Source organism: Paraburkholderia sp. A1RI-2L (genome assembly GCF_048957375.1).
GTDB lineage: Bacteria > Pseudomonadota > Gammaproteobacteria > Burkholderiales > Burkholderiaceae > Paraburkholderia.
Genome location: NZ_JARBTA010000003.1, coordinates 342,958 through 398,793 on the forward strand (window position 1 = coordinate 342,958; position 55,836 = coordinate 398,793).

The following is a 55,836-nucleotide window of genomic DNA, read 5'->3' on the forward strand; positions in this document are numbered from 1 at the left end:
AGTGCGCGTGTGGGCGCGCAACCCGGAAAGCGCGCAGCGCTTCGTGCAGGAGATGAGCGAAACACTCGGCATTCGATGCGAGGTGGCGCGCGACGTTCGCCATGCGCTCGCCGAAGCGGATATAGCGATCACGACCACGCCGAGCCGCACGCCGCTGATCGAAGCCGCCGATCTGCATCCTGGTCTGCACATCACGGCCATGGGCTCCGACGCCGAACACAAGAACGAAATCGCCCCGGCGGCGTTGGCGGCGGCGCGCTACGTGTGCGACCGCGCGCAGCAAACGCGTGTGCTCGGCGAACTGCATCACGCGCTGAATGCCGGTGCGATACACGCCGACAGCGCGATAACCGAACTCGGGCAGGTGATCGCGGGCCAGAGCGCCGGCCGCGTCGATGAAGCCGACGTGACGATCTGCGATCTGACCGGAACCGGCGCGCAGGACACCGCGATTGCGGCACTCGCCTTGCAGCGGGCGCGTGGCGCGAGCGCCGGGATGCTCTTTTCGCAATGACGTCGCCAATGAAGGCGCAACAATCGAAACGCCGCTCAGGCGGCACATGAAGGAGCAGCTCAGATGCGGGCATCACCTATTCAGCCGACGGTCGATTTCAACGCGGACGGCGAACAACATGGTTTTCTGAAATTGCCGCACTCGCACGATGGTTCCGCGTGGGGCGCCGAGATGATTCCCGTCACCGTCGTGCGCAATGGCGAAGGACCGACTGCGTTGCTCACCGGCGGCAATCATGGCGACGAATACGAAGGGCCGATCGCGCTGTCAAAACTGGCGGTGTCGCTGAAAGCGAAGGACGTGAAGGGGCGCGTGATCGTCGTGCCGTTCATGAATTTTCCGGCGTTTCGTGCGGGAAGCCGCACGTCGCCGATCGATCGCGGCAATCTGAATCGCAGCTTCCCCGGCAAGCCGGACGGCACGGCGACCGAAAAAATCGCCGACTACTTCCAGCGGTATCTGCTGCCGCTTGCCGATTACGTGCTCGATCTGCACGCGGGCGGGCGCACGCTCGACTTCGTGCCGTTCGCCGCCATTCACGTCTTGCCCGATGCGAATCAGCAGTCGCGTTGCGAAGCGGCGATGCGCGCATTCGGCGCGCCATATTCGATGCGCATGCTCGAACTGGATAGCGTCGGTTTATACGACACGGCCGTCGAGGAGGCTGGCAAGGTGTTCGTCTCGACGGAACTTGGCGGCGGCGGCACGGCCACTGTGCAGAGCGTTGCGATCGCGGATCGTGGCGTGCGAGGTTTTTTGCAGCACGCGGGCATTCTCGCAACGGCGGCCGACAATGCGACCGCGCCAAACACCGGACGCACCACGACGCTGCTCGATATGCCCGACGCCACTTGCTACACGACGAGCGAGCATGATGGTCTGCTGGAATTGTGCAAGGACCTCGGCGATATGGTTGAAAACGGAGAAGTCATTGCGCGAATCCACGATGCGTCGCGCACCGGCACTGCACCCGTCGAATATCGCGCGCGTCGTGCGGGCATGCTCGCCGCGCGGCATTTTCCCGGCCTCGTCAGAACCGGCGATACGGTCGCGGTGCTGGCCGACGTCGTCGAGCGCGGCATACCGGTAACGGCGCGGTAACGGCGTGATGGTCCGATGAAGCTCGACCGCTACGATCTGGCGATTCTGCGCATCCTTGCGCACGATGGGCGCATCACCAAGTCGCGCCTCGCCGAGGAAATCAACCTGTCGATTTCGCCGGCGTGGGAACGCGTCAAGCGTCTCGAGGAAGGCGGCGTAATACGCGGCTATCGCGCGGACATCGATTGGGTGGCCGCGTTCAAAGGCAGCCGCGTGGTGGTCGAAGTTACACTCGCGCGTCACACCGCGCACGACATGCGGCGTTTCGAAGAGCGTGTCGCTCGCGCGCCGCAGGTCGTGCAATGCCACGCCACCGGCGGCGGCGTGGACTATGTCATGCACGTGATGTCGCGTGATATCGACCACTATCAGCGCTTCATCGATTCGCTGCTGAGCGACGAACTGGGCATCGAAAAGTACTTCACGTACATCGTCACGAAGGTCGTCAAAAGCGGCGTCGAAGAGTTGCCGGACTGGGCGCAGGAGAGCATCGGCGACGGCGCATGAAGCGTGCCGGCGGCTATCGTCCGGCGGCTTTGGCGCGGCCGCAGAAAAACGCACGACGTCATTTCGAAATTCAGAAAAAAAGCCAGGTTTCAAGGCGCATCAACCAAAAAAAACACAGCGCCGCGGCCCGTACAGTGACACACATGGATTGCAAACAGGAGGCATTCATGTTGCTGGGTCATCCGGTTCTTTTCAAGTCGTTGTGCTATGTCGATGGGCGCTGGGTGCATAGCGCGAGTGCGACGAGCGTTCCAGTCCTCAATCCCGCCGATCAAAAGGTGCTCGGCCACGTACCGATGCTGGACGCCGCGCAGATTACCGAAGCAGTTGACGCCGCCGGGCGTGCGTTCTCGAAATGGCGCTGGCTGCCGGTTAATCAACGCACGGCATTGCTGCTGCGCTGGCATGAGCTGATCCTGCGCCATCGGAATGATCTCGCGGCGATCTTGTCGCTCGAACAGGGCAAGCCGATTGCCGAAGCGCGCGGCGAAATCACATACGGCGCGAGTTTCGTCGAATGGTTCGCGCATGAAGCGCGCCGGCTGAACGGCCGCAACATTCCGACTCATATCGATGGTGCGCATCTCGGTACGGTGATGGAACCCGTGGGCGTCGCTGCGCTGATCACGCCGTGGAATTTTCCGTGCGCGATGATCACGCGCAAAGCGGCTGCCGCGCTCGCCGTCGGGTGCTCCGTGGTCGTGAAGCCTGCGCACGAAACCCCGTTCTCCGCGCTCGCGCTCGCGCAACTGGCCGAAGAAGCGGGCTTTCCCGCGGGCGTGTTCAACGTCGTGCTCGGCGAGCCGCAAGTGGCGATGGAAACGCTCGTGAGCGACAAACGCGTGCGTTCAGTGAGCTTCACGGGATCGACGCGCGTTGGCGCGCTCGTCATGCAGACGGCCGCGCGCGCCGGCATCAAGAAGACGGCCCTGGAACTTGGCGGCAACGCGCCTTTCATCGTGACGGCGGACGCCGATCTCAAAGAGGCCGTGCGTGTTGCAGTCGCGGCGAAGTTTCAGACCTCGGGGCAGGATTGTTGCGCAGCCAATCGCATCTTCGTCGCGCGGCCGCTGTACGAGGCATTCGTCGAACGCTACACCGAAGCCGTGCGGGCGCTGAATGTGGGCGCCGCATTCGAGGAAAACGTGGATGTCGGGCCGCTGATGCACCAGGCCGCATTCGACAGCACAGCACAGCGCGTTGCCGACGCGAAGGCGAAGGGCGCGCGCATCACGGTGGGTGGCAACCCGCACGAGCGCGGCGGCTGGTTCTTCGAGCCAACCGTGGTGGCCGACGCGGCGCCGGGCATGCGCATCTACGACGAAGAAAACTTCGCGCCGATCTCGGCGGTGTCGCCGTTCGATGCGCTCGACGAAGTGATCGAGCGCGCGAACGATACCGAATACGGCCTTGCCGCCTACGTCTGTGCGCGGGACATCAACACGGTGTTTCAACTGATCCGCCGTCTGGAATTCGCGATGGTTTCGGTCAACGGTGCGAAGTTCACCGGTGCACCTATTCCGTTCGGCGGCGTCAAGTCTTCGGGACTCGGCCGCGAAGGCGGAGCCGAAGGCTTCGAACCGTTCGTCGAAACCCGCTATTTCTGCCTCGGGCAACTTGGCCTGCCGGTTACCGAGAGTCGCGCAGCGTAGCGCAACTCAAACCCTGGATGGATTACACGAAGGAGCTTCCGATGACTCAACTCGATCAACTCTTTAACACCGACCGCGCGCACTTCATGCATCCGTCGACGCATGCGCACGACCACGCGAATGGCGCGCTGCCCGGGCGCATCGTGACGGGCGCCAAAGGCATTCGCATCGAAGACCACCAGGGCAAGTCGTATATCGACGCGTTCGCCGGTCTCTATTGCGTGAACATCGGCTACGGCCGCACGGAAGTCGCCGATGCGATCTACGAGCAGGCGAAGAAGCTCGCCTACTATCACACCTACGTCGGCCACTCGACCGATACGATCATCGAATTGTCGAAGCGCATCATCGACTGGTCGCCGCAGGGGATGAAGAAGGTGTACTACGGCATGTCCGGGTCGGACGCCAACGAAACGCAGATCAAGATCGTCTGGTACTACAACAACGTGAAGGGTCGTCCGAACAAGAAGAAGATCATCTCGCGGCAGCGCGGCTATCACGGCTCGGGCATCGTGACCGGCAGCCTGACGGGCTTGCCGAGCTTCCATCAATGCTTCGACTTGCCAATCGATCGCGTCAAGCATACGGTGTGTCCGCACTGGTATCGGCAGGCGCCGGCGGGAATGGACGAAAAGCAATTCGTCGCGTATTGCGTCGACGAACTGGAGAAGCTGATTGCGAAAGAGGGCGCCGATACGATCGCCGCGTTCATCGCTGAACCGGTGATGGGCACCGGCGGCATTCTGCCTCCCCCTGCCGGTTACTGGCCCGCCATCCAGCAGGTACTGAAAAAGCACGACATTCTGCTGATTTGCGACGAAGTCGTGTGCGGTTTCGGCCGGCTCGGTTCGAAAATGGGCGCGCAGCACTATGGCATCGCGCCGGATCTGATTACCGTCGCGAAGGGCCTGACGAGTGCCTATGCGCCGCTGTCGGGCGTGATCGTGAGCGAGGGCGTGTGGGACGTGATCGACAAGGCGTCTCAGGAGCTCGGCGCGATGGGGCATGGATGGACGTACTCGGGCCATCCAGTGTGCGCGGCGGCGGCGCTCGCGAATCTGGATATTTTGGAGCGCGAGAACCTCACGCAGAACGCCGCGCAAACCGGCGCGTATTTGCTCGAACAGCTTCATGCCGCGTTCGACTCGCATCCACTGGTCGGCGAAGTGCGCGGCGCGGGCATGCTGGCCGCGCTCGAATTCATGGCCGACAAGGAGGCTCGCCAGCCGTTCGACGCGGCGCTGAAGGTCGGTCCGCGCGTGTCGGCGGCGGCCATGCAGCGCGGTTTGATCGCGCGGGCGATGCCGCACGGCGATATTCTCGGCTTTGCGCCGCCGCTGGTGACCTCGCGCAGTGACGTTGACGAGATCGTGAAAATCGCGCGTGAGGCGGTGGATGAGGTTGCGTCGGCGGTGCTTGCGCCGGCTGCCTCTTCGTGAGGCTTCGTGATGCGTCAATAGCCTGAACACAGGTGCAAAAAAGCCAGACGCGTGGGTCTGGCTTTTTTGCGCTGCGAACCGCGTTTGCGTTTCAAGCTGCCTTGGCATCGTCGCGGTAATGCCGATCCGGCACGACGACGATGTTGCCGACGAAGCGTTTCGACATGAATTGCGCTTGCGCTTCATGAAACTTCGACAGCGGCCAGGTCGCCGCAAGCACCGGTTTGATGGTGCCCGCCTGAATATAGTCGAGCACGCGCTTGAATGCGGCGCGCGTGCCTTGCGACGATCCGTTCAACTGTAACTGTTTCAGATACATGGTGCGCAGATCGAGTTGGACGAGCGGGCCCGCAATCGCGCCGGCCGTCGTGTAGCGGCCTTCGGGGCGAAGCACGTTCAATAGCTTGCCGAACAATGGGCCACCGACCAGATCGGCCACGACGTCGACAGGCTTGCCACCGGTCATCCGTTCGACCGCAGCGCCGAAGTCCGCGCTGTCGCGCAGCATCGCGCCTTGCGCGCCGAGCTGGAGCACTGCATCTTCCTTGCCCCGGCTCACGACCGCATACGGAATCGCACCGCGAGCCCTGCACAGCTGAATGATGGCCGAGCCCACGCCGCCCGAGGCGCCCGTGATCAGTACCGCTTCGCCGCGCTTTACGGCGGCGCGCTCGAGCATCTGCTCGCCGGTGTGGTACGCGCACCAGAATGTCGCGAGTTCGGCATCGGAGCAAGACGATTCGACGCGATGTGCGCTCTCCGAAGGCACCGCCGTGTATTCGGCGTAGCCGCCGTCGCGGCCGTGGCCGATGTAGTCGATGTCGGCGAGGCCGTCGTCATCGCGGTTGTAGATCGACGCATCGACGATCACCCGTTCGCCGATGCGCGTTTCGCTCACGCCGCGGCCGAAGGCGACCACACGTCCGACGATGTCCGCGCCTTGAATGCGCGGAAACGTCAGCGTCGAGCGGCCGCGCCGCCAGGTCGAAACGGCTTGCGGGTCGTCGTCGGTGCCGTAAGCGCCTTCACGAACCCACACATCGGTATTGTTCAATCCGCACGCGGTGACGTCGAGCAGCACTTCGCCTGGCTGGCACGCGGGAACGGGCACGTCGTTGCGATAGACGAGCTTGTCGAGGCCGCCGTGCGCGGTGAGCACGACGGCCTTCATGGTCTTTGGCAGCATGGTTTTCCTTTGGGGAACCCGTTGCGGGATGCGAAGTGAGCACGCAGACGGGTTCCAGGCGGTGGCAGGGGCTTACGGCTTGATGAACAGCTTGCGCGGCGTGTTGCAGAGCGTCTCGACGCCGGTATCGGTGATCAGGATGCTCTCGGTGATCTCGAGGCCCCAGTCATCGAGCCACAGGCCCGGCATGAAGTGGAACGTCATGCCGGACTCCAGCACGGTCTTGTCGCCGGGGCGCAGGCTCATCGTGCGCTCGCCCCAGTCGGGCGGGTAGCTTGCGCCGATTGGATAGCCGCAGCGGCTGTTCTTTTCGATGCCGTATTTGTGCAGCATGGCGAAGAACGCGTTGGCGATGTCTTCGCAGGTATTGCCGGGTTTGGCGGCGGCAAGCCCCGCTTCGATTCCTTCGACCACGGCACGCTCGCCGTCGAGGAAATGTTTCGGCGGCTTGCCCAGGTACACCGTGCGCGATTGCGGGCAGTGATAGCGCTTGAAGCAGCCTGCAATTTCGAAGAACGTTCCCGCGTCTTTCGCGAACGGCGTATCGTCCCATGTTAGATGGGGAGCAGCGGCGTCGGCGCCCGTCGGCAAGAGCGGCACGATGGCGGGATAGTCGCCGCCATGACCGTCCACACCCGCAATGCCGGTCGAGTAGATCTCGGCAACCAGGTCGTTCTTGCGCATGCCGGGTTCGATCCGCTCGACGATGCGCGCATGCATCCGCTCGACGATACGCGCGGCCACACGCATGTATTCGATTTCACGTGCCGATTTGACCGCGCGCTGCCAGTTCACCAGCGCGGTGGCGTCCTGCCACTTCGCGTTCGGCAGATGCGCGACAAGCGACCGGTATGCGGCTGCGCTGAAATAGTAGTTGTCCATTTCAACGCCGATGCGCAATGCGCCCCAGCCGCGCGCCTCGATCACTTCTTTCGCGAGGTAGTCCATAGGATGGCGGTCCGGCGACTGCACGTAATGATCCGGATAACCGACGATCTGATCATGCTGCATGAACACGGTGCGTTTTGCGCCGTTGGCGTCCTGACCGCGGCCGAACCATACCGGCTCGCCCTCGAGTGCGAGCAGCACGCACTGATGCACGTAGAACGACCAGCCGTCGTATCCGGTGAGCCAGGCCATATTGGTGGGATCGGACACGATCAGGAGTTCGACTCCCGCCGCCTGCATGGCCTTGCGCGTTTTGGCCAGACGCGTGGCGTATTCGGCGCGTTCGAACGGCAAGCGTACCGCAGGCGCTGCGCTTTGCCGTTCCAGGTTTGTTGTATCGGACATCTTCCTATCTCTCTCTGGGCGTGACGTCGGTTCGAAGAATGGCGCCTTGTTCAGGTGCTCCGGCACGCGACAAGACGCCTTTGGGGCGTTTCTGGCGCAGTCTAATGCCGCGAAAAAGCCGCTTCGAATGTGCTAGTTCAATCTTCGACGTGCGCATGAAAGCACGGTGCGACGCAGCAAAAGCTCGCTGGCTCGTCCAGGTGTTGACCCTGATGCGAATGCCGGTTTGGTGCATGAATGCCCTGTGGGACGGCATTGCGCGGCACGTTTTCGGCGCGCGGAAAAAGAATTGTTCTAGAGCATTCGGATCGCGGATATGGCTTTGTATTCTGATTTGCATAGCGGAACCGGCCAGCCTGGCAGCATTACCGGGCGCGACTGCCGATGAACCGCATTCCATCAAGCCCCTGGCATGAAGAACGGGAATCGAATCGAGATGAATACCGCGCGAGTCACCGACACGCTGAACGTTTCAGATATTGCCCCGACCGCTTTCGCTGCGGCCTCGCGAGTCGCGCGCGCTCACGTCGGCGATTCGCATGTCGAAGCCGCAATGAACAAGCCGCTGATCAAGATCGACCGCGTCACGAAGCGCTATGGCGCGCTGACCGTGCTCGACGAGTTGTCGCTGGATGTGATGCCGGGCGAGAAACTCGCTTTGATCGGTCCATCGGGTTCGGGCAAGACAACGATCCTGCGCATTCTGATGACACTCGAATCGATAAATGGCGGTCACGTCGAAATCGATGGCGAGCCGCTGTTTCAGATGCGGCAGGGCGAGCGCATGGTGCCCGCGAACGAGCGGCATTTGCAGAAGATGCGCTCGAAGGTCGGCATGGTGTTTCAGCATTTCAATCTGTTTCCGCACAAGAGCGTGCTCGACAACATCACGCTTGCGCCCATCCTGACCCAGGGTGAGAGCCGTGAATCGGCTAAAAGGCGGGCGATGGAATTGCTCGACATGGTGGGCATGGCGGACAAGGCGAAGAGTCGTCCTGCGCAACTCTCCGGCGGGCAGAAGCAGCGCGTCGCGATTGCGCGCGCGCTGGCCCTTGCGCCGCGAATCATGCTGTTCGACGAAGTGACGTCGGCACTCGATCCGGAACTAGTCGAAGAAGTGCTCAACGTGATGCAGCGCCTGGCGAAAGAAACCGACATGACGATGCTGCTCGTCACGCATGAAATGGGTTTCGCGCACGACTTCGCCGACCGCGTGCTGTTCTTCGACCGCGGCCGGATCATTGAAGAAGGCAAACCCGAAGACATCTTCCGGCACCCGGAACACGAACGGACCCAGGCGTTTCTCCGCAAGATCATCGCTGCGGGCCACAGGCTTTGAACCGCTGCGGTGTCTTGAACGCACGCCATTGCATACGACCACGATAAAGGAGCCGCAACCATGAAATTGAAAGGCATGCTGATCACGGGGACGATTTCGCTGCTGGCGCTAGGCGGCGTTGCGCTCGCCGCGCAGGACAAGCTGGCGCAACTAAGACAGCAGGGCTTTGCGCGCATTGCCATCGCGAACGAACCGCCGTTCACGGCAGTGGGCGCCGATGGCAAGGTGACGGGCGCCGCACCGGATGTGGCGCGCGCGGTGTTCAAGAAGCTTGGCGTGAACGACATCGTCGCGTCGGTTTCCGAGTACGGTGCAATGATTCCTGGTCTCGCGGTCGGACGCCACGACGCGATCGCGGCAGGGCTTTTCATGACGCCGCAGCGTTGCGCAGCCGTTGCGTATTCCCAACCGGTGCTGTGTGCGGTCGAGGCATTCGCGGTCAAGAAAGGCAACACGAAGAACATCAAGACCTATGAGGCGATAGCCAAAGATCCGAAGGCGGTGATCGGCGTGGAAGGCGGCACCACCGAACAGAAGCTTGCGATGGCCGCCAATATTCCGGGCGACCGCGTGATCGTGGTGCCGGATGGCCAGAGCGGACTGAAGATGCTGCAGGACGGCCGCATCGATGCATTCGCGCTGCCGCTGCTGTCGATCAGCGATCTGCTCGCGAAGGCGAAAGATGCCAATCTGGAATCCATTGCGCCCGTGCAGGGCACGCCGGTGCAATGCGATGGCGTAGCGTTCCGCAAGCAGGATACGGCGCTGCGCGATGCGTTCGACGTCGAGCTGAAAAAGCTGAAGGAGTCGGGCGAATTCGCGAGGATCGTCGAACCCTATGGATTCTCCGCCAAGGCCGCGATGTCGACCAGCCGCGAAAAATTGTGCGCGGCTTCGAAATGACGTTCGGGGCCAGTCGCAACACGAGGTGCGTCCATGCATGACTGGTACGGCTATCTTCTGCTGATTCTGAAGGGCGCTCAGGCCACCGTCGAACTCACGGTGATGGGGGCGGTACTGGCCCTCGTGATGGCGTTTGTCGCCGGATTGGGGCGCTTGTCGCGATTCTCCGCGGTGCGATCGCTGGCGACAGCGTATATCGAGTTCTTTCGAGGCACATCGGTATTCGTCCAACTCTTCTGGGCGTATTTCGTCTTGCCGATGATTGGGTTGACCCTGACGCCATTGCAGGCCGGTGTCCTCGCGCTCGGTCTGAACGTCGGCGCATATGGCGCGGAAGTGGTGCGCGGCGCAGTGGTGGCGATTGGCCAGGAGCAAAGGAACGCCTGTATCGCGTTGAATCTGACCCGCTATCAACGCATGCGGCATGTGATCCTGCCACAAGCATTGCCGCTGATGCTGCCGACCTTCGGCAACAACGCAATCGAATTGCTCAAAGGCACCGCTGTCGTCTCGCTGATTTCGCTTGGCGATATGACCTTTCAGGCACAGGTAGTGCGCTCGCAGACAGGCAATACCTTGATTCCATTCGCGACGATACTCGTACTGTATTTCGCCATGGCGTGCCTGATTGCGTTCGGCATGCGCAAGCTCGAGCGCCGGATGAGCTTCGGACTCGACGGGATGAGGAGATAAGCGCATGGAATGGGACTGGAGTTTCGCGCGCCAGATCTTGCCGATTCTGCTGCAAGGTCTGGAGATCACCGTGCTCGCCACCGTGCTCGGTGCGATCGTGGCGGCCGTAGTCGGCATGGTGTTCGCGATGCTGCGCCTTTCGCCGAATCGTGCGGTTGCCGGCGGCACGACGGCTGTGGTGAGCTTCATTCGCGGCACACCGTTGCTCGTGCAACTGTATTTCGTGTTTTATGTGCTGCCGGATATCGGCATTCGCATGCCCGCGCTCGCGGCCGGCGTGCTCGCGCTCGGCGTGCACTATGCGACGTATGCGGCGGAGGTTTATCGAAGCGGTATCGAGAACGTGCCGCGCGGACAGTGGGAAGCCGCGAAGGCGTGCAATTTGAGTCCATCGCAAACGTGGCAGCACATCATCCTGCCCGAAGCTGTCCCGCCGATGCTGCCCGCGCTCGCGAACTATCTGATTTCGATGTTCAAGGAAACGCCGCTGCTGTCGGCGATTACCGTGCTCGAATTGATGAACGAGGCGAAGATCATCGCGAACACGGACTACCGCTATCTCGAACCGATGACGCTGGTTGGCGTCCTGTTCCTGTGCATCAGCCTGATCGCAGTAGCCGCGGTGAGATTGCTTGAAAAGCGCTTTCCGCCTCTCGGACATTGAGCAATGCGACCCGTCATCCAGTCTGCCGATCGTGCACCGCGTCTCGATGAACGCGCACTAGACAAGCGTATCGGGCTCGTGATTCTCGCCACCGATCACACAACCGAACCGGACTTCGCGGCGCTCGTCGCAAGCGAACGGATCGGCATTTATGTGAACCGCGTGCCTTACGTGAACCCGGTCACGCCGGAAAATCTGCGTGCGATGCAGCCCTCGCTGACCGCCGGCGCAGCGTTGATCTTGCCCGACGAAGCGCTCGACGTCGTGATGTATTCGTGTACGTCGGCGTCGGTGATGATCGGCGACGCGCAGATCGAAGCGGCGATTCATGCAGCGAAGCCGCAGGCGCATGTGGTTACGCCGACCGCCGCCGCAGTGGCCGCGTTGCGCGCGCTCGGCGCGCGGCGCATCAGCGTGCTCACGCCCTATACGGTGGAAACCAGCGCGCCGATGGCAGCGTATTTCGCTGCGCAGGGCTTCGTGATCGATCGCTTCACCTGTCTGGGTCTGACTGACGACCGCGAGATGGCGAGAATCTCGCACGACAACATTGTGGAATTTGCCCATTCGGCAACTGCCGACGAATCCGATGCACTTTTTATTTCCTGCACGGCCGTGCGTGCGGCCGCGCTGGTCGCGCGCATCGAGACGTCGATTGGCAAGCCCGCAGTCAGCAGCAATCTTGCAACGGCGTGGATGTGTCTGCGTCTTTGCGGCAACAACAACGCGAGGCCCGCACAGGGACGATTGATGACGCTGCCGTTGCCATCGCTCGAAGTTTGAGGGACGCAAATCGCGGCAAGCGCGGATAACCCGCAGAGATTTCGATGTGGTCGGGACGCTATCACATCGCTGGACATTCAGGAGGAACGATGGACTACGCACATTCATGGGACAACGAGACGGAGCGGTGTCAGTCAACGAGTCTGCTTTGTCGCGCCATTGCAGCTTCGGCGCTCGGCAACGCCACGGAGTGGTTCGATTACGGCATCTATGCATATGGCTTGAGCTACATATCGGCCGCACTATTCCCGGGCAGCACGGCTCAAGCCACACTTTTCGCACTCGCGACGTTCGCCATTTCATTTCTGGTTCGTCCGCTGGGCGGATTGTTCTGGGGACCACTCGGAGACCGCCTCGGTCGCAAGCAGGTGCTGGCGATGACGATCATTCTGATGTCGGTGGCCACGCTGCTGGTCGGACTCGTGCCGACCTACGCGCGCATCGGCTGGTGGGCGCCGGCACTCTTGATCGTCCTGCGGATGGTTCAGGGCTTTTCCACAGGTGGCGAATATGGCGGCGCGGCGACCTTCATGGCCGAATACGCGCCCGACAAGAAGCGAGGTTTTTGCGGCAGCTTTCTTGAGTTCGCGACGCTCGCGGGTTTTTCGCTCGGGGCGTTTCTGATGCTCGGCTGTTCGGTCGTGCTCGGCAATACCGCCATGCACGAATGGGGATGGCGACTGCCTTTTCTGATCGCTGCGCCGCTAGGTCTGATCGGCTTTTACTTGCGCTCGAAGCTGGAGGATACGCCGGTGTTCGTCGAACTGGAGCGCGCGAGCCAGAAGGAACAGCAAACGGAACCGCAAAAGTTCACCACGCTGAAGGCGCTGGTGATTGATCACTGGCGGCCGCTGGTGTTACTCGGTGGTCTGGTGGTGGCGCTCAACGTGGTCAACTACGTGCTGCTGGCATACATGCCCACCTTCATGCAGAAGCAGCTTGGCATGGGCGAAAATGCGTCGGTTCTGGTGCCCCTGATCGGCATGCTGACGATGATGCTGTTCCTGCCTTTCGCAGGGGCTGTCTCTGACCGGATCGGCCGCAAGAACGTCTGGTGGTTTTCCCTCGTCGGGCTTTTCGTTGCCGCCATTCCGATGTTCCTTCTGATGAAGCACGGCCTCATCGGCGCATTGATTGGATTTTCGGTGTTGGGCCTGCTTTACGTTCCCCAGCTTGCGAGCATCTCGGCGATGTTCCCCGCGATGTTCCCCACGCAGGTGCGTTATGCGGGGATGGCGATTGCGTACAACGTATCGACGTCGATCTTCGGTGGCACGGCTCCGCTGGTCAGCGAGTGGTTGATCGCGCGCACGGGCAATGTGCTCGTGCCGGCTTACTACATGATGGGCGCGTGTGTAGTCGGCGCGCTGGCGCTGATCTTCGTGACGGAGACGTCTGGCTGTTCGCTGCGGGGGCGAGACATTCCTGGCAAGCGGAAAGCGTCGATATAACGTAGTGCATTCGAGTTCCCGGCGTGGGCTGTTTTCGAAGTTGCCTCGTTGCCGCGCACGCGTCGCCTGGGTATGACGCATGGAGGCGCACAGCGGGGCGGGGCACGTCCACGCCGGACCGAGGCCTTGTCCATCCGGTCGCTTGTTCACAACTGCGATTCGATGGGCAACAGCCCAAGGAACCAGACTTCCAGTCGCCGCGCTGCGGACACCGCAGGTTCTGCATCCAGGGTGGTCTTCGTGCCATCCGGCGCGGTCTGGATCCACACGAGACGCGTGCGGCCAGCGGTGTCCGTCCGCGTCGCCACGCGCCACGCGATCTGGTCGATTCCCGATTCCAGGTCCGTTGCCACTTTGGCGGCAATGTCTGGGCTCTCGCAGTAGACCCCGATCTCCGTATTGAGCTTCAGGGAGCGGGGGTCGAAGTTCATTGAGCCGATGAAAATGCTCCTGCGATCGAAGATGTACGTTTTCGCGTGAAGCGAGGCGCGCGACGACCCGAACACTACCTGCTTCGAAATGCTCTGGTCTCCGAACGGACGTCGCTCGTACAGCATCACCCCTGCGTCGACGAGATCACGGCGGTAAAGCCGGTATCCGGCATGGACGGCAGCCACGTCGGTAGACGCAAGGGAGTTGGTCAGTACCGTCACGCGCACGCCACGCGCAACGAGTGCGCGCAGCCGATCGACCTCTGCCTTGCCCGGCACGAAGTACGGCGACACGATGATCAGCTCATGCCCGGGTTCGAGTTCGAGCGCTTTCAGCTTCGGGAACAGGTGCCCTTCGTCGTCGCGCGGCGAATGAGCGATCTTCGACGGATCGTCGTACAGCACTACGGCATGCCCCCAGGAAAACTGCGTACCCTGTCCGTGAATGATCCTCTCGAGCCGTTGCCGTGCTACGACCACATACGGGTTGTCTTCCATGGTCCGCAGGTAATCGCGCAACCGCTCGCGTTCCTGTTCGAGACCTTCGGGCGCGGCATCGTGTCCGACGAGCGCTTTGACCGGGTACACATAAGGGGAATTCCAGAACGTATCGAACTCGGTCGATACGTCGGCCACGGCGGGACCACGCACTACGACATCGAGATCGCCAAATTCGAGCATCGACGATGCGCCGAAGTATTCGTCACCGATATTGCGGCCTCCGAGGATCGCAGCCTGGTCGTCCGCGATCATTGCCTTGTTGTGCATGCGCCGGTTGACGCGGGCAAACTCAAGCGCGGCGCCAGTCTTGCGGAACGTGCGGGTCGCGACCGGATTGAACAGGCGGATCTCGATGTTCGGGTGCGAACTGATATCGAGCAACGTCCTGTCATTCGCATTCGTGCCGAGATCGTCGAGCAGTAGGCGCACCCTTACGCCGCGATCCGCCGCGCGGATGATTGCATCGGCCAGTTTGCGGCCGGTCAGATCGTCATGCCAGATGTAGTATTGGAGGTCGAGTGATCGATCGGCGCGATCGGCGAGCAGTACGCGCGCGTCCAGAGCGTCGACCGGATCCTGCAACAGGTGAAAGGCATCGAGACCTGGGTGGGCCTCGGCCTGAGCCCGAAACGCGAGGCCCAGCCGTGTGTTCGCGGTATCCGTGATGGCGTACGATGGCTCGCGGTCTGGCTGCGAAGGCAGGCTGCCGCACGCGACTAGCGCAAACAGCGAAAGCATCGCGGTAAACGAAGCCGGCGTGACCATGAATGCCTTTTCCTTCGGGCGAAGTGTGCTGTCTTGCCGGCGGGCGAACTGTTCGCCGCATCGCGTGCCGGTTTGTCAGATCAATCGGGTCCGTCGCCCGTCGTGCTTGCCGCGGCAATCGCTCGGGTGAGCACGGACCGGCAAGGTGCAGTGAAGACGCCGGGCATCACGGGCGAGGGCGACGGCATTCGGGCGAGCATTGCAGCGGGACCGGATGCCGTCACAGGACCATATGAATCACTCGCGCACGTTACTGGCTGGCGCCCGCAGCTGCGTTAGCCTTCTTCTGCGCATCCTGCAGGTTCTGCGGATAGTTCGGGTCGTTCTGCGCCGGCTTATAGCCAGCATCTTCAAGCTTCTTGATTTCGGCTGTATTTTTCGCGCGGGCGGCTTTGCGTTCTGCCTTGTGCTGTGCTTTGGCCTGTGCCTTTGCCTGTTGCTTCTGTTCCTTGGTGAGCGGCTGTGAAGCTGCGGCCTGGGCGGTGGCTGGTGCACTGGCCTCCGTTTGCGCGAGTGCTGACGAGGCGGAGCCAATCAGACATGCCGTGGTGGCAGCGGCGAGAGTCAGCTTGCAGATGGTGGAGCGCATTGATTCCCCTAGTGATTGATTGGAGTACCCAAGGTTGGGAGGACGCGAGCCGCTACGTAGCACGGGGGTGTGCCCCGGGGTACACCCGTTATGCAATGCAAACGATCCGCGCAAAAGAGAATAGCAAAAGCGATCCTGGTGCGCCAGAGGATGCGCCGTGCGTACCGCAGCCTTGCCGGGTTCGGGGCTTTGCAGCGACTCCTGCGACGATGAGGGCGCGTTCCATGACTAATACATATAGTTGTGCGCACAACTGTTAAACGATGGCGCGGGATGCGGCGGGGTTGCCACTGAGAAGTGGTAATGTCCGCCATGCGATGGCGTGAAAAAGAAGGAGAGGCCCGGACAGGCCTCCCCCGAAACACGCCTGCGCGGTGCGCAGTGCGTGGAGAAGATACCTTCAGCGAGAGCGCTACGCTAAAGGGATTAGGACGATGATTCCCGAACTGGACTTCGTGTGATTGCGCGGCGCACCGCCGGTATGACCTCGGTAGCGAACAGCTCGATCGATTGCCGGACCTTGTCGAATGGCAGTCCGCCGATATCCATCTGGGCCATGTAACGCTGATGCCTGAATAGCTCGTACTCGAAGAGAATCTTGTCGACGATCTCATTGACGCTGCCGACGAACAACGCACCACGAGGCGAAGCCAGGGATTCGAAGTCGCCACGCGAGATTTCAAGCTGGCCGCGCGGCAGGTTGTTCGCGATGTAGCGGCGGTAGTGGGGAAAGAAGTCGTCGCGCGCCCGGGCGCCATCTCGCTGCACGTGGAAATGACCGGAAATGGCCACCTGCAGCTGCCCGGCCGGATGCCCCGCGGCGAGACCGGTCTGCCGATACAGCTCGATGAAGGGCACGAACTTTTCCGGCAATCCACTGATGTTGGCGAGGTTCAGCGGCAGACCGGCGCGGCCGGCGCGAATGGCACTCGACGGCGTGCCGCCCGCTGCCAGCCAGATCGGAAGACGCCCGCGCAACGGCCTCGGCATGATCGCGGCGTCGGTGAGGCCCGCGCGATGGCGTCCTGACCACGTGACGCGCGCTTGCTCGTTGATCGCTGCGAGCAACGCCAGCTTCTCCTCGAACAGCGATTCGTAGTCCGCAAGCGCATAGCCAAAAAGCGGAAACGATTCGACGTATGCGCCTCGCCCGACGAGCAGCTCTGCACGTCCGCCCGAGATCAGGTCGAGCGTCGAGAACTGCTGATAGAGGCGAACGGGATCTTCGGAGCTCAGGATGCTGACCGCGCTCGTCAACCGCATGCGACGGGTCACGGCGGCAATCGCGCCCAATACGACGGACGGCGAGGAAACGGCAAAGTCTGCGCGATGGTGCTCGCCGACGCCGAACACGTCGATGCCGGCTTCATCGGCGAGTTTCGCGGCCGCGACGATGGCTTCGATGCGTCGTTGCGCTGCGGTGGCGCCGGATGCCCCGGTCGCGAGATCGCCGAACGTGTAAATACCGAATTCCATGGCATCAGTCCCGGGCAAGGCGCGTCACGCGTCAGGCGTTGCGCAGCGTCGGCCTGAGCGCGAAGGCTCCATCTCCGAGCAGCGCCAGGACAGCGGCAGCGACCGCGAGGAAAACCGGGTATTCCCAGCCACCGTTCGCGCTGGTGAACATCCAGCCGTTGCCGAAGTGGACCGTCGAGGCCATGAACAGCTCGATCGCGGCAACCGCGGCAATCGCACGCGCGTACACACCCGTCAGCAACAGTGCGCCGCCAACAATCTCGAAGGCAATGATGGGCCAGGCGAACCAGCCGGCGAAGCCCACGGACTCGAAGAATTTTGCGGTGCCGGCCGGCGTGAAGACGAGCAGCTTGGTCAGGCCGTGTGCAACGAACATGAGGCCGAGCGCGAGGCGCAGGAGGAGGGCGGCATAGGGGGCGGTGCGGGTATCGGTCATGATGGGCTCCGGTTGGTTGGGTTAGTCCAGATTGATCTGCTGGTGAATCCAGCGCGAGAAGTCACTTGCGATGTCGGCGCTGAGCGTATGGCCGACCGGGTACAGGCGCGTGTCGTGCACGACGCCGAGGCGGGTGAGCCAGTTATCGGCATGCCCGGCAAAGCTCACGGGCAGCTTGTCGTCGTGCTGGCCGTGCGCGATGAACGCCGAGACCTGCGCGAGCCTGTCCGGGGACGCGAGATGTGGCTCGATCTCGGGCAGAATGCGGCCGCTCAGGATCGCGAAGCGCGACACGTCTTCGGGCTCGGACAACGCGACGCTCGCGCTGAGGATGCCGCCCTGGCTGAAGCCGGCCATCACGGCTGGCTGTGTCACGGGGGCGTCGGCGCGGGCCAGCGAGCGCACCAGTTCGCGCAGACGCGTGCGGCTCTCGTCTGCCTGCCAGGCGTTGATGACGGGCCCTTGTGCGCTGAAGCGGACATGGAACCAGGCGTGCTGTCCCGGGCCAAGCGTGAGCGGGCCGCGCACGAAGACGATTTCGAGGCGAGGGTCGAGCGTTTGCGCGAGCGGCATCAGGTTCGTTTCGTTGCCGCCTACGCCGTGAAGCAGGAAGAGCCTGGCCGCCGGCTGCCCTGCCGCCTGCCGCAGCCGGAACGAGAGACCTGAGGAGGTGTCGTTGTGCAGAATATCCATGAGTCGAGGGCCTCCAATGGCCTTACTTCGCAATCCATGCCGGCGCGATGACAGTGGGTTTCATGCCCCTCGCCTTGTTTTACGCGTGAGAGGGGATGGGCAGATTCTATTGATCGCAGTAATGGAGATAAACTTGGGTAATGTGGATTTATAATCCCGATAAACGAGACAATAAATGGATCGAAGTCAGGAAATGGCGGTATTCGTCGCGGTCGTCGACGCGGGCAGCTTTGTCGGCGCCGTCGATACCTTGCGGATATCGAAGGCGGCCGTGTCGCGCTATGTCGAGTCGCTTGAGCAGCGCATCGGGGTGCGACTCCTGCACCGTACGACGCGCCGTCTGTCGTTGACGGAAGAGGGGCGTCTGTTCTACCAGCGGGCGCGTGAAATCCTCGAGGCGATGGACAACGCGGAAGCCGAGGTGAGCTCGCGCACCCAGGTTGCTGGCGGGCTGGTGCGGGTCAACGTCCCGCTCAGCTTCGGCGTGTCGCATCTTGCCCCGCTATGGGGCGACTTCATGGCCGCCTGGCCGCAGATCGACCTCGAGATCACGCTGAACGACCGCGTCGTCGATCTCGTCGACGAAGGCTACGATCTGGCCGTGAGGATCAGTACGCTGCCGGATTCGTCGATGGTGTGTCGCAAGCTGGCCTCGACCGCGATGGTGGTGTGCGCCTCGCCCGGCTATCTCGCGCGCCACGAAGCGCCGCGCCATCCGCGCGATCTGGCCGCGCACCGTGTGCTGGCCTACACGCATTTGTCCGGCCGCGACGAGTGGCAATTTGAAGGGCCGGAAGGCAAGGTGCTGGTGCGCACGCAAGCACGCATGTATTCGAACAACGGCGACACGTGCCGCGCCATTGCGCTGCGCGATGGTGGCGTCATCCTGCAGCCGGACTTCATGATTGGCGAAGACGTGAAGGCCGGACGGCTGATCCGGTTGATGCCGGAATATCATTCAATCGAACTCGGAATCTACGCGGTTTATCCAAGCCGGAAGCAGTTGCCGCTGAAAGTGCGTTGCCTGATCGACTTCTTGTCGGACGCGTTTCGCGTGCCGCCGTGGCACCCCTGCATGGAAGCGTGAGGTATCGCTCGCGGTCCCGCTTGATCGTTTGACGCAAACGCGCCGCGGCTCTCAGTGCGCCAGGGCGGTGCGGCACAAGCCGGGGTATTCGTGGCACCTCGACGAATTGTTCGTGACGCGGCGCGGGGAGCCTTACTTCGTGTGGCATGCGGTCGACGAATACAGCGCCGAACTGGATGTGCTTGTGCAAAAGCAGCGCAACAAGGCGGCGAAGCGCTTTTTCCGGCGGGTGCTGCGCTCAAATCCGTTGCCGCGCCTCGCAGGCTGACAAAAAAGCGTGTCACGCATGGGGATATTCGTCAGACACATGCTCCAGGGCGTGCCGACTATTTTCCGGAGGCTGTATATACCGCGTCATTGACGATCGCAAGCGCGGGTTAACGAGGCCATAAAAACCATATTTTTCCAAAAAAAATGCGGTATATACTGCCCTTCATCGCAGCGTCCGCGCAGCGCGTATTTCACGCATCGCCATTCTTGTCAACAGCTGTCATTCTCTCAGGAGAACTTATGAAGCGCGTCGCAAGTTGGAAGCGTTTTACGCTCGCACTCGCATTGGCCGCCACTAGCGTCTCCGCGTTCGCTGAAGATCAGCTCGCCAAGGTCAAGAAGGCCGGCGAACTGGTGGTCGGAACCGAAATGCAGTTCGCACCGTTCGACTTTCTCGAGAACGGACAGCAAGCCGGCTTCAACAAAGAACTGTTTGCCGAAATCGGCAAGGAGCTCGGCGTGAAGGTACGCTTCATCGACCTGCCGTGGCCGAGCGTGCTCCCGGGCCTCGAAGCGGGCAAGTTCGACATGGTTGGCGGCCCGCTCACGGTTACGAAGGCCCGCATGGAGCGCTACGCGTACACGCTGCCCGTGGCTGACGCGACCGATGCACTGCTCAAGCGTGCGAACGACACGTCGCTCAAGCAGTCCAGCGACGTCGCCGGCAAGAACATTGGTGCGGCGAAGGGTACCGCCCAGCTCGACCAGTTGAGGGCCTATGTGGCGACCCTGCCCACAGCGCCGACGATCCGCGAATATGTCGACAACAACCAGGCGTATTCGGATCTCGCCGCGGGCCGGATCGTCGCGGTCGCGAATGCAATGACGAATATCGCCTACGTCGCGAAACAACGTCCGGAAACATTCGCAGTGCTCACGCCACCGTTCGGTGCAAAGGTTTACTACGCATACTGTGTGCGCAAGGACGCGGACAGCAAGCCACTGCTCGACGCGTTCAACGCGGCGCTGCTGAAACTCCAGGCTGACGGCAGCCTCGCCGCGCTGCAGAAAAAATGGCTCGGCACGACGATGGCCGTTCCCAATACGATGCCGACGCCGAACTTCTGACGCGCCTCGTTCCCCATCCCGCCGCGATGCACGCGGCGGCCCCGTCCGACAACGACACGCCCCGCCATGTTCCATCTGAACGTGTTCATGCAATCGTTGCCGCTGCTGTTTCAGGCGACGCTCGCCACGGTGACGATCTCGCTGGCCGGACTCGCGATCGGCTTTTTCATCGGCCTCGCCGTTTGTTCCGCGCGGCTCTCGCCGAACCGCTGGCTAAGCAGACTGGGCGGCGCCTATGTGTTCTTTTTCCGGGGAGTGCCGCTGCTCGTGCAACTGCTCCTCGTCTATTACCTGCTGCCGTTCGTCGGCATCAACGTGCCGCCGCTCGTGGCCGCCATCAGCGCGGTGTCGCTGTGCTCGGCGTCGTATATCGCCGAGATTCTGCGAGGCGGGTTTCTGAGCGTGCCGTATGGCCAGATCGAAGCGGCACGGATGCTCGGCATGCGCACTTTCGCGACGCTCTGGCGCATCAAGGTGCCGCAAGCGTTCCGTCTCACGCTGCCGTCACTCGCGAATGAAATGGTGCTGCTGATCAAGGCATCTTCGCTGATTTCGGTGGTCGGCGTAGCCGAGATCACGCGCACCGCGCAGAACATTGCCGCGAGTACCTACCGGCCGCTCGAAGTTTATGTTGCGGCCGGGCTGATCTATCTGGTCATCAACGGCGTGCTCGCGAGCCTCGCACATCTCGCCGAAGTGCGGCTGCACGCATGAGGGATGCACGATGAGTCAGTTCGATCCCACCGTCATCACGCACAATCTGCCATCGATCGCCTCGGGCTTCGGCATGACGCTCGGCACGTGGGTCGCGGGTGTCGTGATCGCAATACTGATTGGCTTCGTCATCGCGGTGATGCAGTTGTTGTGCGCCCCCTGGGTTCGCGGCGTGCTACGCGCCTATATCGAATGCTTTCGCGCGACGCCGTTCCTCGTGCAGCTATTCGTCCTGTACTACGGTGGCCCTTCGTTCGGTCTCACGCTCGATCCGATTCCGGCTGGCATCATTGGTCTCGGCTTATATGGGGGAGCGTACTTCGCCGAAGCGTTTCGCTCCGGCTTCCGATCGATACCAGCGGGCCATCTCGAAGCCGCGCAGTGTCTCGGCCTGTCGAGATGGCAAACCGTGTGGCGCGTGCAGTTGCCGCAAATGCTCGTGCTCATCATGCCTGCGATCACCAACCTGACGATCGTGCTCAGCAAGGAAACTGCCGTGCTGTCGATTGTCACCGTGCCGGAACTCACTTTCGTGCTGACTGGCATCGGCTCCGAAACCTTTGCTTTCGTCGAAACGCTGCTCGTGCTTTGCGTCTGCTATCTCGCGCTCGTCGAGCTCACCTCGCGTGTGGGTGCGTGGGTCGAAGCACGGCTTGCAGATTGACTAACCCACCAGCGCCCGATTCCGATGAACGCTCCCATCGACATTCACACTTCCTCGCTACACGCGCATGCAGTCACGGGCAGCTCGCCGCTGATCGAAGTTCACGGTCTCGGAAAAAAATTCGGCGAAGTCGAAGTGCTTCGCGGGGTCGATCTGGAAATCCACAAGTCCGAAGTCGTGTGCATCATCGGGCCGTCAGGCTCGGGCAAGAGCACGCTCTTGCGTTGCCTCGCCGCCCTCGAAAGCTACGACCGGGGCGAGGTGAGGATCGAAGGCGAACTGCTCGGCTACAGGATGCGCAATGGCCACCGCGTACGCGCATCGCAGTCGGAGATCAACCGGGTGCGGCGCAATATCGGCATGGTGTTCCAGCAATTCAACCTGTGGCCGCACATGAGCGCGCTCGGCAACGTCACCGAAGCGTTGCAGCGCGTGCGCAAAATGCCACGGGACGAAGCGCGTCAGCGCGGTATTGCGATGCTCGAAACGGTTGGTCTTACGCATAAGGCGGACACGCGGCCCGCAAAGCTGTCGGGCGGCCAGCAGCAGCGCGTGGCGATCGCGCGAGCACTGGCTATGGAACCGCACATCATGCTGTTCGATGAACCGACTTCGGCGCTCGATCCGGAACTCGTTGGCGAAGTGCTCCAAGTGATGAAACAGCTCGCGCGCGAAGGCATGACAATGGTGGTCGTCACCCATGAGATGGGCTTTGCCGCGCAGGTCGCCGACAAGGTTGTCTTTATCGACGAAGGCCGCATTGCCGTGCAGGGCAAGCCGCGCGAAGTGTTCCACGACGCCACGCAGCCGCGGCTGCGCCAGTTCCTGCAAAACTATTTCGACCGCAATGCTTTCTGGGCGCAGTCTAACGACAAGGACTCCGAATGACACCGGCCGAGCTGTTCATTGGAGCAACCCGCAGCGAAGTGCGCGCGCTGCCCCCTTACAATGCCGGCCTGTCAGCGGACAGTGTGCGCGCGCAGTACGGACTCGCACGTGTCGCGAAGCTGGCGAGCAACGAGAATCCGCTTGGCGCGGGCCCGCGCGTCGAGGCCGCGCTAGCGCACGCACTCGCCGGGGGCGTCAGTATCTATCCCGACCCGTCGTGCGATGCATTGCGAGCGGCGCTCGCCGAACGTGTCGCGCTCTCGCCCGAGCGCCTGTGCTTCGGCAACGGCTCGGAGGATTTGCTCGCGGTCGCCGCGCACACATTTCTCGCCCCGGGCGACGAGGTGATCACAGTGGTTCCGTCGTTTGGGCTGCACATCATCTACCCGCAAAGTGCCGGCGCAAATGTGAAGACGGTGCCGATGAGCGCGCTCGAATTCAACGTCGACGCGCTGTGTGCGGCGCTCAGTCCGCGAACGCGCATGCTAATCGTAAGCAATCCTTCTAATCCGGTAGGCTGCGCAATGAACGCCGCGCTGATCGAGCGGCTGCTTTCCTGCGTCTCACCCTCGACTCTCGTGCTGTGGGATGAAGCCTATTACGAGTACGCACGCCATGCACCCGATTACGCCGACTGCTTGCCGCTATTGGCGCGGAGCCGTTCGCCGTGGCTGATGCTGCGTACGTTCTCGAAGGCGTATGGGCTCGCGGGCATGCGGATCGGCTATGGCGTTGCTTCCGATGCCCGGCTCGTCGATCTGATGGACCGCATTCGCACGCCGTTCGGCATCAATCATCTGGCGCAATGTGCGGCGCTCGCGGCGCTTGCCGATAGCGCGCATGTGAATGCGAGCGTGGCGCACGTCGAGTGCGAACGCGAGCGCATGCGCGGGGCGCTTGTCGCGCTTGGCTACATGCCGGCGCGCTCATATGCGAATTTTCTGTTTTTCGATACGCACGAGGACGCGAGCGCGCTGTCCCGGCGGCTGCTTGCGCGCGGCGTAATCGTCAAACCTTGGCGCGAAGCCGGCTACGAAAACTGCATGCGCGTGTCGATCGGCAGCGGGGACGACAACGACCTGTTCGTCGACGCGCTCGCGCGCGAGCGCTGCGCGGTCGCCGTGAGGGCATCGCATTGAAGATCGCCAAACTTGTGCACGACACCGGGACACCGCGCGCCGTAGCGGCTTCGCGCTCGGAGCTCGCGCGCTACGAGCAGGTCAAGATGTACGTGCGCGACAGCATCGACTCGGGTGCATGGAGGACGGGCGACCGGATACCGTCGGAACTTGCGCTGGTCGAAACGCTTGGCGTCTCGCGGATGACGATCAATCGCGCGTTGCGCGAGCTATCCGACGAAGGGGTGCTCACGCGGCAATCGGGCATCGGCACGTTCGTCGCCGAGACCAAGCCGCTGTCGACGCTATTGACGATCGCGCACATCGGCGACGAGATCCGTTCGCGTGGCCATGCATACAGTTTTTCCATCCTGCTTCAGGCGCGCGAAACAGCACCCATGCTGGTATCCACCGCGCTCGGGCTAATGCCGGGCGCTTCTGTTTTTCACGTCATCTGCTTGCATCGCGAGAATGGCCTGCCGGTGCAACTGGAAGAACGTTACGTGAATCCCGACCTCGCACCGGATTTTCTCACGCAGGACTTCAGCGTGCGGCGGCCTTCCGAGTATCTGTACGACACCGTGCCGCTCGACGAAATCGAGCACATTGTCGATGCGGCGCTGGCGACGCCCAGCGAAGCGGCAATGCTGGAAATCCCCGATCGCGAGCCTTGCCTGACGCTTGTGCGGCGCACGTGGACCAACGGCCGGGCGGTCACGTTCGCGCGCTTCGTGCATCCTGGCTCGCGTTATCGGCTCGGCTGCCGCTTCTCGCCCGGTGTCGCACGGCAGCAGGGATGACTCGCGCCGCGTGTATCCGGCCTATCGACCAGAACCTTGACAAGAGAATCGCAATGACTGATACCGCCTACATTCCTCTGATCGACATGCAGGGTGTGCGCAATCGCGACCGCGAAGTCACGCAACAGGTCGCGCGTGAAATCTTCCGGGCCTGCACAACCAGCGGTTTTTTCTATATCCGGAACCATGGCGTGCCGGCTGAAATCATTGAGCGTGCCCAGGCGGCGGCGCGCGCATTTTTTGCGCACCCACTGGAGGTCAAACGGCAGGCGGCGGTCAATCACCGGCATCGCGGCTTCAATGCGCTGGGCGACGCGACGATGTACCAGGCAACGCGTCCGGACTTCAAGGAGTTCTTCTCCATCGGTCTGGAACTGCCGGAAGACGATCCAACCGTGCTCGCGGGCGAAGCGTTGCGTGGTCCGAACAACTGGCCCGCGTTCATGCCGGAGTTGCGTCCTGCCCTCTACGACTACTACGAGGCGCTTGGCGCGTGCGGCTCGGAACTTCTGCGGGTGGTCGCGCTGAGCCTCGGTATAGGCGAGGACTTTTTCGTGGATAAGTACACCAAACGCCTGCAACGTACGCAAATGGTCTACTATCCGGACCAGGACCCGCAGTCTGAAGCCGATCAGTTCGGCGTCGCGCCGCACACCGACTACGGCTGCATCACGCTGCTGTGGCAAGACAACGTCGGCGGCTTGCAGGTACGCGAGCTCGGCTCGAACAGCTGGGTCGACGCACCGCCGATCGAAGGCACCCTCGTGATTAACGTCGGCGACCTGCTCGCGCGCTGGTCGAACGATCGCTTCCGCTCGACGATGCATCGCGTGACCAATCGCTCGGGACGCGAGCGCTATTCGATCGCAACGTTCTACGATCCCGACTATTGTGCGGTGGTGGACCCGCGCGGCCTGGGCGTCGGCGATGCGGACGCAAAGTATGAACCCGTCGCTGCCGGCGACTACATTCTCGGCCGCATCAATGCGTCGATGGGATACCGGAAGAATTTGCAGCAGGCGTCCCGCTGAGCGGGAACCGCAAGCCGGTTCGCAGGCAATGCGCTTCACTCCAAAATCGAACTCGACACGCCCCTCATGGAAACGATACTGAACGCGCTCAAAGACGCGCTTGGCGCGGACGCGGTGCGAACCGGCGATGACATCGCGAGCCGCTACCGTGGCGACTGGAGCGCGAAGTCTCCACAAGCCCCGCTTGCGGTCGTGTTGCCACGGAATACACAAGAGGTTGCCGCCGCGCTGCGGCTTTGCAATGCGGCCCGGCAAAGTGTCGTGCCTCAGGGTGGATTGACGGGCCTCTCGGGGGGCGCCGTGCCGACGTCGCGCGACATTTGCATTTCGCTGGAGAGAATGGCCGGAATCGAAGAAATTGACCGTTGCGCGGCCACCATGACTGTGCAGGCGGGCACCACGCTGCAGGCGATTCAGGAAGCCGCCGAGGCCGAAAATTTCGAGTTCCAGCTCGATCTCGGTGCACGTGGTTCGTGTCAAATAGGCGGCAACCTTGCGACGAACGCAGGCGGCATCCGCGTCATTCAATCGGGAACCGCTCGAGATCAGGTGCTGGGACTCGAGGTCGTGCTCGCAGACGGCAGCGTGCTGAGCGCCATGGGAAAGATGATCAAGAATAATACCGGCTATGATTTGCGGCATCTGTTCGTTGGTTCGGAAGGCACGCTCGGCATCATCACACGAGCCGTGTTGCGACTCGCCCCTCGCCCGGCCGCGCGACACACCGCGCTTTGTGCGCTTTCCGGATACGAGAGTGTCATCGCGCTGTTGCGAGCGCTCAGAGCTCGCCTTGGCAAGGAACTCAGCGCGTTTGAGCTGATGTGGCCGGACTTCTTCGAATTGGGCGTTTCCCTGTCCCGAAACCAGCATGCGCCGTTTTCAAGCGCGTACCCGCTCTACGCGCTGATCGAGCATACATCCTATGCCGACGACCGGCACGACAGTCTCGCGCAAACGCTGGCGAACCATCTCGAATCCGGCTTATTACTCGACGCCATTATTGCGCAATCCGAATCACAAGCTCGGTCGTTGTGGGGAATACGTGAGGCAACAGCGGAATTTCCCGTCAAGCTCACCCCCATCAATTTCGACATCAGCATTCCGATCGGGGACATCGGCAATTTCGTCGACATCTGCCGTGCCAAATTCAAATCCCGCTGGCCGGCCAGCCGATTGTTCTTCTTCGGCCACGTTGGCGATTCTAATCTCCACGTTACCGTAGATGGACGCTCGATCCCGGGCGTATCGCCCGACGCGGTCGAAAGCGCCGTCTACGATCTCGTCAGGGCGTTTCATGGATCGGTTTCGGCCGAACACGGCATCGGCCTGCACAAACGCGCATTTCTGGGCTACACGCGTAGCGAGACGGAGCTTGGGTGCATGCGGGCGATCAAGCACGCACTCGATCCCAACGGGATTCTGAATCCGGGAAAGCTGTTCCCCTGAAAAAGCCATCAGGTACGTATTGGGGATGACGAGCGCCATGCCCGCCCATCGCTCGGCCTGAGCGACCTTCCGAGCGACGCTCAACTCGACTGGTAAGGTTTTGTGGCCAGTTCTCATCGCGTTGATCTGCGTCTCGGCGGTTTGCTCACGATAGTACAGATCGTCCCACGCTCCGGCTATGGTCGATCCGCCGACTGTCACACTGTGGTTCCGCATAAAGCAATCGACTTCCCACCCATCGCTTTAGCGATCCCATCGCCTTCCACCTCGCACAAAGCAAAGCCGTTGCAGTCACAGGCAATTGCGATCCGATCCTGAAACTTCATCGACGTCTGCAACGACCGGGCATCGCGCGCGCGAGAACCTGGGAAGCGCCATGCGACCAATGCGGCTTGCAGCATTCGCAACGGCTCATGCAGGAATGTCATGCGTCTCATGAAAACATATCGATTGTTCGGCCCCGCGCCAGCGTCGAGAATGAATTCAACAGATGCGGCCGTGCACTTTCGGCAACGCTGCACGGCACACGAAACAACCAGGAGCGTGACCATCCATGAACCATCCCGACACCATTGTCTGCTTCGACGTAGCGTCAGCCACACACACCGTGCGGCCTGCCGCGCAGATTCTCACCTGCGGCGAGGCGCTCGTGACCCTGCTCGAGGGCTACGGCGTCGAGTATGTGTTCGGCATTCCGGGCGTGCATACGGTCGAGCTCTACCGTGGTCTGGCCGCCTCCTCGATCCGGCACGTCACGCCACGCCATGAACAGGGGGCGGGATTCATGGCCGATGGCTATGCCCGTGTCACCGGCAGACCAGGGGTCTGTTTCATCATCACCGGTCCTGGCATGACCAACATCGCGACGGCCATGGCGCAAGCCTATGCAGATTCGATGCCGATGCTGGTGATTTCGAGCGTCAACGCGCGACGCGAACTGGGCTGCGGCGAGGGGCGTCTGCACGAATTGCCGTCCCAGCGCGAGGTCTTTGCCGGTCTCACGGCGTTTTCGCATACGTTGCTCGACGCGGCCGAATTGCCGGGCGTGCTGGCGCGGGCCTTTGCCGTATTCGAAAGCGCCCGTCCGCGGCCGGTGCACATCGAGATTCCGCTTGACGTAATCGTGGCGCCGGCGGATGGCGTGAGCACAGTGCCCGCCGTATCGCCGGCTAAACCGGCAGCCAGCGCGGACGCTCTCGCCATGGCTGCGGATTTGCTCGCCGCCGCGCGCCGGCCACTCATTCTTGCAGGCGGCGGGGCGGTGCATGCGGCGGTCGAGTTGCGCGAACTCGCTGAACGCTTGCAGGCGCCCGTCACGCTCACCAACAACGCAAAGGGCCTGTTGCCGTGCGGTCATCCGCTCCTGATCGGGTCGACTCAGTCGTTGCCGCCGCCGCGGGCGATGGTGCGCGATGCCGATGTCGTGCTCGCGGTCGGCACGGAGCTGGGCGAGACCGACTATGACGTGGTCTTTGACCGGGGCTTTGGTATCGAGGGCCGACTGATCCGCATCGACATCGACGCGCAGCAGCTGATGCGCAACTTCCGCGCGGACGTCGCGATTGCCGGCGATGCGCAACAGGCGCTGAGCAGCCTGTCGAAGCGGCTGCATGAACTGCCCGTGGCCGCACGTCAGCCCAACTGGGGCGCGGCGCGCGTCGCGGAAGTGCGGCGCGCCGTGCTGGCGTCTTACGATGCGCCGATGCGCTCGCAGAAGCAACTGATCGACACGATCGCCAGTGCGCTGCCCGGCGTGGTCATCGCCGGCGACTCGACTAGCCCGGTTTATGCGGGCAACTTCGTGCACGATGCTCCGGCGCCGCGCTCGTGGTTCAACTCGTCGACAGGGTACGGCACGTTGGGCTACGGCTTGCCGGCTGCGGTGGGCGCAAAGCTTGCCGCGCGCGAGCGGCCCGTAGTCTGCCTGATCGGTGACGGGGGCATCCAGTTCACGCTGCCGGAACTCGCGAGCGCAGTCGAGGCAAAGGTGCCTGTGATCGTGCTGCTGTGGAATAACCATGGTTATGGCGAGATCCGCAAATACATGGCCTCACGCGACATCACACCGGTCGGCGTCGACATCTACACGCCGGACTTCCAGAAACTCGCGGCCGGCTTTGGATGCGAGGCGCGACGCGTCAATACGCGTGAATCGCTCGCGATCGAGTTGCAGCACGCGAATTTGCGCGACGTCCCGACGGTGATCGAAATCTTCGAAGCCGACTGGTTTGCACGGGTGCCGGCATGACGACAATGCCATCTGCTCAGGGTGAGGGCGTGCTGCGCACACAACTCTATATCGACGGTGTCTGGTGCACCGGTGAAGGCGGGCGGCGTCTGCCGGTCGTCAACCCGTCGACGGAAACCACCATCGCCGAGATCGATGCTGCAAGCGCGTCGGACGTAGATGTTGCAGTGAAAGCCGCCGCGAAAGCGTTCCGCGCCTGGAAGAGCACCACCGGCGCCGAACGGGCGGCATGGCTGCGTGCGATTGCTCGCGGCGTGGAGGCACGCTGCGATCGCCTCGCAACGCTCCAGTCGCTCAATAACGGCAAACCTCTTTCCGAAGCCGTGATCGACGTGAGCGACGTCGCGGCCACATTCGATTACTACGCGCAGCTTGCGGAACAGCTCGACGAAACCAGCGAAGCGGCCTTGGCGCTGCCCACCGATGAGTATCGGGCGGTGATCCGGCGGGAGCCGGCCGGCGTGGCAGGGCTGATCGTGCCGTGGAACTTCCCGATGGTCACCACCGCATGGAAGCTTGCGCCGGCGTTCGCTGCAGGCTGCACGGTGGTCCTGAAACCGTCGGAGGTCACGCCGCTGCCGGAACTGGAACTCGCGGCGATCGTGGCCGAAGCGGGTGTGCCGCGCGGCGTTTTCAATGTCGTCACCGGAACGGGCGCCGACGTGGGCGCTCCGCTTGCGGCTCATCCGTTGGTCGCCAAGGTGTCGTTTACCGGCAGCACCGCGGTCGGCGAGCAGGTGATGAAAACCGCGGCCGCCACGATCAAAGGCGTGAGTCTCGAGCTGGGCGGCAAGTCGTCCATCGTCGTGTTCGCCGATGCCGATCTCGACCTCGCCGTCGAGCTGGTGATGGGTGGCGGCTTCTTCAACGCGGGACAGATGTGCTCGGCGACCTCGCGCGTGCTCGTCGAGCGCCCCATCGCGCAGGCGCTCATTGCACGCCTTGCAGAGCGCGTGAGGCAGATCGCCGTTGGCGATCCGCTCGTGCCCGGCGTGCAAATGGGGCCGCTGACGAATCGTGCTCAGTACGAGCGCGTGCAGCGCTATATCGCCCAAGGCAAAGCGGATGCTGCGGTGGTGATCGAGGGCGAAGTGCCGTCCGGACCGGGATATTTCGTCAAGCCGACGATCTTCGTCGAGGTCCCTGCGGATAGTGCGGTGTGGCGAGAGGAAATCTTCGGCCCGGTGCTCTGCGTGCGCGCGTTCGACACCGAGGATGAGGCGATTGGCGTTGCGAACGATACCGAGTATGGGCTCGTTGCAACGGTCGTCACACGCGACGCCGCTCGCGAGCAACGCGTTGCGCAGGCGCTTGAAGCGGGTGTTGTCTGGGTCAACGCGCCTCAAGCGATCTTTCCGCAGACGTCGTGGGGCGGCTACAAGCGCAGCAGCATCGGCCGCGAACTGGGACCGTTCGGGCTCGCCGCCTTCCAGGAAATCAAGCAGATATTGAGCGCAGCGCGAAACATCTGATCGATGCGGGAAAACCCGACGCCATGAGTTCATGTCATGGGCCGCATGCGGAGATTTCGTTTGTTGGCGGGCATCGATCCCAATACAGTGTATTCACTTTTTAAACGGTCGGCAGGCGTTCCCGATTGACCCGAATCGATAGACCACGTAAAGGAGACGACCATGAATAGCTTCAAGCCGGGCAGGAGGCAGGCAATCAAGACCATCGGCACGGCGCTGGCTGCGTCGGCGCTGCCGATGCCATTCATTAGCACTGCAAAGGCACAGAAACGCAGTTTCGCAGGCAAGACGCTGCGGTTGCTCACATGGTCCGACGATACGGGCGCGGCGGCGCTGCGCAATATTGCCAATACGTTCAGCCAGGAGACGGGCGCGCGGGTCATCGCCGACCGCGCGGACGGCACGTCGGGCATGGTGGCCAAGGTGAAGGCCGCCGGCGAGCGTCCGACCTACGACGTGATCACGCTCGCGGGGGTGGGCGCGGCGGGTCTCGGCGATGCCGGCCTTCTCGCCAAGCCCGATCTGGACAACCTACCCAATCTCAAGGACGTTGCACCGCAGTACCGCACCGGCGCGAACGGTTTCGGCATTGGTTATCTTCTGTGGTCGGACGGCCTTATCTACAACACGTCGACTGTGAAGACCGCGCCGGCTTCATACGAAGCGCTGTGGGATCCGAAGTATGCGGGGCGTCTGTTTCTGCCGCCGCCCGAGTGGGCCGAAGCGGTCGATCTGGCGATCATCGCCGCGAAGCTGGGCGGCGGCTCGCAGCAGAATGTCGAGCCAGGTTTCAAAAAATTGGCAATCCTGAAAGACCGCGTGATGACGCTTGGCGAAAATCCGAATCAGGTGGCTGATCTGTTCCGCACGGGCTCGCTCGATATCGGCGGCATCTATTCGCCGGCCTTCTTTCCTGCGCAGATCAGGAAGCCCGAGTACAAGATGGGCGTCACTTACGGCATGAAGGAAGGCTTCGCCACCCAGCTGATGTTCTCGGTAATTCCGAAGGCACATCCCGGCGATATCGACCTGATTCATGCGTTCATCAACCACACGCTCGATGCCGGCGTGCAAGGCCGCATGGCTGCCGACGTTTTGAACGGCCCGGTGAATGCGAAAGCGATCATTCCCGCCGAGAGCCGTGCATTCGTGCCTTCGTCGCAGCAGATCGCGGAAAAAGCCGTATTGCACGACGACAAGTCGCTAGCGGTCGTGCAGGCCGCGTGGATCAAGCGCTATACCGAGATTTTCTCGTCCTGACGATCATGGCAGCCCTCTCTTTCCACCGGGAGAAGCCCGCGGCAGGCATGGCCGATGCTGCGGGACGCAACGATACGCCGGCGTTGCCGCGTGTGCCGCCGCTGTTGCTCCTCGCGCCCATCATCGCTTTTCTCGCCGTGCTCGTGGCTGCGTCGCTCGCGGTGCTGCGCATGAGCTTCGGCGTCGCGGGCAACGAGTGGCGTGCGCTCACGCTCCAGAATTATGCGGATCTCCTCGATAGCTATTTTCTTCACTCGCTGTGGCTGACGCTGCGTCTCGCGTTCCAGAGCATGATCTGCGCGGTCTTGCTTGCGATTCCCGTCGCGCTCGCGATGGCGCGCACCGAATCGCGGCTCGCGCGCCGGCTGCTGCTGGCAGGCGTGCTCTTGCCGCTGCTGGTCAATCTGCTGTTGCAGGGCTACGGCTGGCTGGTGATTCTCGGGCCGGCGGGGCTGTTCAATCATGCGCTGCTGGGCAGCGGCGTCATCCAGCGCCCGCTGCAATGGCTTTATCGCGAGAGCGGGGTGCTGCTTGGCCTGATTCAGACGGCCTTTCCGCTCGCTGTCCTGCCGATATCGAGCGCCATGCGCGCGGTGTCGCGCGCCTATGAAGAAGCCGCGGCGACGCTCGGCGCGACGCGTTGGCAGACGCTGCGCCACGTGACGTTGCCGCTGGCGACGCCGGGGCTGGTGTCGGGCGCGCTGCTGGTTTTCGCGTACAACGCGAGCGCATTTGCCGTACCGTTGCTGTTGGGCGGCCGGCGCGTGCCGATGCTGGCCGTGCTGGTGCACGATCAGGTGGCGCCGCTGCTCAACTGGCCCGCCGCGTCTTCATCCGGCGTCGTGCTGATGGTCGCGACGCTTGCCGTGATGGCGCTTTCGCAGCGGCTCGTGCGCGGCGTAAAACTCAACGGGGAGTCCCGCCCATGAGTACCCCGCGCCTTCCATCGGCCTTGCCGGGTCGCCTGAGCCGCACGACAGGGCTGCTCGCGACGATCGTGCTGTTTCTCGCCGCGCTGCCGATCCTGACCATGATCACCATGTCGTTCGGTAATTCGGACACGCTCGAATTCCCGCCGCGCAGCTTCGGCCTGCACTGGTATCGCGCTGCGTGGCAGACGTTCGTGTCGCCGGATGCCAGCGACACGCTTTCGATGGGCGCCGCGCTCTCGACGAGCCTCATCGTGGCGATCTCGACGATGGTGATCGCCACGGCGGTTTCCGCGCCGGCTGCTTACGCGCTGTCGCGCTACCGCTTCCGGGGCAAGGCGGTGGTCGAACAACTCGTCGCGCTGCCGCTGGTTTATCCGCTCGTGATGCTGGGCCTGTCGCTGCTATTGGTATTCAACGCGCTGCCCGTGGAGCTCGGCATGGTCCGTCTCATCGTTGCGCACGTGATTCTGGCGCTGCCGTTCACCGTGAAGAACTGTGCGGCTTCAGTGGCGTCGATCGGCCCCGAGTTCGAGGAAGCGGCCTGCCTGATGGGCGCGAGTCCGCGCCGTGCGCTGATCGATGTCGTGCTGCCGTTGATGCGACCAGGCATTCTCGCCGGCATGCTGTTCGCGTTCATCATCTCGTTCAATGATTTTACCGTAACGTTCTTCCTGTACAGCATCAACACCATGACGTTGCCAGTCTGGCTTTACAGCCGGACCGTGTCGTCGCTCGACCCGACCGTGTTCTCGTTCGCGGCTTTCATCGTGCTGATCGACTTCGCCCTGATCTGGCTGCTCGAAAGGCTGGTCGGCGACGAGGGTGTTGCACTGTAATCGCGGTCGCCCCAGCGTTCGACGGCACAAGGATCTCTCATGACCCATCTGACACTTCAGTCCATCACCAAGCGCTTCAACGCCGCGTACGCGGTCGACCACGTCGACCTGAGCGTGCCCGACGGGAAACTCGTCTGCTTTCTCGGGCCGTCCGGTTGCGGTAAGACCACGCTGATGCGGATCATTGCCGGTCTCGAGACTCCCACGTCCGGCACCGTGACATTCGCTGGCCGCGATCTGACGCAGGTGCCGGCGAACCGCCGCGACTTCGGCATGGTGTTCCAGTCGCTCGCACTGTTTCCGCACATGACGGTTGCGGAAAATATTGCGTATCCGCTGCGGCTGCGCCGCGTCGAGCGGAGCGCGCAAGCGAGGCGCGTCGCTGAACTGCTCGAGATGATCCAGTTGCCGCACATGGCCGGGCGCAAGGTCACGCAGCTGTCCGGCGGGCAGCGGCAGCGCGTTGCGATCGCACGCGCCATCGCCTCTTCGCCGAAGCTGCTGCTTCTCGACGAGCCGCTTTCCGCGCTCGATGCGAAGCTGCGCGAAGCCATGCAGGTCGAAATCCGCTTGCTGCAGCAACGTCTCGGTATCACGACGATCATGGTCACGCACGATCAACGCGAGGCGATGACGATGGCCGACGAGATCGTCGTGATGGAAAAAGGCCAGATCGCACAGGTCGGCAAGCCACTCGATATCTATCGCGATCCTGTCAACGAGTTTGTCGCGGATTTTATAGGACTAGGAAATATTCTGCCCATTACATTCGACGGTGGCCGGATCGGTCTGCCCGGCGGGCAATCGATCGTCATGAATGTTCCCGCGCGCGTAGCGGATGCGCCCGGCGACATCCGGCTGCTGATACGCCCCGAGGACGTGTGTGTCAGGCCCGCGACTGCGAACCCGGGCGAGAACGCCTTGCCTGGCAAGGTGACGTTCGTGAGGGACGTCGGGGCTTCGATCGAGGCCACGATCGAATGCGATGGCTTCACGCTGACGGCGGCCACGACGCCGCGCGAGACGCCGGACATTCGGGTCGGCATGCCGGTGCTTGCCGAATTGCCGGCCCATGCGTGCAAGCTCATTGCGGCGCGCACGACACGGCACACGATGCATTGAATTCTTTCACCACCAGAAAGCTGTACAGGAGACACGCCATGAGCACCGCGCCCCAAACTCATCAGCCCCTGAAACGCCTCTTTGCGCGCGCGACGGCTTCCGTTGCCTTCGCCGGCATGGCAGGCCTTTGCGCTTTCGCGCCGCTCGCGAATGCGGACGCGCTGGACACCATCCAGAAGTCGGGAGTGGTGCGCATTGGCGTATTCGAAGACTATCCTCCGTTCGGCTCGATCGGCCCGGATATGAAGCCGCAAGGCTACGACATCGAGGTGGCGAATCTGATCGGCAAGACGCTCAACGCGAAGGTCGAACTGGTGCAGGTCACGGGTGACAACCGCATGGCCTACCTCGCGGACCATAAAACGGACATGCTGCTCTCGGTGGGGCAGACGCCGGAGCGCGCGAAGGTGATCGACTTCTCGCAGCCGTACGCGCCGTATTACCTCGCGGTGTTCGGACCGAAGTCGCTCGCGGTGAAGAGCGCGAACGATCTTGCCGGCAAGACGGTTGCAGTGGCGCGCGGCACGCTCGAAGACCTGAGCGTCAGCAAGGTCGCGCCGCCTTCGGCGACCATCAAGCGCTTCGACGACCCGAACGGTGCGATCTCGGCATTCCTGTCCGGTCAGGCGCAGTTGTTGGTGGTTGGAAACGATGTGGGTGCAACGATCATGGCCCGCCATCCCGCGAACAATCCAGAGCAGAAGTTCTCACTTTTCAGCTCGCCGGACCACGTAGGCTTGAACAAGAACGAGGCGCGCCTGAAGGCGAAGGTTGACGACGCCATCGCCACGGCGAAGAAGGATGGCACGATGAACGCCATCTCCCAGAAGTGGCTGCGTGCGCCGTTGCCGGCCGATCTCTGATTCGCGCACTTCTCTTTAACGAAAAACGGGTGGCGTCACGATGACTTACACGTTTGATTTCAGCGACTTCGCCCCGTATGTGGGCATGCTCGCGCACGGTGTCGCGGTGACGCTCGTCCTGACGGCGATTTCGACGGTGCTGGGCGGCATCGTCGGCATTGTCGGCGCGATGGTGGCCGTTGCGGGGGGCAAGGGAGTGCGGGCGCTCGTGGCGGCGTATGTCGAATTGATCCGCAATACGCCGTTTCTGGTGCAGCTCTTCTTTGTGTTCTTCGGCTTGCCGAGCTTGGGCGTGCATATCGACGAGATGCAGGCTGCCGTGCTGGCGATGACTGTCAATCTGGGTGCCTATGCGCTGGAAATCGTCCGCGCGGGGATCGACTCGATTCCGCGCGGTCAGCTTCAGGCGGCGATGGCGCTTGGCCTGCAAGGCCGCCAGGTATTTCGCCATATTGTGTTGCCGCAGGCGCTCGCGAACGTGTTTCCGGCGCTGCTCGGCCAGGTCCTGATCGTGATGCTGGGCTCGGCTGTGGTGTCGCAAATCTCGGTGCCCGACCTTACGTACGCGGCCAATTTCATCCAGTCGCGCAACTTCCGTTCGTTCGAAAGCTACATCATCGCCGCGGTGATCTATCTGCTGCTGTCGATCGTGCTGCGCCTCCTGATTAGCAGGCTGTGCAGAGGACTTTTCGCCGGACGCTCGGCCCGGGGCGCCGCTGGCGCGTCGCGCAACGGATTGCGCGCCTGGTTTTCGGCTCGTGCCGCTGCGGTGGCCGGCATTCAGACGGAGCGTTCGTAATGGTTGAATTTTCGCTATGGGATATTGCGCGTAATCTGCTGCTCGCGGCGCGGTGGACAGTCATTCTTTCACTGATCGCTTTTGTCGGGGGCGGCGTTGCAGGGTTCGTGCTGCTCGCCATGCGCGTGTCGCCGGTATTGTGGCTGCGCCGCGTCGTGGTCCTGTATGTCGAGTTGTTTCAGGGTACACCGCTCCTGATGCAACTGTTCCTTGGCTTTTTCGGCTTGCCGCTGCTGGGCATCGAGGTGTCGCCGTGGCTTGCCGCGACCGTGACGCTCACGCTGTACACCAGTGCCTATCTGGTCGATATCTGGCGGGGCTGCGTCGAGGCAGTGCCGCGCGGGCAGTGGGGCGCCGCCGCGAGTCTCGGCATGACCTGGACCCAGCAACTGCGCTACGTGATCTGGCCGCAGGCGTGGAAGATCGCCGTGCCGCCCACGGTCGGCTTTCTCGTGCAGGTCGTGAAAAGCACGGCGCTGACGTCGATCGTCGGCCTCACCGAGTTGACCAAGACCGGAACGATGATCACGAATGCCGCATTCCGGCCATTCCCGATCTACGCCATGGTGGCGCTCATCTACTTCGCGATGTGCTTTCCGCTCACCTGGTATGCGCGTGTGCTCGAGCCGCGGTATCAGCGCGCCCGGCGCCGCTGAAGCGGCCGGCGTGGCGACAGCATCGGTTCCCTATTTCCAGAAGCAGGTCTCGACATGATTTCCATCAGCAATGTATCCAAGTGGTATGGGCAGTTTCAAGTGTTGACCGATTGCACGACCGAAGTGAAGAAGGGCGAAGTCGTGGTCGTCTGCGGGCCGTCCGGCTCCGGAAAATCGACGCTGATCAAGACCGTCAATGGGCTCGAACCGTTCCAGAACGGCGACATTACGATCAACGGCGAATCGGTCGGCGACCAGCGAACCAATCTGTCCAGGCTGCGCTCCAAAGTCGGGATGGTTTTTCAGCACTTCGAACTGTTTCCGCATATGTCGATCACCGACAACCTGACGCTCGCGCAGACGAAAGTCCTCGGCCGGCAGAAGGACGAAGCCACCGAGAAGGCCCTGCGGCTGCTTCATCGTGTCGGGCTGCGCGCACATGCACACAAGTATCCCGCACAACTGAGCGGCGGGCAGCAGCAGCGGGTTGCGATTGCGCGAGCGCTGTCGATGGATCCGGTTGCCATGCTGTTCGACGAGCCCACTTCGGCGCTCGATCCGGAAATGATCAACGAGGTGCTCGACGTGATGGTCGAGCTGGCTCAGGAAGGCATGACCATGATGTGCGTTACGCACGAGATGGGCTTCGCGAAAAAGGTCGCCCATCGGGTGATCTTCATGGACCACGGTCATATCGTCGAGGACGATCAGAAGGAAGCGTTCTTCGCCAATCCGAAATCGGATCGCGCCAAGGATTTTCTCTCGAAGATCCTGCATTGACGGCTTCAATTGCGAAACGGTCTTGTAGCACCTCGAGTCACACCCGGTACTTCCTTCATGCGACGACTCCCGCCCCTCTACTCGCTCCAGATTTTCGAGGTGGTGGCCCGTTGCCGCAGTTTTACGCGCGCGGCGGACAACCTGTGCCTCACGCAAGGGGCGGTGAGCCGCCAGATTCTCGCGCTGGAGGACTATTACGGGTTTGCGCTTTTTATCCGCCACGTGAAGGGGCTCACGCTGACGTCGGAGGGGGAGCGGTTGCTGCCCACCGTCAAGGAGAGCTTTGCGCGCATCGAGGAGATTTCGCAGCGCTTGACCCGGCAGCGCACGGGGCTGGCGCTGAAGGTGCCCACTTGCGTCATGCGCTGGATGCTGCCGAGAGTCATGCGCTTTCAGGCCGATTATCCGGACCTTCAGGTGCAGATCACGACGACCTGGCAGCACGATGTCGACTTTCTGGTCGAGCCGTTCGATGCGGCAATCGTCTATGGATCTTCACCCGGCGCCGAGGTCTGCGCTGTTCCTTTGTTCGAGGAACGGCTGACGCCTGTCTGCTCGCCGGCGCTGCGGAAGAAGAACGCGCTAGGGAGTGCGGAGGATCTTGCGCAGCACACGCTGCTGCACCCGACCCGCGACCATCGCGACTGGAGGCTGTGGCTCGATCATGTCGGCGCACGCGACGTGAGCCCCGACGTCGGGCCGGAGTTCGAAACGCTCGATCTGGCCACGAACGCCGCCATGCAAGGCTTTGGCGTGGCGCTCGGCGACCGCACGCTCGTCAGCGAGGATGTGAGTGCGAGGCGTCTCGTCATGCCATTCGATGCGGCGATCGAAACCGGCGCGCGCTACTATTTCGTCTATTCCGAGTCCGCCGCGCAGCAGCCTAACGTGAAGATTTTCAGCGAGTGGATTGAGCAGCATCGGGAATAGCGTGCGGCCGGCGTATCGATCGGGCACCGAGGCGCGCGCTTCCTTGACCTGAAGGAATAGCGGTGTGCAGGAGCCGTCCGCAGACGCTCCCGGCACGTAGCCATCGTGCGTTTCGCGAGAGGCTGTGTTCCCGCCTATCCGCCGTTGCCGCTCACCCGGTCTGCTTCGGCTTCGGTGCCCGCGTGCTCCGGCGCGTAATCGCCGAGAGCGGTGATCGATTTCGCATACCGGCTAATCGATGGAAGCGCGGAGAGCCCATGAGCGACGATGCTGAGCAGGACCGTGGCCATGACCGCGAGCTTGATCGTCGACTCGCCAGGCAAGCCTTTTTCGCCTTCGAGATAGACGAGCCCGAGAACGATGGACGCGAGCCCTCGCGGGCCGAACCAGCCCATGAACAAAGTGGTCGGCCGGCTCAGATGGGTGCCTCGCAGCGCGATGGCCACCGGCACCATGCGGATCAACGTCAGGCTAAGCACGCCGTAGCCCACCACCGCGAAGTCGAACTGCGGCACGACGCCGGTAACCAGCAGGGCGAACAGGAAAAAGACGAAGTAGTTGAACAGTTGCCCCCACTCTTCGGTGAACTCGACGCTGTGCTTGCCGACGTCGTGGAAAGCAGCCTGGGTGGCGAGCCCTGCAACGAAGGCTGCGATGAACATGCTTGCGCCGGAGCTTTCCGCCGCGACCACGCATGCAAAGGGCAGGGTGACCACGCCCAGCTGCGCGGCTGGATTGGACATCCATTGCCGGCGCTGTGCGAGACTGAGCAGCCAGCCGCCGGCGAGCCCGATGCCTAGACCGATCAACGCGCCGTAACCCAACTGCTCGAGCATGAAGTGCGCGAGGACCGCGCCGCGTCGACCCATTTCGCTCGCCTCGGCCAGGGCAATGAAAAACATGAGAAATGGCACGGAGAGTCCGTCGTTGAGTCCCGCTTCCACGTTCAATGCCTGGCGGATTCGCGCAGGAACAAGCGGGCTGTTCACGATGATTTGACCGAGGCCCGCGTCGGTCGGCGCGAGGATCGATGCAAGAATGCCCGCCTCCGGCCAGCTCAGCGCCGGAAAGACGAGCCTGGCGCCAATCATGCCTAGCGCAATGGTGAGCAGCATGCCCACGCTGAGCAGGCGCGAAGGCAGATTGGCCTCGCCCTTGAGCATCGACAGACGAACCCGTGAAGCGTCGGTGAACAAGGTCATCACGAGGCCCAACTCGGCCATCATCAGCAGATCGTGGCGGCCGATCGCGAGTTCGTGAAGCGCTTCGCGAGAGAAGTGCATCAGCGCGCCAGCAGCGGCAAAGACGATTGGGGCAGTGAGAACCGTTCGCTCGAGGCGCCGGGATAACAGACTGTACAGAAAGACAGTCGCTATAAAGGCAGCGATGATGATCATCGATCGGCTCCTGCGTGCGGTGCACCGCGTCGTGGTCGACGGGAGTGGGCCCGTGTGCGAACACGGTGGCCCTGTGCACCATTCACGCTCAGCTCGCCGGAGCATCGCTTGATTCAAGTCAAGCACTTGTGCCGCTCGGCGCTCCCGCATTTGCCGCTGCCGTGACGTGCTGACTTGCGGCGAGCTATCTCATGGGCGGAGGCGTGCCCAGCAGCACAATCGCTTTCCCCCGCTTATCCACCCATAGCCGCTTCAAACTCCTCCAGCGCTCCCTCGTGCGCCTCGAGCAGACGCCGCACTTCAGGCAGTGCCCGGCGCACAGGCGCGCGGGCCGAATCGGGCAGGTCGGCGCATGCATCTTCGATATCGCCGCTGCGGTGCTCGCCGAGCATGGCGAGGAGCACGCAAGCCTGATGCACGTCTTTCTGCGATTTGACGAGCATGCTCGTGCGCAAGCGCGACACCAGCAGCTTGTGAATTGCAAAACGCGCCGGGTCCGGCACGCGCACCGGAACCGCGCCGTGCCGCGAAATGAGCGTGCCCATCTGCGACTTGCCGAGCAGATAGGCGAGGTAAGGCAATCCAGTTGCGTGCGCATCCAGTTCGGGCACCGCGACGGTCGGGAACGAGTCGTCTTCCGAAGGCACGAGCAGATCGACATGAAAACGCGTCGCGCCGGCCTGCTTGAACGAGGTCGATGGCGCGCCGCGCGTCATAGGCGGCACCTCCACGAAGGCGATGCCGGTCTCTTTCAGGATCGCGAGCAGGCCGCCCGTGGGCACGTGCTGCAACGCCAGTTGCCGTGCGCGGGCAATATCGACGTCTTCGGTTTCGTAGGCGAGCGACTTGATGCCGAGGCTATTGAGCAGCACCGCATAGGCATGCGAGCCGATGAGCACCGCGCCGGCCTGGAACAGGCCGTGGTTGTAGAGCACGCCCATCGTGGCGCAAGTCTTGTTATCGGCGATCTGGAAGCCGAGCTTCGCGAGTTCGCGAATGCGGTTCACGAGATCCTTGCTTTGCACGATGCGCTCGCGCATCGCCGCCACGCGCGCTTCCACCTCGGCGTCGCCTTGCGGGCCGCCAAGGCTTTCTTCCTGCTTCTTGCCCTCGGGGTTCATGAACTGGCGGGCGTAGTAGACGAGGCCCCCGCGCTTGTGCTCGAGTATCGTCCCCGGCGCGCCGATGAGCACGGTGTCCTGTGTGGCGGCCGCCTGCTCGACGTTCGCAAGCTGCGCGCAAAAAGCCTGGTCGTGACGTTGGTAAAGCGGTGAGCCGAGCATGTCCGGAGCCGTTTTCAGTAATTTTTCACATTTTACTGAAATTATGGATGGGCGGAGATTTCAGTAATTTTTTGGAAATTACTGAAAGCCGTGCGCCAGCGGTGCAAGGGGGGCCGTCCATGCGGGCCATGAATCCCGACATCAATGGTGCCGCAATTGGCGCGGGCGTTCGGCGGGTAGAATGCGCATCAACGGCGCGGGGCCAATCTCCGGGTCAAAAGAACACGGCGGGAACAGCCAGGAACAGGGCGGAGGCGCGGCAAGGTGGTAATCGATTATTTTTTGGCGATTCGGGCATTTCTTCAGTCCGCGGAGCTGGGCAGCTTCAGCAAAGCGGCCGAGCGGATCGAGGTTAAAACGTCCACGGTCTCGCGCTATATCTCCGAACTCGAAGCCGATCTTGGCGTCTCGCTGTTCAATCGGTCGACGCGCGGCCTCACGCTGACCGAGGGCGGGCGCGTCTTTCGCGAGCGCGCGCTGCGCGTGATGCAAAGCCTCGACGAGGCGCGCGAGGCCGCTTCGTCGCTCAATAGCGCGCCGCAGGGTGTGCTGCGCGTCACCATGCCCACGTCGTTCGGGCGCAGGCACGTGATCCGCCATTTGCCCGAATTCATGGCGCGTTACCCCAAGATCAGCGTCGACGCGATCCTGACCGACGAGATCGTGAACATCATCGAGGCCGGCATCGACGTGGCCGTGCGCATCGGCGTGCTTCCCGACTCGCAGCTGATGGCAAAGCAACTCGCCACGCACCGGCGCATCGTCTGCGCGAGCCCCGAATACCTGTCGCGGCGCGGGCATCCCGCCACGCCCGCGGAACTCGCCTCGCACGAGGCCATCCGCTTTCCGCTGACCGCCGAGGACAAGTGGGTCATCGTGAGTCCCTCGGGCCGCAGCAGTTCGGGCGAGGTCACGGTGAAGCTCGGCGGACGCTTGCGCGTCGACGACACCGAAGCCGTGCTCTCGCTCGCGCTGGCCGGCATGGGCGTCGCGCTGCTGCCCGAGTGGGCTGCGGGCGGAGCGCTGCGCGAGGGCAAGCTCGTGCGCCTGCTGCCCGGCTGGGAGGCGCGCACCTCCACCGCGACGCCGGGTGTGTGGGGCGTTTATCCGCCCCGGAAAACCGTCTCGCCGAAGGTGCGCGCGTTTCTGGACTTCTTCGCGGGGCTCTACGCGCGCGAGGGCTACTGGCAGGAGCCGTCTGCTTGAGGCCGATGTCGCCAATGGTCAGTGCAGGTGCCGCAGCTTGTCCGGATTGCGCATGACGTAAATGGCGGCGATCTTGCCGTTCTCGATTTCCAGCGCGGTCGTCTGCAACTCCCCATCGGCTTCTAGCGTGACGAAGCCGGGCAGCCCGTTGATGAAACCCGCGCGCACGAGTGTCGAGCCGTTCTTGCGGAACAGCTCCGCCAGATGCGCGTGCACTTTCATCACCGACTCGAAGCCGAACAGCGGCTTGGGCGCTGCGGAGCGCTTGCCGCCGCCATCCGCATGCAGGCTCACGTCGGTGGCCAGCATGGCGCCGAGCGCGCTCATGTCGCCGCTGCGCGACGCGGCGAAAAATGCCTCCGCCAATTCCAGGCCGCGCGCCTTCTCCACGTGAAAACGCGGGCGCGACTCGCGCACATGGGTGCGCGCCCGCGCCGCGAGCTGGCGGCACGCGGCCGGCTCGCGCTGGATGGTGGCGGCGACTTCGTCGAAGTCGAGGCCGAACACGTCGTGCAGCAGGAACGCCGCGCGCTCGAGCGGCGAGAGCCTCTCCAGCGCGAGCATCAGCGGCAGCGTGACGTCGTCCTGATCGTCCTCTTCGACGACCGGCTCGGGCAGCCACGGGCCCACATAGGTTTCGCGCTGATGCCGCGCGGACTTGAGCTGATCGAGGCACATGCGCATCACCATGCGGCGCAGGAAGGCCTCGGGCACGCGCACCTCCGTGCGATCGACCTGCATCCAGCGGATGAACGCGTCCTGCACGATGTCCTCGGCGTCGGCCACGGAGCCGAGCATGCGGTACGCCACGCGGATCAGTTTGCGCTGCAGCGGGTCGAAGCTCGCTGCGGAGTCGCCGGCGTCCCCCGGGTTTTCAGGGTCGCTCAGGCCGGTGTCCGTCATGCGGCGGCCTTCGTTGCCATGGCTTTCGCCGCCGCCGGATCGACCCACAGGCCGAAGCCGACTGCGAGCCGGTTCCAGCCGTTGATCACGTTGATCACCAGCGTGAGTTTCACCTGTTCTTCCTGAGTGAAGTGGTCGTTGAGCGCGGCGCGGGCGCGCTCGATTGCATCATGGCCTTCGGAAATGCGCGTGAGCGCCTCGGTCCACGCAAGCACCGCGCGTTCGCGCTCGCTGTAGCAGGGCGCTTCGCGCCAGGCCGAGAGCAGGTAGATGCGTTGCTCGGTCTCGCCTGCCTCGCGCGCATGGGCCGTGTGCATGTTAATGCAATTGGCGCAGGCGTTGATTTGCGAGGTGCGGATCTCCACGAGCGCGACGAGGCTGCGGTCGAGGCTGCCGGCAATGGCCAGCGAGGCGCCCATCCAGGACTTCATTTGAGCGGGGGCGGCGGCGAACGGGTCGAGCTTGGCAGTCATGGTTCCATCTCCTTTCGTTGGGTTCCATTGACATGACGAGCGAGCCTGGCCCGTGTGTGACATCGGGGCGAAAAAATTTTGGCGGGCGGGGCGCATCAATCCCCTGGCGTCGGCCGCGTGTCGAGCCTGAGTTGCATGAATGCCAGATCGAGCCACGCGCCGAACTTCATGCCCACCTCCTTCATATGCCCCACGTGCTCGAACCCGAGCTTCTCGTGCAACGCGATAGAGCCCGCATTGTTCGCCTCGATGCCGGCCACCATCACGTGCTTGCCGATCGCGCGCGCCCGGCCGATCAACGCTTCCATGAGCGCCACGCCGATGCCGCGCCCGCGCTGGTCGTTGCGCACGTAGACCGAGTGCTCGACCGTATGCCGATAGCCGTCGAAGGCGCGCCAGTCGCCGAACGAGGCATAGCCGAGCACCGCCTGCTGAGCGTCGACAGCGACCAGCACCGGGTAGCCGGCCTCGCGCCGGTCGGCGAGCCATGCCGTGCGGTTGGCTGCATCGACCACGGTGTCGTTCCAGATCGCGGTCGTGTTCCGCACGGCGTCGTTATAGATCGCCGTGATACCGTCGATGTCCTCGGGTCCCGCGTCGCGAATGTTCATGGCCGCCTCTTCGTTGAATCTACTATAATGGAACAAGTGTACACGATATTAGACAACATAGATCAACGCATCGGCACGCGCATTCGAGGCGAGCGCGAGGGGCGCGGCTGGTCGCTCACCGACCTCGCGGCCCGATCCGGCGTCTCGCGCGCCATGATCCACAAGATCGAGCGCGGCGAGAGCAGCCCGACGGCGTCGCTGCTCGCGAAGCTGGCAGGGGCGTTCGGCATGAGCATGTCGGCGCTGCTGGCGCTCGCGGAACTGGAAGAGGGGCGCCTCTTGCGCGCGGCGGATCAGCCGATGTGGATCGATCCGCAAAGCGGGTATGTACGGCGTCACCTGTCGCCGAAGTCGGCGGCACCGCTCAATCTCGTGGAAATCGATTTGCCGCCCGGTGCGGAGATTCCGATGCCGGCTTCCGCCTATTTGCACACGCGGCAATTGATCTGGGTGCTGGCCGGCAATCTGGTCTTTATCGAAGCGGGCGAGCGCCATGACCTGGGCGCGGGGGATTGCCTCGATCTGGGACCGCCCGGCGATTGTGTATTCAAGAACGAAAGCGCGCACTTGTGCCGGTATGCCGTGATCGTTTTTCAGAAGGGCTGATTGCGGGACTGGAATTCCTTCCTTTTGTATCGCGTTGTGATATATGATATATCACAATAGCCGCAACATCCAACAACAGCCGGGGCGATCTCGGCGGCGATCCGCATTCACCTTCAGGTCCGTCATGTTCGATCCCTCGCTGTTCGGTCGCCTGTCCTTTGCTCAAGCCGAGCCGACCCAAGGCCGATTGCCGCCGGGCCGCCATCATCTCGGGCTCGCCGATGAGCGCGATGCCGTATTGTTCGTGCCGCCGGGCATCGATGACGATGCGCCCGTTGCGCTCTTCGTGATGTTTCATGGCGCGGGCGGCTTTCCGGAGAAGGTGTTGCCTTTTATCGAAGAGCATGCGTGCCAGCACAAGTTTCTGGTCCTCGCGCCGCATTCGACTTACCCGACGTGGGACATCGTGATTGGCGGCAACGGCCCCGATCTTGAGCGGCTGTGCGAGGCGCTCACGCAGGTTTCGTCGCGCTACCGCATCGATCCGGGCCGCCTTGCGTTCGCGGGATTTTCGGATGGCGCGAGTTACGCGCTTTCGATCGGCGTGACGAATGGCGATATCGTGAGCCACGTGATCGCGTTTTCCGGCGGCTTCATGTCGATTTTCATGCAGGAAGGCGCGCCGAAGGTGTTCATCGCTCACGGTCTTGTCGACGAGCAGCTGCCGATCGAAACGAGCGGCCGCGCCAATGCCGCAAGATTGCGCGCAGCCGGATACGATGTTCAGTACATCGAATTCAATGGCTTGCACGTGGTTCATCCGCCCATCGTCAGCATGGCAATCGAATTCTTCCTGAAATGACGCGCGAGTCCGCTGCCGCAATGGCGGCGGCAATGAACGGGGGTCTTGCCCATGGATTTTGAAATACCGGAATCGCTGATTCATCCATTGCTCGGGATGATCGAGACCGAATCGCTGCTCGCCATGCGGCTCAAGGAGCATGGCGTGTGCCACGGCAACATGATCGTGTCGAGCAAGCTGTTCGACGCGCGTTCGCTCAATACGCTCTACGCGTTGAGCAAGACGCAGAACGAACGCATGCTGATGTTTCAGATGCTGGCGCTCGACAATATCTACAACGCGCCGCAGGCGCGCGTCATTCCCGCATTGGACCAGCTGGTGCCGGGCCTCGTCGCGTACCTGTCGCGCGACGCCATCGATGGCTGGCTTTACCAGCGCAACAAGGACGGCACGCTGCTGCCGTGGCTCGTGCACCGGATTCGCTACGTGGAGCCGGAGCAGGGTGCGCCTTATGTGGTGGTCGACATGCTGGCCAATACGATGCTGTCGGCCAATTCGGAGCTGACCGACTATCACAAACGCCGCTCGGGCATGACCACCTCACTCGTGATCAATCGCCACGATATCGTCAATCGCACGATTCCGGAGCTGCTGGCCGAGTTTGGCTTCTACAAGGAATGCGCGGAGTTCAAAACCGAATACGAGCAGCACGCGCAGCGCTTTCTTGAGTTTCAGCGCCGCTTTGGCGCGCAGTTCGTCGTGACGAAGGCTGCGTTCACGGTGAACGAGAAAGGCGCGGTGGAGCTGACGCGCATCGTCGACGGCGTCGTCGCCAAGTGCGTGAACGACGAGGAGCGGCTCGAGCGCCGCTTCGAAATGATTTGCGATCCCGAATTCTGGCGCGGCGCCGGCATTGCCGCAGGTTTCGAAAAAATTCCGCTGCACGGCTATGTTCACCTGTTCCACCTGGAATGGCATCGTGATATCTGGGTGCACGTGCAGCACATGGAGGCGTATCGCTACCAGCCCGAGTTGCGCGACAAGCTGGTGTTGCCGGCCCACCATCACGATCTGATCGACATTCTCACGTCGAACATGAACATGTTCGTGCAGGACGTCGTGCCGGGCAAGTCGGGCGGCACGACGATACTCTGCCAGGGTGCGCCGGGCCTCGGCAAGACGCTGACTGCCGAGGTTTATGCGGAAGTGGTTGGCAAGCCGCTCTATCGCGTGCATTCGGGGCAGCTCGGAACCACGGCGGCTTCGGTGGGCGCGGCACTCTCGACCATTTTGCGGCGTGCGATGCGCTGGGACGCCGTTCTTCTGCTCGACGAAGCCGACGTCTATATCCGCAGGCGCGACAATGATCTCGAACACAACGCGATCGTCGCGGAGTTCCTGCGCACGCTCGAGTATTTCAACGGGCTGCTGTTCATGACCACCAATCGCATCGACGATGTCGACGATGCGATTCTCTCGCGCTGCATCGCGACGATTCACTACGAAACACCGCCGAAAGCCGACGCGGTCTGCCTCTGGAAAGTGCTTGCGGAACAGTTCGGCGCGGCGCTCGGCGATGACGTGATCGAGACGCTCACGCAGACGTATCCGAACGCGAGCGGCCGCGACATCAAGGAGTTGTTGAAGCTCGTCACGCGCTATTGCAAGGCCAAAGGGATTCCCGTTTCGGAGGACGCATTCCGGTTGTGCGCGAGCTTTCGCGGGCACGCCTGAGCCTTGCGTCGTCGAACGTCGTCGAGCGCGGTTCAGTGGATTCAAGCGGAGTCAAGCGCGGGCCTGCCGCCACTGCAGATATCGCGCGGTCAGCTTGCGCGTGCGAAGCTGATCGGTCACGAGGCTGTAGAGCGGCGAATAGCTGCGCCCCGGCCGTCTGCCTGCTGCGATGACGCGCAGCCGGCGCTTGGCGAGCGCCATGGTCGCGAGCCCGGCCACGGCCTTGTCCCGCCAGTCGACCACGGCCAGCGGCGCATCGACGGCTTGCCCGTCGCGCCAGCGCCTGGGCAGATCCGGCACGCAAGCGAGCGCGCTCGCCATGCCGACCACGGCCACGCCTTCCGCAAGCACGGCCTCGGCCACCGCTTTCCGGCGAATGCCGCCTGTGGTCATGACCGGCATGCGTGCGACCGCTGCAATCTCCTGGGCAAAGCTCAGGAAATACGCCTCGCGCGCGAGCGTGCGGCCGTCCGCGGTGCGCCCCTGCATTGCGGGGCTTTCGTAGCTGCCGCCCGAGAGCTCGACCAGATCGACGGCCTCGAGGTTGAGCCATAGCACGATCTGCCGCGCGTCCGCTTCGGAAAATCCGCCGCGCTGGAAGTCGGCGGAATTGAGCTTGATCGCCACGGCGAACGACGCGCCAACGCGCGCGCGCACCGCCCGCACGACCTCCAGCAGCAGCCTTGCGCGGTTTTCGAGCGCGCCGCCCCAGGCGTCGTCGCGCCGGTTGGTGAGCGGAGAGAGAAACTGCGACAGCAGATAGCCGTGCGCGGCGTGGATCTGCACGCCGTCGAAGCCAGCTTGCTGTGCGGCTTGCGCGGTATTCGCGAAGCGTTCGATCACCTCGTGAATGTCCGCTTCGGTCATCGCGCGCGGCTGCGCGAACAGTTTGCTGTGCTTCCCGAGATCGACCGGCACGGCCGAAGGCGCCCACGCATCGCGCCCCATCGCCGCGATGACCTGCCGCCCGGGATGATTGATCTGCATCCAGATCCGCGCGCCGTGCTTGCGCGCGCCGGCCGCCCAGCGCCTGAATGGCTCCAGCGGCGTGCCCCGCTCCAGCACGACGCCGCCCGGACCGGTCAGCGCGCGGCCGTCGATCATCACGTTGCCGGTGATCAGCAAGCCCGCGCCGCCCGCGCCCCAGGCCTCGTAGAGACGCCATAGCGCCGCGCCCGGAAGCTGGCCGGCGTCGGCGAGATTTTCTTCCATCGCCGCCTTGGCGATGCGATTGGGCAGGGTGCCGCCGTTGGGCAGCGCGAGCGGAGCGAACAGTGAAGTAGCCATCGATTGACCTTTTCAGCGCGGGTGACTGGCATATACTAAGTTTCAAGTTCACTTGAAGGTCAAGCAACATGAAGATCGGCGAATTGGCGACGCGCACGGGCTTGGCGGCTTCGGCCATCCGCTTCTACGAGCAGAGCGGCCTGCTGCCGCCGGCGCACCGTGGCGCGAACGGCTACCGCATTTACGACGAAGCGGCCGAGGAGCGGCTCAGGCAGATTCAATTGGCGCAGCGGCTGGGCTTCTCGCTGGAGGACATGCGCGCGGCAGTCGAGGAAATGCAGGGCTTCTCGAAGGAGGCGCTGCTCGGGCGCATCGAGCAGCGTCTGCAGGAGATCGATGCGCTGCGCACGCGGCTCGACGAACAGCGCACTGCGCTGCTGGACGTGCGCAAGGCGCTGCAGACCGAATGGGCGGCTGGGCGCTGCGTCAAGATGGAGCGGTTCGAAGCACCGGCGTCTGCTCCGGCGAAGCGGCCCCGAACGAAGCGCGGTTGAATTTCGCACGACGCATGCATTCCCCATCGACGAACACCGGGCACCCAACAGCGGGAGATGCGGCGGCACAACGCTGGATCCTGCGGTTATCGTGCTGGTTTTGTTTCGTCATGCTGATGTTTCCAGGTGCCGCGCCAGGGATGGACTTCAAGATTGCCACCCAGCCACAGCTCAAGCTGAAAATGGTGATCGGCGAGGGGAAGATTCAGGACGGCGATGCACAGAGGTTTCTGGCGGCCGCAAAATTGGCCGACCGTGACGACGAAGGGCTCGTCATTCTTGTTTTAAATAGTCCCGGCGGAAACGTCGAGGCTGCTTTCCGAATCGTCGATGCGATGGATAAAGTCCGCGTCTATACCCTGGTTCCAGATAATGCCAGGTGCGCATCTGCTTGCGCTTCCATCCTGTTCGCTTCAGGAGAGCGCCGAAGCGTAGTGGGTACGGGGCGGCTCGGTTTCCACAGTTGCTACCGGCGCGATAAGAGAAACTACGCCACCGACTCGCTTTGCAACGAAATAATCGCGGCAAACGCCATGCAAAGGGGCGTCAGCCAGGCCGCCATCAATCGTTTCGTCAAGCAATACGGCGCGCAAGACATGGCATGGGTCGGACGCGATGTCGCCTGCAAGTCGCTGCAGGGGCTCTGCAGGCCGGGACTGCCGGAAACGCAATCCGCGGCGAAGACGGCCCTAGCGCGAAGTCTTGATTGCAACACGCTGATATCCGTTCAAGCGCGGCTTATTTGCGGGGATGCGGAGCTTACCCGCCTCGATAGCATATTGGCAGAAACCTATAATCAAAAACTAAAAGCATCATCTAACAAGGCGCAATTGCGGGCGGAACAACGAGCATGGCTTCGAAATTCCCGCAATGTGTGTAGCGATAAAGCTTGTCTGCTAAGAAGCTATCGTCTTCGCATCGACGAGCTAAAGCGAATTCATGAGCGTAGCGCGCCAGCGGCCGAGAAATAGCAGGATCATCACGGCCCTGAGGCACGCGGCAATCAGCGACTCGCACTTGCTTTTAGCTCGCACGATATTGGTGTGCAGCGCTGTGGCTTTCCCTTCCCGATGATCTGGTTAGCAAAGCCGTCTGTTCCCCCAAGGAGACCGCTGCGTGCTACAGCCCCCCCATTTGCAGGGGGGTGGAGGGGCCGCGCGGTCGCTATGCTGAGGTCTGGCAAGTGTGCATCGGCGATTCGCTGCATGCAGCCTCATGAACGGAGCAGGGCGGGAGATAAGCGATGGCGAGTCACAAAGGGGCGCATGGAAGGTCGTTGCGCGCGGCAATCGAGAAGTGGCTGGCGCCGGAACCCGCAGCCGAGGTCGTGCTGACCCGCGTTCAGCCATGCCGCTCGACGCCGTGGCGCTGCGTGCGCGTCGAGACCGCGAGGCCGTCCGGCGGCTACGCCATCGTGTTCTTCCGGCACCACGACGGCTCGTGGTGCGTGTTTCCTCCGCCGTTTACGCGTCCGGCGATGGGCGGCGGCTACCCGCAGCCCGCCCTTTGCGCCACCCAATAAGGGGGGGCACGCGCATGCCTCCAACTGGCTTACTTGAGTGGGTGTAGCGGTTGCTCGTGACGGCGGCAATCGCCAGACAAGTCCAAACATAACGGAGACAAACAATGGGTGTGCTGAGCGGAATTCGCGTACTCGAATTCGAGGCGATTGGCCCCGCCCCATTCGCGGTGATGATGCTGGCCGACATGGGCGCCGACGTCATGCGCATCGACCGGCCCGTCGCGCCGGACGATCTCGGCCCGAAACGCGAGGGCAAGCTCATCAACGTCGTGGGCCGTGGCCGGCGCTCCGTCACGCTCGATCTCAAGGACTCGCAGGCCTGCGAAGCCGCGCTCGACCTGATGTCGCGCGCCGACGTGGTGATCGAAGGCTTCCGGCCGGGCACGATGGAGCGCCTCGGCCTCGGGCCGCAGCAGGGACTCGCGCGCAATCCGCGGCTCGTCTACGGCCGCATGACGGGCTGGGGGCAGACCGGGCCGCTCGCCGCGCGCGCGGGCCACGATCTGAACTACATCGCGCTCTCGGGCGTGCTCTCGGGCATCGGCCGCGGCGCGGACAGCGCGCCGGTGCCGCCGCTGAATCTGGTGGGCGACTATGGCGGTGGCGGTATGCTGCTGGCGCTCGGTGTGGTGGCCGCATTGCTGAACGTGCAGCGCGGCGGCGAAGGCCAGGTCGTGGACGCCGCCATGATCGAGGGCGCCGCGCAACTGGGCTCCGTGATCTGGGGCCTGCTCGGCTCCGGCTATTGGCGCGAGGAGCGCGGCAGCAATCTGCTCGACGGCGGAACGCCCTGGTACGACAGCTACCGCACGCTCGACGACCGCTACATGTCGGTTGGCGCCGTGGAGGCGCGCTTCTACGCGCAGTTGCTCGACAAGCTCGGGCTCGCCGGCGAAGACCTGCCGAAGCAGCATGACCGCCGTGGCTGGCCGATCCTGCGCGAGCGCTTCGCAGCCGTGTTCCTGACCCGCACGCGCGACGAATGGAGCGCCGTTTTCGAAGGCAGCGATGCGTGCGTCGCGCCGGTTCTCGACTTTTCGGAAGCGCCGCATCACCCGCATCACCGTGCACGCGGAAGCTTCGTGGAGTCGGCTGGCGTGGTCCAGCCCGCACCCGCACCGCGCTTTTCCGCCACGCCGTCGAAGCTTTCCGCACCCGCGCCCGCGCGCGGCGAGGGCGGCCGCGAAGCGCTGCGCGCCTGGGGCTTCAACGACGATGCGGTGGCGCGCCTGGGCGAGAAGGGCTTGGGCTGCAACGCCTGAGCGCCTGCGCTTCGCTAGATAGTAAGGATTGGAAATGAATTTTTGGAGACAAACATGAAGGTGTTGGTAGCAGTCAAACGGGTCGTTGATTTCAACGTCAAGGTCCGGGTCAAATCGGATGGCACGGGCGTCGATCTCGCGAACGTCAAAATGAGCATCAATCCGTTCGACGAGATCGCCGTTGAGGAAGCTGTGCGCCTGAAAGAGAAGGGCGTGGCGACCGAGGTCGTTGTCGTTTCGTGCGGCGCGAGCGCTTGCCAGGAAGTGCTGAGAACCGCCATGGCGCTCGGCGCCGACCGCGGCGTGCTGATCGAATCGGATGCCGAGTTGCAGCCGCTGGCCGTGGCCAAGCTGCTCAAGGCATTGATCGACAAGGAGCAGCCGCAGCTCGTGATTCTCGGCAAGCAGGCAATCGACGACGATTGCAACCAGACCGGGCAGATGCTTGCCGCGCTGATGGGTGCGGGTCAGGCCACGTTCGCCAGCAAGGTCGAGATCGCCGATGGCCAGGCCGTGGTCACGCGGGAAATCGACGGCGGCCTCGAAACTGTCAAGCTCGCGCTGCCGGCCATCGTCACGACCGATTTGCGCCTGAACGAGCCGCGCTATGCCACGCTCCCGAACATCATGAAGGCAAAGAAAAAGCCGCTGGACACGGTAACGCCCGAGCAACTGGGCGTGGACGTCGAGCCGCGCCTGAAGACGCTCAAGAGCACGGAGCCCGCCGGGCGCAGCGCGGGCGTGAAGGTGCCCGACGTGGCCACGCTGATCGCAAAACTGAAGAACGAAGCCAAGGTAATTTGAGGGAACTGCAATGACTGCGCAAGGCAAAGTGCTGGTCGTGGCCGAACACGATCACGTTTCAATCAGGAACGCAACGCTCAACGCTGTGACCGCCGCGTTGCAATGCGGCGCCGAAGTTCATCTGCTGGTTGCCGGCCACAACGCCGGCGGCGCGGTGCAGGCCGCTGCGCGCATCGCGGGTGTCGAGCGCGTGCTGCACGCTGACGCGCCGCATCTGGCCGAGGCGCTCGCCGAGAATCTCGCGGCGCAGGTGGTGGCGCTAGCGCCGGCTTACGGCCACATCCTGTTTGCTTCGACGAGCACGGGCAAGAACGTCGCTCCGCGTGTGGCCGCGCTGCTCGACGTCGCCCAGGTCTCGGACATCACGCGCGTCGTGAGCGCCGATACCTTCGAGCGGCCGATCTATGCGGGCAACGTGATTGTTACGGTGAAAAGCAGCGATGCCGTGAAGGTCGTGACGGTCCGTGCGACTGCATTCGAAAGCGCGGCCTCGCAAGGCGGCGCGGCAGCGGTGGAGCAGGTGGCTGCCGTGGCGGATACGGGCCTTGCGAGCTTTGTCGGGCGCGTGGTTGCGAAGAGCGACCGTCCGGAGCTTGCCGATGCCCGCATCATCGTGAGCGGCGGCCGCGCCATGGGCAGCAGCGAGCGGTTCAACGAAGTGCTCACTCCGCTTGCCGACAAGCTGGGCGCGGCGCTTGGCGCATCGCGCGCGGCCGTGGATGCGGGCTTTGCGCCGAACGACTGGCAGGTCGGGCAGACCGGCAAGATCGTCGCGCCCGAGCTTTATGTGGCATGCGGCATTTCGGGGGCGATCCAGCACCTTGCGGGGATGAAGGATTCCAAGGTGATCGTCGCCATCAACAAGGATGGTGAAGCACCGATATTTAGCGTTGCTGATTATGGGCTCGAGGCAGATCTTTTCTCGGCGGTGCCCGAGTTGATCGCCGCGATATAAGGTTCCGCCTGCTTCGTGCAATGGCTTCGTGAAACTGGCCGGCGCGCTCTTCAGGCGCGCCGGCCTTGTGCTTTTATCGCCTGCCTTTGCATGCCACGTCGCGCCATCGTCGCGCAGCGCTCTCGCTAACTTAGCCCGAGCGTCAGTCCTTTGATCTCCACCTGAAAGCCGTCTGGCCATTCCGGTGCGGGCGAGCGCAGCGTGAGCGTCGCGCCTGCGGCTTTCACAATGGCATCGACGATCGCCAGCCCTAGCCCGCTGCCTTTCGCTACCGCTGCGCCACGCTCGAAGGGCGTAGTCAACCGTTCCAGCGTGTCGCCTTGAATTACAGGTCCACGATTCGCCACGCTGAACGTGCCATCGGACGACAGCGACACCCGTATGGATTCTTCCTGCGCGCCGTACTTCAGCGCGTTCTCGATCAGATTGCGCGCGACGATGGCGAACGCGTCCGGATCGATTCGTGAGCGCAGCGGATGCACCGGCAGGTCGAGCACGATTGCGTTCGCCCGCACGCCGCGTCGAAAGTCGTCGACGACGAGCGAGACGATGGGCCGCAAGTCCTGCGGCGTGTCCGCGAGCACGCGCCCGTCCTCGGCTCTTGCAAGCTGCATCAGCTTCTCGCTGATTCGCGACAAGGCGTGCAACGCGCTTTCCACATTGAGGGCGCGCTCACGCAGCGCTGCCGACGGCGCTTCGGCGATCAAACGTTGAGTCTGCGCGAGGGCGGCAGCAATCGGCGTACGAAGCTCATGCGCGCTGTTCGCAGTGATGCTGCGTTCGGCGGCCAGTGCGCGCTCGAGGCGTGCCATCAGATCGTTGACAGCGCTTGCAACCGGGACGATCTCGGTGGGCAGCGCACGCCTGTCGAGCGGTGACAAGTCGTTCTGGCCGCGTGCCGCGATGCTGCGGCAGAACCGGCGTATCGGTGTGAGCCCCCTGCGCACGATCAGCCAGATGCCAATGAGGCCGAGCGGCAGGAATACCGCAACGGCTCTGCCGACCGCCAGCGCGGCCTTGATTTGAGCGTGCCGTCGCGCCGTGAGCGGTTCGGCCACCAGCAGCGACATCGTGCCCTGCAGCCCGGTTTCCGCGTAGACGCGATGCGTTGCGGTCGAGACGAACCCGGTCTTCAGGTTCGGAGGGAAAACCGTTTC

56 protein-coding genes and 1 pseudogene (2 of these 57 cut by a window edge) are annotated in these 55,836 nt (G+C 63.0%); 42 read left to right on the forward strand and 15 right to left on the reverse strand.

What is annotated here, in order from left to right; translation table 11 throughout:
* From PWP93_RS24680 to PWP93_RS24700, 5 genes are all read left to right on the forward strand, one after another.
* On the forward strand, positions 1–514 hold the 3' portion of the coding sequence (locus tag PWP93_RS24680) for a cyclodeaminase (RefSeq protein WP_421046400.1). It extends 476 nt beyond the left edge of the window; 514 of the gene's 990 nt are visible here — the last part of the coding sequence; its start codon lies off the left edge, out of view; it ends in the stop codon at positions 512–514.
* Between the two features lie 63 nt (positions 515–577).
* Positions 578–1,615, forward strand: coding sequence for a N(2)-acetyl-L-2,4-diaminobutanoate deacetylase DoeB (gene doeB / locus PWP93_RS24685; protein ID WP_421046401.1), 1,038 nt, complete (start codon positions 578–580; stop codon positions 1,613–1,615).
* A 15-nt stretch (positions 1,616–1,630) separates the two neighbouring features.
* On the forward strand, positions 1,631–2,122 hold the full coding sequence (locus PWP93_RS24690; RefSeq protein ID WP_421046402.1) for an Lrp/AsnC family transcriptional regulator: 492 nt from the start codon (positions 1,631–1,633) through the stop codon (positions 2,120–2,122).
* A 167-nt stretch (positions 2,123–2,289) separates the two neighbouring features.
* The gene (locus tag PWP93_RS24695; protein WP_421046403.1) at positions 2,290–3,774 is read left to right on the forward strand and encodes an NAD-dependent succinate-semialdehyde dehydrogenase; all 1,485 of its coding nucleotides are present in this window, start codon (positions 2,290–2,292) and stop codon (positions 3,772–3,774) included.
* A 41-nt stretch (positions 3,775–3,815) separates the two neighbouring features.
* Positions 3,816–5,213, forward strand: a complete 1,398-nt coding sequence (locus PWP93_RS24700) for an aspartate aminotransferase family protein (RefSeq protein ID WP_421046404.1) — start codon at positions 3,816–3,818, stop codon at positions 5,211–5,213.
* Between the two features lie 91 nt (positions 5,214–5,304).
* On the opposite strand, the gene PWP93_RS24705 is transcribed toward PWP93_RS24700, so the two are convergent.
* On the reverse strand, positions 5,305–6,399 hold the full coding sequence (locus PWP93_RS24705; protein WP_421046405.1) for an alcohol dehydrogenase family protein: 1,095 nt from the start codon (positions 6,397–6,399) through the stop codon (positions 5,305–5,307).
* 72 nt (positions 6,400–6,471) lie between these two features.
* Positions 6,472–7,692, reverse strand: coding sequence for an ectoine hydrolase DoeA (gene doeA / locus PWP93_RS24710; protein WP_421046406.1), 1,221 nt, complete (start codon positions 7,690–7,692; stop codon positions 6,472–6,474).
* A gap of 436 nt (positions 7,693–8,128) precedes the next feature.
* On the opposite strand from doeA, the gene ehuA reads away from it, so the two are divergent.
* From ehuA to PWP93_RS24740, 6 genes are all read left to right on the forward strand, one after another.
* The gene (ehuA, locus tag PWP93_RS24715) at positions 8,129–9,031 is read left to right on the forward strand and encodes an ectoine/hydroxyectoine ABC transporter ATP-binding protein EhuA (RefSeq protein ID WP_421046407.1); all 903 of its coding nucleotides are present in this window, start codon (positions 8,129–8,131) and stop codon (positions 9,029–9,031) included.
* A 60-nt stretch (positions 9,032–9,091) separates the two neighbouring features.
* Positions 9,092–9,934 carry an ectoine/hydroxyectoine ABC transporter substrate-binding protein EhuB gene (gene ehuB, locus PWP93_RS24720; protein WP_421046408.1) on the forward strand — a complete coding sequence of 281 codons (843 nt, stop codon included), beginning with the start codon at positions 9,092–9,094 and terminating at the stop codon, positions 9,932–9,934.
* 33 nt (positions 9,935–9,967) lie between these two features.
* The gene (gene ehuC / locus PWP93_RS24725) at positions 9,968–10,627 is read left to right on the forward strand and encodes an ectoine/hydroxyectoine ABC transporter permease subunit EhuC (RefSeq protein ID WP_421046409.1); all 660 of its coding nucleotides are present in this window, start codon (positions 9,968–9,970) and stop codon (positions 10,625–10,627) included.
* Positions 10,628–10,631: 4 nt separating this feature from the next.
* On the forward strand, positions 10,632–11,291 hold the full coding sequence (ehuD, locus tag PWP93_RS24730) for an ectoine/hydroxyectoine ABC transporter permease subunit EhuD (protein ID WP_421046410.1): 660 nt from the start codon (positions 10,632–10,634) through the stop codon (positions 11,289–11,291).
* 3 nt (positions 11,292–11,294) lie between these two features.
* A complete protein-coding gene (gene eutA / locus PWP93_RS24735) occupies positions 11,295–12,074 on the forward strand; it encodes an ectoine utilization protein EutA (protein ID WP_421046411.1) in 780 nt (259 codons plus the stop codon).
* 89 nt (positions 12,075–12,163) lie between these two features.
* A complete protein-coding gene (locus PWP93_RS24740) occupies positions 12,164–13,525 on the forward strand; it encodes an MFS transporter (RefSeq protein ID WP_421046412.1) in 1,362 nt (453 codons plus the stop codon).
* 146 nt (positions 13,526–13,671) lie between these two features.
* Here PWP93_RS24740 and PWP93_RS24745 read toward each other — a convergent pair whose 3' ends face one another.
* The 5 genes from PWP93_RS24745 to PWP93_RS24765 all read right to left on the reverse strand — a co-directional run bounded on the left by PWP93_RS24745 (position 13,672) and on the right by PWP93_RS24765 (position 18,416).
* Complete coding sequence (locus PWP93_RS24745; protein WP_421046413.1) at positions 13,672–15,222, reverse strand: phospholipase D family protein; 1,551 nt, start codon at positions 15,220–15,222, stop codon at positions 13,672–13,674.
* A 250-nt stretch (positions 15,223–15,472) separates the two neighbouring features.
* The gene (locus PWP93_RS24750) at positions 15,473–15,811 is read right to left on the reverse strand and encodes a DUF4148 domain-containing protein (protein ID WP_421046414.1); all 339 of its coding nucleotides are present in this window, start codon (positions 15,809–15,811) and stop codon (positions 15,473–15,475) included.
* Positions 15,812–16,237: 426 nt separating this feature from the next.
* Positions 16,238–17,287, reverse strand: coding sequence for an LLM class flavin-dependent oxidoreductase (locus tag PWP93_RS24755; RefSeq protein ID WP_421046415.1), 1,050 nt, complete (start codon positions 17,285–17,287; stop codon positions 16,238–16,240).
* Positions 17,288–17,318: 31 nt separating this feature from the next.
* Complete coding sequence (locus tag PWP93_RS24760; RefSeq protein WP_421046416.1) at positions 17,319–17,723, reverse strand: DoxX family protein; 405 nt, start codon at positions 17,721–17,723, stop codon at positions 17,319–17,321.
* A gap of 21 nt (positions 17,724–17,744) precedes the next feature.
* Entirely contained in the window at positions 17,745–18,416 is a 672-nt protein-coding gene (locus tag PWP93_RS24765; RefSeq protein ID WP_421046417.1) for an alpha/beta hydrolase, read from the reverse strand.
* Positions 18,417–18,591: 175 nt separating this feature from the next.
* Between PWP93_RS24765 and PWP93_RS24770 the strand changes: the two genes are divergently transcribed.
* The 10 genes and pseudogenes from PWP93_RS24770 to PWP93_RS24815 all read left to right on the forward strand — a co-directional run bounded on the left by PWP93_RS24770 (position 18,592) and on the right by PWP93_RS24815 (position 27,502).
* Positions 18,592–19,503, forward strand: a complete 912-nt coding sequence (locus PWP93_RS24770; protein WP_421046418.1) for a LysR substrate-binding domain-containing protein — start codon at positions 18,592–18,594, stop codon at positions 19,501–19,503.
* A gap of 58 nt (positions 19,504–19,561) precedes the next feature.
* Positions 19,562–19,759, forward strand: a pseudogene (locus PWP93_RS24775) (DDE-type integrase/transposase/recombinase); the annotation flags it as partial.
* 254 nt (positions 19,760–20,013) lie between these two features.
* Positions 20,014–20,841 (forward strand): transporter substrate-binding domain-containing protein, encoded by an 828-nt coding sequence (locus PWP93_RS24780; RefSeq protein ID WP_421046419.1) that lies wholly within the window; start codon positions 20,014–20,016, stop codon positions 20,839–20,841.
* Positions 20,842–20,907: 66 nt separating this feature from the next.
* Positions 20,908–21,555 (forward strand): amino acid ABC transporter permease, encoded by a 648-nt coding sequence (locus PWP93_RS24785; RefSeq protein WP_421027670.1) that lies wholly within the window; start codon positions 20,908–20,910, stop codon positions 21,553–21,555.
* Between the two features lie 10 nt (positions 21,556–21,565).
* Positions 21,566–22,219: an amino acid ABC transporter permease gene (locus PWP93_RS24790; RefSeq protein ID WP_421027671.1), complete on the forward strand. Its 654-nt coding sequence runs from the start codon at positions 21,566–21,568 to the stop codon at positions 22,217–22,219.
* Positions 22,220–22,243: 24 nt separating this feature from the next.
* Positions 22,244–23,107, forward strand: a complete 864-nt coding sequence (locus PWP93_RS24795; protein WP_421046420.1) for an amino acid ABC transporter ATP-binding protein — start codon at positions 22,244–22,246, stop codon at positions 23,105–23,107.
* Complete coding sequence (hisC, locus tag PWP93_RS24800) at positions 23,104–24,246, forward strand: histidinol-phosphate transaminase (protein WP_421046421.1); 1,143 nt, start codon at positions 23,104–23,106, stop codon at positions 24,244–24,246. Before PWP93_RS24795 ends, hisC begins: the two co-directional genes overlap by 4 nt.
* 2 nt (positions 24,247–24,248) lie before the next feature.
* On the forward strand, positions 24,249–25,025 hold the full coding sequence (gene hutC, locus PWP93_RS24805) for a histidine utilization repressor (RefSeq protein ID WP_421046988.1): 777 nt from the start codon (positions 24,249–24,251) through the stop codon (positions 25,023–25,025).
* A 53-nt stretch (positions 25,026–25,078) separates the two neighbouring features.
* Positions 25,079–26,056, forward strand: a complete 978-nt coding sequence (locus tag PWP93_RS24810) for an isopenicillin N synthase family dioxygenase (protein ID WP_421046422.1) — start codon at positions 25,079–25,081, stop codon at positions 26,054–26,056.
* A 66-nt stretch (positions 26,057–26,122) separates the two neighbouring features.
* Positions 26,123–27,502: an FAD-binding oxidoreductase gene (locus PWP93_RS24815; protein ID WP_421046423.1), complete on the forward strand. Its 1,380-nt coding sequence runs from the start codon at positions 26,123–26,125 to the stop codon at positions 27,500–27,502.
* A gap of 197 nt (positions 27,503–27,699) precedes the next feature.
* Here PWP93_RS24815 and PWP93_RS24820 read toward each other — a convergent pair whose 3' ends face one another.
* Positions 27,700–28,053: a hypothetical protein gene (locus PWP93_RS24820; protein WP_421046424.1), complete on the reverse strand. Its 354-nt coding sequence runs from the start codon at positions 28,051–28,053 to the stop codon at positions 27,700–27,702.
* Positions 28,054–28,055: 2 nt separating this feature from the next.
* Between PWP93_RS24820 and PWP93_RS24825 the strand changes: the two genes are divergently transcribed.
* The 11 genes from PWP93_RS24825 to PWP93_RS24875 all read left to right on the forward strand — a co-directional run bounded on the left by PWP93_RS24825 (position 28,056) and on the right by PWP93_RS24875 (position 39,400).
* Positions 28,056–29,750 (forward strand): 5-guanidino-2-oxopentanoate decarboxylase, encoded by a 1,695-nt coding sequence (locus PWP93_RS24825; protein WP_421046425.1) that lies wholly within the window; start codon positions 28,056–28,058, stop codon positions 29,748–29,750.
* Positions 29,747–31,222: an aldehyde dehydrogenase family protein gene (locus PWP93_RS24830; protein WP_421046426.1), complete on the forward strand. Its 1,476-nt coding sequence runs from the start codon at positions 29,747–29,749 to the stop codon at positions 31,220–31,222. The genes PWP93_RS24825 and PWP93_RS24830 overlap by 4 nt, the downstream gene beginning before the upstream one ends.
* A 162-nt stretch (positions 31,223–31,384) precedes the next feature.
* Positions 31,385–32,482 (forward strand): ABC transporter substrate-binding protein, encoded by a 1,098-nt coding sequence (locus PWP93_RS24835; protein WP_421046427.1) that lies wholly within the window; start codon positions 31,385–31,387, stop codon positions 32,480–32,482.
* A 5-nt stretch (positions 32,483–32,487) separates the two neighbouring features.
* Complete coding sequence (locus PWP93_RS24840) at positions 32,488–33,411, forward strand: ABC transporter permease (protein WP_421046428.1); 924 nt, start codon at positions 32,488–32,490, stop codon at positions 33,409–33,411.
* Positions 33,408–34,250 carry an ABC transporter permease gene (locus tag PWP93_RS24845; protein ID WP_421046429.1) on the forward strand — a complete coding sequence of 281 codons (843 nt, stop codon included), beginning with the start codon at positions 33,408–33,410 and terminating at the stop codon, positions 34,248–34,250. The genes PWP93_RS24840 and PWP93_RS24845 overlap by 4 nt, the downstream gene beginning before the upstream one ends.
* Before the next feature lie 39 nt (positions 34,251–34,289).
* Complete coding sequence (locus tag PWP93_RS24850; RefSeq protein WP_421046430.1) at positions 34,290–35,372, forward strand: ABC transporter ATP-binding protein; 1,083 nt, start codon at positions 34,290–34,292, stop codon at positions 35,370–35,372.
* Positions 35,373–35,410: 38 nt separating this feature from the next.
* Entirely contained in the window at positions 35,411–36,235 is an 825-nt protein-coding gene (locus tag PWP93_RS24855; RefSeq protein WP_421046431.1) for a transporter substrate-binding domain-containing protein, read from the forward strand.
* A 40-nt stretch (positions 36,236–36,275) separates the two neighbouring features.
* Entirely contained in the window at positions 36,276–37,034 is a 759-nt protein-coding gene (locus PWP93_RS24860) for an amino acid ABC transporter permease (RefSeq protein WP_421046432.1), read from the forward strand.
* Complete coding sequence (locus PWP93_RS24865; RefSeq protein WP_421046433.1) at positions 37,034–37,690, forward strand: amino acid ABC transporter permease; 657 nt, start codon at positions 37,034–37,036, stop codon at positions 37,688–37,690. The genes PWP93_RS24860 and PWP93_RS24865 overlap by 1 nt, the downstream gene beginning before the upstream one ends.
* Positions 37,691–37,744: 54 nt before the next feature.
* A complete protein-coding gene (locus PWP93_RS24870) occupies positions 37,745–38,470 on the forward strand; it encodes an amino acid ABC transporter ATP-binding protein (protein WP_421046434.1) in 726 nt (241 codons plus the stop codon).
* 57 nt (positions 38,471–38,527) lie between these two features.
* A complete protein-coding gene (locus PWP93_RS24875) occupies positions 38,528–39,400 on the forward strand; it encodes a LysR substrate-binding domain-containing protein (RefSeq protein WP_421046435.1) in 873 nt (290 codons plus the stop codon).
* A gap of 134 nt (positions 39,401–39,534) precedes the next feature.
* Here the strand turns inward: PWP93_RS24875 and PWP93_RS24880 are convergent, their stop codons facing one another.
* The gene (locus tag PWP93_RS24880) at positions 39,535–40,797 is read right to left on the reverse strand and encodes a cation:proton antiporter (protein WP_421046436.1); all 1,263 of its coding nucleotides are present in this window, start codon (positions 40,795–40,797) and stop codon (positions 39,535–39,537) included.
* 233 nt (positions 40,798–41,030) lie between these two features.
* Complete coding sequence (locus PWP93_RS24885) at positions 41,031–42,080, reverse strand: GSU2403 family nucleotidyltransferase fold protein (protein WP_421046437.1); 1,050 nt, start codon at positions 42,078–42,080, stop codon at positions 41,031–41,033.
* A gap of 270 nt (positions 42,081–42,350) precedes the next feature.
* Here PWP93_RS24885 and PWP93_RS24890 point away from each other — a divergent pair, with 270 nt between their 5' ends.
* Positions 42,351–43,286 (forward strand): LysR family transcriptional regulator, encoded by a 936-nt coding sequence (locus PWP93_RS24890; protein WP_035525651.1) that lies wholly within the window; start codon positions 42,351–42,353, stop codon positions 43,284–43,286.
* 18 nt (positions 43,287–43,304) lie between these two features.
* Here the strand turns inward: PWP93_RS24890 and PWP93_RS24895 are convergent, their stop codons facing one another.
* From PWP93_RS24895 to PWP93_RS24905, 3 genes are all read right to left on the reverse strand, one after another.
* Complete coding sequence (locus tag PWP93_RS24895; protein WP_421046438.1) at positions 43,305–44,189, reverse strand: sigma-70 family RNA polymerase sigma factor; 885 nt, start codon at positions 44,187–44,189, stop codon at positions 43,305–43,307.
* Positions 44,186–44,662 (reverse strand): carboxymuconolactone decarboxylase family protein, encoded by a 477-nt coding sequence (locus PWP93_RS24900; RefSeq protein WP_421046439.1) that lies wholly within the window; start codon positions 44,660–44,662, stop codon positions 44,186–44,188. The genes PWP93_RS24895 and PWP93_RS24900 overlap by 4 nt, the downstream gene beginning before the upstream one ends.
* A 95-nt stretch (positions 44,663–44,757) precedes the next feature.
* Complete coding sequence (locus tag PWP93_RS24905; RefSeq protein ID WP_421046440.1) at positions 44,758–45,273, reverse strand: GNAT family N-acetyltransferase; 516 nt, start codon at positions 45,271–45,273, stop codon at positions 44,758–44,760.
* Between the two features lie 36 nt (positions 45,274–45,309).
* Here PWP93_RS24905 and PWP93_RS24910 point away from each other — a divergent pair, with 36 nt between their 5' ends.
* The 3 genes from PWP93_RS24910 (at position 45,310) to PWP93_RS24920 (ending at position 48,355) form a co-directional block, all read left to right on the forward strand.
* On the forward strand, positions 45,310–45,879 hold the full coding sequence (locus PWP93_RS24910; protein WP_421027682.1) for a helix-turn-helix domain-containing protein: 570 nt from the start codon (positions 45,310–45,312) through the stop codon (positions 45,877–45,879).
* 124 nt (positions 45,880–46,003) lie between these two features.
* Positions 46,004–46,681: an alpha/beta hydrolase gene (locus PWP93_RS24915; RefSeq protein WP_421046441.1), complete on the forward strand. Its 678-nt coding sequence runs from the start codon at positions 46,004–46,006 to the stop codon at positions 46,679–46,681.
* Between the two features lie 51 nt (positions 46,682–46,732).
* Positions 46,733–48,355: an AAA family ATPase gene (locus PWP93_RS24920; protein ID WP_421046442.1), complete on the forward strand. Its 1,623-nt coding sequence runs from the start codon at positions 46,733–46,735 to the stop codon at positions 48,353–48,355.
* A 51-nt stretch (positions 48,356–48,406) separates the two neighbouring features.
* Here PWP93_RS24920 and PWP93_RS24925 read toward each other — a convergent pair whose 3' ends face one another.
* Positions 48,407–49,642, reverse strand: coding sequence for an NADH:flavin oxidoreductase/NADH oxidase family protein (locus tag PWP93_RS24925; RefSeq protein ID WP_421046443.1), 1,236 nt, complete (start codon positions 49,640–49,642; stop codon positions 48,407–48,409).
* A gap of 68 nt (positions 49,643–49,710) precedes the next feature.
* Here PWP93_RS24925 and PWP93_RS24930 point away from each other — a divergent pair, with 68 nt between their 5' ends.
* From PWP93_RS24930 to PWP93_RS24955, 6 genes are all read left to right on the forward strand, one after another.
* A complete protein-coding gene (locus PWP93_RS24930) occupies positions 49,711–50,136 on the forward strand; it encodes a MerR family transcriptional regulator (RefSeq protein ID WP_421046444.1) in 426 nt (141 codons plus the stop codon).
* Positions 50,137–50,276: 140 nt separating this feature from the next.
* Positions 50,277–51,107 (forward strand): ATP-dependent Clp protease proteolytic subunit, encoded by an 831-nt coding sequence (locus tag PWP93_RS24935; protein WP_421046445.1) that lies wholly within the window; start codon positions 50,277–50,279, stop codon positions 51,105–51,107.
* A gap of 272 nt (positions 51,108–51,379) precedes the next feature.
* Complete coding sequence (locus PWP93_RS24940; RefSeq protein WP_421027688.1) at positions 51,380–51,658, forward strand: hypothetical protein; 279 nt, start codon at positions 51,380–51,382, stop codon at positions 51,656–51,658.
* Positions 51,659–51,762: 104 nt separating this feature from the next.
* Positions 51,763–52,920, forward strand: a complete 1,158-nt coding sequence (locus PWP93_RS24945) for a CaiB/BaiF CoA transferase family protein (RefSeq protein ID WP_421046446.1) — start codon at positions 51,763–51,765, stop codon at positions 52,918–52,920.
* A gap of 54 nt (positions 52,921–52,974) precedes the next feature.
* A complete protein-coding gene (locus PWP93_RS24950; RefSeq protein ID WP_421046447.1) occupies positions 52,975–53,724 on the forward strand; it encodes an electron transfer flavoprotein subunit beta/FixA family protein in 750 nt (249 codons plus the stop codon).
* 10 nt (positions 53,725–53,734) lie between these two features.
* The gene (locus PWP93_RS24955) at positions 53,735–54,679 is read left to right on the forward strand and encodes an electron transfer flavoprotein subunit alpha/FixB family protein (RefSeq protein ID WP_421046448.1); all 945 of its coding nucleotides are present in this window, start codon (positions 53,735–53,737) and stop codon (positions 54,677–54,679) included.
* A 125-nt stretch (positions 54,680–54,804) separates the two neighbouring features.
* Here PWP93_RS24955 and PWP93_RS24960 read toward each other — a convergent pair whose 3' ends face one another.
* A protein-coding gene (locus PWP93_RS24960) for a sensor histidine kinase (RefSeq protein WP_421046449.1) crosses the window boundary here: on the reverse strand, positions 54,805–55,836 show its 3' portion. It continues 303 nt past the right edge of the window; the window shows 1,032 of its 1,335 coding nt (coding positions 304–1,335); its start codon lies off the right edge, out of view; the stop codon is at positions 54,805–54,807.

Coding starts and splice junctions, on each gene's coding strand:
- PWP93_RS24700 (WP_421046404.1), top strand. CDS start 3,816: ATGACTCAACTCGATCAACTCTTTAACACCGACCGCGCGCACTTCATG.
- PWP93_RS24955 (WP_421046448.1), top strand. CDS start 53,735: ATGACTGCGCAAGGCAAAGTGCTGGTCGTGGCCGAACACGATCACGTT.
- PWP93_RS24925 (WP_421046443.1), bottom strand. CDS start 49,642: ATGGCTACTTCACTGTTCGCTCCGCTCGCGCTGCCCAACGGCGGCACC.
- ehuD (WP_421046410.1), top strand. CDS start 10,632: ATGGAATGGGACTGGAGTTTCGCGCGCCAGATCTTGCCGATTCTGCTG.
- PWP93_RS24745 (WP_421046413.1), bottom strand. CDS start 15,222: ATGGTCACGCCGGCTTCGTTTACCGCGATGCTTTCGCTGTTTGCGCTA.
- doeA (WP_421046406.1), bottom strand. CDS start 7,692: ATGTCCGATACAACAAACCTGGAACGGCAAAGCGCAGCGCCTGCGGTA.
- PWP93_RS24835 (WP_421046427.1), top strand. CDS start 31,385: ATGAATAGCTTCAAGCCGGGCAGGAGGCAGGCAATCAAGACCATCGGC.
- PWP93_RS24850 (WP_421046430.1), top strand. CDS start 34,290: ATGACCCATCTGACACTTCAGTCCATCACCAAGCGCTTCAACGCCGCG.
- eutA (WP_421046411.1), top strand. CDS start 11,295: ATGCGACCCGTCATCCAGTCTGCCGATCGTGCACCGCGTCTCGATGAA.
- PWP93_RS24865 (WP_421046433.1), top strand. CDS start 37,034: ATGGTTGAATTTTCGCTATGGGATATTGCGCGTAATCTGCTGCTCGCG.
- PWP93_RS24740 (WP_421046412.1), top strand. CDS start 12,164: ATGGACTACGCACATTCATGGGACAACGAGACGGAGCGGTGTCAGTCA.
- PWP93_RS24880 (WP_421046436.1), bottom strand. CDS start 40,797: ATGATCATCATCGCTGCCTTTATAGCGACTGTCTTTCTGTACAGTCTG.
- PWP93_RS24870 (WP_421046434.1), top strand. CDS start 37,745: ATGATTTCCATCAGCAATGTATCCAAGTGGTATGGGCAGTTTCAAGTG.
- PWP93_RS24840 (WP_421046428.1), top strand. CDS start 32,488: ATGGCAGCCCTCTCTTTCCACCGGGAGAAGCCCGCGGCAGGCATGGCC.
- ehuC (WP_421046409.1), top strand. CDS start 9,968: ATGCATGACTGGTACGGCTATCTTCTGCTGATTCTGAAGGGCGCTCAG.
- PWP93_RS24760 (WP_421046416.1), bottom strand. CDS start 17,723: ATGACCGATACCCGCACCGCCCCCTATGCCGCCCTCCTCCTGCGCCTC.
- PWP93_RS24790 (WP_421027671.1), top strand. CDS start 21,566: ATGAGTCAGTTCGATCCCACCGTCATCACGCACAATCTGCCATCGATC.
- PWP93_RS24690 (WP_421046402.1), top strand. CDS start 1,631: ATGAAGCTCGACCGCTACGATCTGGCGATTCTGCGCATCCTTGCGCAC.
- PWP93_RS24765 (WP_421046417.1), bottom strand. CDS start 18,416: ATGGATATTCTGCACAACGACACCTCCTCAGGTCTCTCGTTCCGGCTG.
- PWP93_RS24950 (WP_421046447.1), top strand. CDS start 52,975: ATGAAGGTGTTGGTAGCAGTCAAACGGGTCGTTGATTTCAACGTCAAG.
- PWP93_RS24885 (WP_421046437.1), bottom strand. CDS start 42,080: ATGCTCGGCTCACCGCTTTACCAACGTCACGACCAGGCTTTTTGCGCG.
- PWP93_RS24905 (WP_421046440.1), bottom strand. CDS start 45,273: ATGAACATTCGCGACGCGGGACCCGAGGACATCGACGGTATCACGGCG.
- PWP93_RS24900 (WP_421046439.1), bottom strand. CDS start 44,662: ATGACTGCCAAGCTCGACCCGTTCGCCGCCGCCCCCGCTCAAATGAAG.
- PWP93_RS24830 (WP_421046426.1), top strand. CDS start 29,747: ATGACGACAATGCCATCTGCTCAGGGTGAGGGCGTGCTGCGCACACAA.
- PWP93_RS24935 (WP_421046445.1), top strand. CDS start 50,277: ATGGACTTCAAGATTGCCACCCAGCCACAGCTCAAGCTGAAAATGGTG.
- PWP93_RS24695 (WP_421046403.1), top strand. CDS start 2,290: ATGTTGCTGGGTCATCCGGTTCTTTTCAAGTCGTTGTGCTATGTCGAT.
- PWP93_RS24750 (WP_421046414.1), bottom strand. CDS start 15,811: ATGCGCTCCACCATCTGCAAGCTGACTCTCGCCGCTGCCACCACGGCA.
- PWP93_RS24915 (WP_421046441.1), top strand. CDS start 46,004: ATGTTCGATCCCTCGCTGTTCGGTCGCCTGTCCTTTGCTCAAGCCGAG.
- PWP93_RS24780 (WP_421046419.1), top strand. CDS start 20,014: ATGAAGCGCGTCGCAAGTTGGAAGCGTTTTACGCTCGCACTCGCATTG.
- PWP93_RS24705 (WP_421046405.1), bottom strand. CDS start 6,399: ATGCTGCCAAAGACCATGAAGGCCGTCGTGCTCACCGCGCACGGCGGC.
- ehuA (WP_421046407.1), top strand. CDS start 8,129: ATGAATACCGCGCGAGTCACCGACACGCTGAACGTTTCAGATATTGCC.
- PWP93_RS24945 (WP_421046446.1), top strand. CDS start 51,763: ATGGGTGTGCTGAGCGGAATTCGCGTACTCGAATTCGAGGCGATTGGC.
- PWP93_RS24855 (WP_421046431.1), top strand. CDS start 35,411: ATGAGCACCGCGCCCCAAACTCATCAGCCCCTGAAACGCCTCTTTGCG.
- ehuB (WP_421046408.1), top strand. CDS start 9,092: ATGAAATTGAAAGGCATGCTGATCACGGGGACGATTTCGCTGCTGGCG.
- PWP93_RS24860 (WP_421046432.1), top strand. CDS start 36,276: ATGACTTACACGTTTGATTTCAGCGACTTCGCCCCGTATGTGGGCATG.
- PWP93_RS24930 (WP_421046444.1), top strand. CDS start 49,711: ATGAAGATCGGCGAATTGGCGACGCGCACGGGCTTGGCGGCTTCGGCC.
- PWP93_RS24920 (WP_421046442.1), top strand. CDS start 46,733: ATGGATTTTGAAATACCGGAATCGCTGATTCATCCATTGCTCGGGATG.
- hisC (WP_421046421.1), top strand. CDS start 23,104: ATGACACCGGCCGAGCTGTTCATTGGAGCAACCCGCAGCGAAGTGCGC.
- PWP93_RS24810 (WP_421046422.1), top strand. CDS start 25,079: ATGACTGATACCGCCTACATTCCTCTGATCGACATGCAGGGTGTGCGC.
- PWP93_RS24895 (WP_421046438.1), bottom strand. CDS start 44,189: ATGACGGACACCGGCCTGAGCGACCCTGAAAACCCGGGGGACGCCGGC.
- PWP93_RS24815 (WP_421046423.1), top strand. CDS start 26,123: ATGGAAACGATACTGAACGCGCTCAAAGACGCGCTTGGCGCGGACGCG.
- doeB (WP_421046401.1), top strand. CDS start 578: ATGCGGGCATCACCTATTCAGCCGACGGTCGATTTCAACGCGGACGGC.
- PWP93_RS24795 (WP_421046420.1), top strand. CDS start 22,244: ATGAACGCTCCCATCGACATTCACACTTCCTCGCTACACGCGCATGCA.
- PWP93_RS24875 (WP_421046435.1), top strand. CDS start 38,528: ATGCGACGACTCCCGCCCCTCTACTCGCTCCAGATTTTCGAGGTGGTG.
- PWP93_RS24785 (WP_421027670.1), top strand. CDS start 20,908: ATGTTCCATCTGAACGTGTTCATGCAATCGTTGCCGCTGCTGTTTCAG.
- PWP93_RS24940 (WP_421027688.1), top strand. CDS start 51,380: ATGGCGAGTCACAAAGGGGCGCATGGAAGGTCGTTGCGCGCGGCAATC.
- PWP93_RS24825 (WP_421046425.1), top strand. CDS start 28,056: ATGAACCATCCCGACACCATTGTCTGCTTCGACGTAGCGTCAGCCACA.
- PWP93_RS24845 (WP_421046429.1), top strand. CDS start 33,408: ATGAGTACCCCGCGCCTTCCATCGGCCTTGCCGGGTCGCCTGAGCCGC.
- PWP93_RS24820 (WP_421046424.1), bottom strand. CDS start 28,053: ATGGTCACGCTCCTGGTTGTTTCGTGTGCCGTGCAGCGTTGCCGAAAG.
- PWP93_RS24755 (WP_421046415.1), bottom strand. CDS start 17,287: ATGGAATTCGGTATTTACACGTTCGGCGATCTCGCGACCGGGGCATCC.
- PWP93_RS24770 (WP_421046418.1), top strand. CDS start 18,592: ATGGATCGAAGTCAGGAAATGGCGGTATTCGTCGCGGTCGTCGACGCG.